The sequence below is a fragment of the Microbulbifer sp. ABM4_008 genome (genome assembly GCF_056311705.1).
In genome coordinates this window covers 4,285,001-4,342,671 of record NZ_CM149970.1, presented here as the reverse complement: position 1 = coordinate 4,342,671, position 57,671 = coordinate 4,285,001, and the positions used below count along the sequence as shown (strand labels likewise).

48 protein-coding genes (2 of these 48 running past the window's edge) are annotated in these 57,671 nt (G+C 51.0%); 33 read left to right on the top strand and 15 right to left on the bottom strand.

Going from position 1 to position 57,671, the window contains the following annotated elements; genetic code table 11:
* Positions 1-1,672 carry the 5' portion of an excinuclease ABC subunit UvrA gene (uvrA, locus tag ACYX4J_RS18835; protein ID WP_476177307.1) on the bottom strand. The gene continues 1,154 nt to the left of window position 1, outside the view, so only the first 1,672 of its 2,826 coding nucleotides appear in the window; it begins with the start codon at positions 1,670-1,672; the stop codon falls past the left edge of the window.
* A 159-nt stretch (positions 1,673-1,831) separates the two neighbouring features.
* Here uvrA and ACYX4J_RS18830 point away from each other — a divergent pair, with 159 nt between their 5' ends.
* The 4 genes from ACYX4J_RS18830 to ACYX4J_RS18815 all read left to right on the top strand — a co-directional run bounded on the left by ACYX4J_RS18830 (position 1,832) and on the right by ACYX4J_RS18815 (position 6,140).
* Complete coding sequence (locus ACYX4J_RS18830; protein ID WP_476177306.1) at positions 1,832-3,238, top strand: mannose-1-phosphate guanylyltransferase/mannose-6-phosphate isomerase; 1,407 nt, start codon at positions 1,832-1,834, stop codon at positions 3,236-3,238.
* A gap of 90 nt (positions 3,239-3,328) precedes the next feature.
* Positions 3,329-4,480 (top strand): MFS transporter, encoded by a 1,152-nt coding sequence (locus ACYX4J_RS18825; protein ID WP_476177305.1) that lies wholly within the window; start codon positions 3,329-3,331, stop codon positions 4,478-4,480.
* Between the two features lie 172 nt (positions 4,481-4,652).
* Positions 4,653-5,276 carry a single-stranded DNA-binding protein gene (ssb, locus tag ACYX4J_RS18820; RefSeq protein WP_282934376.1) on the top strand — a complete coding sequence of 208 codons (624 nt, stop codon included), beginning with the start codon at positions 4,653-4,655 and terminating at the stop codon, positions 5,274-5,276.
* Between the two features lie 15 nt (positions 5,277-5,291).
* Positions 5,292-6,140: a sugar nucleotide-binding protein gene (locus ACYX4J_RS18815; protein WP_444914824.1), complete on the top strand. Its 849-nt coding sequence runs from the start codon at positions 5,292-5,294 to the stop codon at positions 6,138-6,140.
* Between the two features lie 59 nt (positions 6,141-6,199).
* On the opposite strand, the gene fabB is transcribed toward ACYX4J_RS18815, so the two are convergent.
* Positions 6,200-7,423, bottom strand: a complete 1,224-nt coding sequence (gene fabB, locus ACYX4J_RS18810) for a beta-ketoacyl-ACP synthase I (protein ID WP_476177304.1) — start codon at positions 7,421-7,423, stop codon at positions 6,200-6,202.
* A gap of 67 nt (positions 7,424-7,490) precedes the next feature.
* The gene (fabA, locus tag ACYX4J_RS18805) at positions 7,491-8,015 is read right to left on the bottom strand and encodes a 3-hydroxyacyl-[acyl-carrier-protein] dehydratase FabA (protein WP_108731685.1); all 525 of its coding nucleotides are present in this window, start codon (positions 8,013-8,015) and stop codon (positions 7,491-7,493) included.
* A 318-nt stretch (positions 8,016-8,333) separates the two neighbouring features.
* Between fabA and galU the strand changes: the two genes are divergently transcribed.
* On the top strand, positions 8,334-9,185 hold the full coding sequence (gene galU, locus ACYX4J_RS18800; RefSeq protein ID WP_413664295.1) for a UTP--glucose-1-phosphate uridylyltransferase GalU: 852 nt from the start codon (positions 8,334-8,336) through the stop codon (positions 9,183-9,185).
* Positions 9,182-10,528 carry a phosphohexomutase domain-containing protein gene (locus ACYX4J_RS18795; protein ID WP_476177303.1) on the top strand — a complete coding sequence of 449 codons (1,347 nt, stop codon included), beginning with the start codon at positions 9,182-9,184 and terminating at the stop codon, positions 10,526-10,528. The genes galU and ACYX4J_RS18795 overlap by 4 nt, the downstream gene beginning before the upstream one ends.
* 91 nt (positions 10,529-10,619) lie before the next feature.
* Here the strand turns inward: ACYX4J_RS18795 and ACYX4J_RS18790 are convergent, their stop codons facing one another.
* Entirely contained in the window at positions 10,620-11,249 is a 630-nt protein-coding gene (locus tag ACYX4J_RS18790) for a hypothetical protein (protein ID WP_476177302.1), read from the bottom strand.
* A gap of 250 nt (positions 11,250-11,499) precedes the next feature.
* Positions 11,500-12,462, bottom strand: a complete 963-nt coding sequence (gene ispB / locus ACYX4J_RS18785; RefSeq protein ID WP_444914818.1) for an octaprenyl diphosphate synthase — start codon at positions 12,460-12,462, stop codon at positions 11,500-11,502.
* A 249-nt stretch (positions 12,463-12,711) separates the two neighbouring features.
* Here ispB and rplU point away from each other — a divergent pair, with 249 nt between their 5' ends.
* The 4 genes from rplU to proB all read left to right on the top strand — a co-directional run bounded on the left by rplU (position 12,712) and on the right by proB (position 15,908).
* Complete coding sequence (gene rplU, locus ACYX4J_RS18780; RefSeq protein ID WP_444936710.1) at positions 12,712-13,023, top strand: 50S ribosomal protein L21; 312 nt, start codon at positions 12,712-12,714, stop codon at positions 13,021-13,023.
* A 17-nt stretch (positions 13,024-13,040) separates the two neighbouring features.
* The gene (gene rpmA / locus ACYX4J_RS18775; RefSeq protein WP_073277572.1) at positions 13,041-13,298 is read left to right on the top strand and encodes a 50S ribosomal protein L27; all 258 of its coding nucleotides are present in this window, start codon (positions 13,041-13,043) and stop codon (positions 13,296-13,298) included.
* Positions 13,299-13,487: 189 nt separating this feature from the next.
* Positions 13,488-14,696, top strand: a complete 1,209-nt coding sequence (gene cgtA, locus ACYX4J_RS18770; RefSeq protein WP_476177301.1) for an Obg family GTPase CgtA — start codon at positions 13,488-13,490, stop codon at positions 14,694-14,696.
* Positions 14,697-14,771: 75 nt separating this feature from the next.
* The gene (gene proB, locus ACYX4J_RS18765) at positions 14,772-15,908 is read left to right on the top strand and encodes a glutamate 5-kinase (protein ID WP_476177300.1); all 1,137 of its coding nucleotides are present in this window, start codon (positions 14,772-14,774) and stop codon (positions 15,906-15,908) included.
* 67 nt (positions 15,909-15,975) lie between these two features.
* On the opposite strand, the gene rpsT is transcribed toward proB, so the two are convergent.
* The 4 genes from rpsT to ACYX4J_RS18745 all read right to left on the bottom strand — a co-directional run bounded on the left by rpsT (position 15,976) and on the right by ACYX4J_RS18745 (position 20,033).
* Positions 15,976-16,242 (bottom strand): 30S ribosomal protein S20, encoded by a 267-nt coding sequence (gene rpsT, locus ACYX4J_RS18760; protein ID WP_108731693.1) that lies wholly within the window; start codon positions 16,240-16,242, stop codon positions 15,976-15,978.
* 143 nt (positions 16,243-16,385) lie between these two features.
* Positions 16,386-18,410: an ATP-binding protein gene (locus ACYX4J_RS18755; RefSeq protein ID WP_476177299.1), complete on the bottom strand. Its 2,025-nt coding sequence runs from the start codon at positions 18,408-18,410 to the stop codon at positions 16,386-16,388.
* A gap of 35 nt (positions 18,411-18,445) precedes the next feature.
* The gene (gene pdsR / locus ACYX4J_RS18750; RefSeq protein ID WP_108735148.1) at positions 18,446-19,135 is read right to left on the bottom strand and encodes a proteobacterial dedicated sortase system response regulator; all 690 of its coding nucleotides are present in this window, start codon (positions 19,133-19,135) and stop codon (positions 18,446-18,448) included.
* 211 nt (positions 19,136-19,346) lie between these two features.
* A complete protein-coding gene (locus ACYX4J_RS18745) occupies positions 19,347-20,033 on the bottom strand; it encodes an OmpA family protein (RefSeq protein ID WP_445363134.1) in 687 nt (228 codons plus the stop codon).
* Positions 20,034-20,501: 468 nt separating this feature from the next.
* Here ACYX4J_RS18745 and murJ point away from each other — a divergent pair, with 468 nt between their 5' ends.
* The 6 genes from murJ to ispH all read left to right on the top strand — a co-directional run bounded on the left by murJ (position 20,502) and on the right by ispH (position 27,992).
* The gene (gene murJ, locus ACYX4J_RS18740; protein WP_476177298.1) at positions 20,502-22,112 is read left to right on the top strand and encodes a murein biosynthesis integral membrane protein MurJ; all 1,611 of its coding nucleotides are present in this window, start codon (positions 20,502-20,504) and stop codon (positions 22,110-22,112) included.
* Between the two features lie 99 nt (positions 22,113-22,211).
* Positions 22,212-23,192: a bifunctional riboflavin kinase/FAD synthetase gene (gene ribF / locus ACYX4J_RS18735; protein ID WP_444906471.1), complete on the top strand. Its 981-nt coding sequence runs from the start codon at positions 22,212-22,214 to the stop codon at positions 23,190-23,192.
* Between the two features lie 51 nt (positions 23,193-23,243).
* Positions 23,244-26,048: an isoleucine--tRNA ligase gene (ileS, locus tag ACYX4J_RS18730; RefSeq protein ID WP_444934829.1), complete on the top strand. Its 2,805-nt coding sequence runs from the start codon at positions 23,244-23,246 to the stop codon at positions 26,046-26,048.
* Positions 26,041-26,568: a signal peptidase II gene (lspA, locus tag ACYX4J_RS18725; RefSeq protein WP_444895261.1), complete on the top strand. Its 528-nt coding sequence runs from the start codon at positions 26,041-26,043 to the stop codon at positions 26,566-26,568. The genes ileS and lspA overlap by 8 nt, the downstream gene beginning before the upstream one ends.
* 6 nt (positions 26,569-26,574) lie before the next feature.
* The gene (locus tag ACYX4J_RS18720; RefSeq protein ID WP_282934364.1) at positions 26,575-27,015 is read left to right on the top strand and encodes an FKBP-type peptidyl-prolyl cis-trans isomerase; all 441 of its coding nucleotides are present in this window, start codon (positions 26,575-26,577) and stop codon (positions 27,013-27,015) included.
* 44 nt (positions 27,016-27,059) lie between these two features.
* Positions 27,060-27,992 carry a 4-hydroxy-3-methylbut-2-enyl diphosphate reductase gene (ispH, locus tag ACYX4J_RS18715; RefSeq protein ID WP_444934830.1) on the top strand — a complete coding sequence of 311 codons (933 nt, stop codon included), beginning with the start codon at positions 27,060-27,062 and terminating at the stop codon, positions 27,990-27,992.
* A 43-nt stretch (positions 27,993-28,035) separates the two neighbouring features.
* On the opposite strand, the gene ACYX4J_RS18710 is transcribed toward ispH, so the two are convergent.
* The gene (locus ACYX4J_RS18710) at positions 28,036-28,548 is read right to left on the bottom strand and encodes a GspH/FimT family protein (protein WP_476177297.1); all 513 of its coding nucleotides are present in this window, start codon (positions 28,546-28,548) and stop codon (positions 28,036-28,038) included.
* A gap of 198 nt (positions 28,549-28,746) precedes the next feature.
* On the opposite strand from ACYX4J_RS18710, the gene ACYX4J_RS18705 reads away from it, so the two are divergent.
* From ACYX4J_RS18705 to ACYX4J_RS18680, 6 genes are read left to right on the top strand one after another with little or no spacing between them, the layout of a single operon-like run.
* A complete protein-coding gene (locus ACYX4J_RS18705) occupies positions 28,747-29,307 on the top strand; it encodes a GspH/FimT family pseudopilin (RefSeq protein ID WP_476177296.1) in 561 nt (186 codons plus the stop codon).
* 9 nt (positions 29,308-29,316) lie between these two features.
* Complete coding sequence (gene pilV, locus ACYX4J_RS18700; RefSeq protein ID WP_476177295.1) at positions 29,317-29,751, top strand: type IV pilus modification protein PilV; 435 nt, start codon at positions 29,317-29,319, stop codon at positions 29,749-29,751.
* A gap of 11 nt (positions 29,752-29,762) precedes the next feature.
* Positions 29,763-30,794, top strand: coding sequence for a PilW family protein (locus tag ACYX4J_RS18695; RefSeq protein ID WP_476177294.1), 1,032 nt, complete (start codon positions 29,763-29,765; stop codon positions 30,792-30,794).
* A 12-nt stretch (positions 30,795-30,806) separates the two neighbouring features.
* Positions 30,807-31,355, top strand: a complete 549-nt coding sequence (locus ACYX4J_RS18690; protein ID WP_476177293.1) for a pilus assembly PilX family protein — start codon at positions 30,807-30,809, stop codon at positions 31,353-31,355.
* 24 nt (positions 31,356-31,379) lie between these two features.
* The gene (locus tag ACYX4J_RS18685; protein WP_476177292.1) at positions 31,380-34,886 is read left to right on the top strand and encodes a pilus assembly protein; all 3,507 of its coding nucleotides are present in this window, start codon (positions 31,380-31,382) and stop codon (positions 34,884-34,886) included.
* A 6-nt stretch (positions 34,887-34,892) separates the two neighbouring features.
* Positions 34,893-35,324, top strand: a complete 432-nt coding sequence (locus ACYX4J_RS18680; RefSeq protein WP_476177291.1) for a type IV pilin protein — start codon at positions 34,893-34,895, stop codon at positions 35,322-35,324.
* Positions 35,325-35,405: 81 nt separating this feature from the next.
* Here ACYX4J_RS18680 and ACYX4J_RS18675 read toward each other — a convergent pair whose 3' ends face one another.
* Positions 35,406-36,803, bottom strand: coding sequence for a sigma-54-dependent transcriptional regulator (locus tag ACYX4J_RS18675; protein WP_476177290.1), 1,398 nt, complete (start codon positions 36,801-36,803; stop codon positions 35,406-35,408).
* Positions 36,804-36,919: 116 nt separating this feature from the next.
* Positions 36,920-38,500: a sensor histidine kinase gene (locus ACYX4J_RS18670; protein WP_444940070.1), complete on the bottom strand. Its 1,581-nt coding sequence runs from the start codon at positions 38,498-38,500 to the stop codon at positions 36,920-36,922.
* A 92-nt stretch (positions 38,501-38,592) separates the two neighbouring features.
* Here ACYX4J_RS18670 and ACYX4J_RS18665 point away from each other — a divergent pair, with 92 nt between their 5' ends.
* The gene (locus tag ACYX4J_RS18665; protein WP_476177289.1) at positions 38,593-40,221 is read left to right on the top strand and encodes an NAD+ synthase; all 1,629 of its coding nucleotides are present in this window, start codon (positions 38,593-38,595) and stop codon (positions 40,219-40,221) included.
* A 57-nt stretch (positions 40,222-40,278) separates the two neighbouring features.
* Here ACYX4J_RS18665 and ACYX4J_RS18660 read toward each other — a convergent pair whose 3' ends face one another.
* Positions 40,279-41,211, bottom strand: a complete 933-nt coding sequence (locus ACYX4J_RS18660) for an outer membrane protein assembly factor BamD (protein ID WP_444895250.1) — start codon at positions 41,209-41,211, stop codon at positions 40,279-40,281.
* 118 nt (positions 41,212-41,329) lie between these two features.
* On the opposite strand from ACYX4J_RS18660, the gene rluD reads away from it, so the two are divergent.
* The 5 genes from rluD (at position 41,330) to ACYX4J_RS18635 (ending at position 50,410) form a co-directional block, all read left to right on the top strand.
* Positions 41,330-42,283: a 23S rRNA pseudouridine(1911/1915/1917) synthase RluD gene (rluD, locus tag ACYX4J_RS18655; protein WP_476177288.1), complete on the top strand. Its 954-nt coding sequence runs from the start codon at positions 41,330-41,332 to the stop codon at positions 42,281-42,283.
* Positions 42,284-42,358: 75 nt separating this feature from the next.
* Positions 42,359-43,126 (top strand): peptidoglycan editing factor PgeF, encoded by a 768-nt coding sequence (pgeF, locus tag ACYX4J_RS18650; protein ID WP_444892744.1) that lies wholly within the window; start codon positions 42,359-42,361, stop codon positions 43,124-43,126.
* 282 nt (positions 43,127-43,408) lie between these two features.
* Positions 43,409-46,012: an ATP-dependent chaperone ClpB gene (clpB, locus tag ACYX4J_RS18645; RefSeq protein WP_476177287.1), complete on the top strand. Its 2,604-nt coding sequence runs from the start codon at positions 43,409-43,411 to the stop codon at positions 46,010-46,012.
* A gap of 207 nt (positions 46,013-46,219) precedes the next feature.
* Positions 46,220-47,326: an efflux RND transporter periplasmic adaptor subunit gene (locus tag ACYX4J_RS18640; protein ID WP_476177286.1), complete on the top strand. Its 1,107-nt coding sequence runs from the start codon at positions 46,220-46,222 to the stop codon at positions 47,324-47,326.
* An 18-nt stretch (positions 47,327-47,344) separates the two neighbouring features.
* Positions 47,345-50,410 (top strand): efflux RND transporter permease subunit, encoded by a 3,066-nt coding sequence (locus ACYX4J_RS18635; protein WP_445360562.1) that lies wholly within the window; start codon positions 47,345-47,347, stop codon positions 50,408-50,410.
* A gap of 16 nt (positions 50,411-50,426) precedes the next feature.
* Here ACYX4J_RS18635 and ACYX4J_RS18630 read toward each other — a convergent pair whose 3' ends face one another.
* Positions 50,427-51,491: a helix-turn-helix domain-containing protein gene (locus tag ACYX4J_RS18630; RefSeq protein WP_475710892.1), complete on the bottom strand. Its 1,065-nt coding sequence runs from the start codon at positions 51,489-51,491 to the stop codon at positions 50,427-50,429.
* Positions 51,492-51,746: 255 nt separating this feature from the next.
* On the opposite strand from ACYX4J_RS18630, the gene ACYX4J_RS18625 reads away from it, so the two are divergent.
* Positions 51,747-52,964 carry a hypothetical protein gene (locus tag ACYX4J_RS18625; protein ID WP_476177285.1) on the top strand — a complete coding sequence of 406 codons (1,218 nt, stop codon included), beginning with the start codon at positions 51,747-51,749 and terminating at the stop codon, positions 52,962-52,964.
* 30 nt (positions 52,965-52,994) lie between these two features.
* Positions 52,995-54,074, top strand: a complete 1,080-nt coding sequence (locus ACYX4J_RS18620) for a DUF4785 family immunoglobulin-like domain-containing protein (RefSeq protein ID WP_444906454.1) — start codon at positions 52,995-52,997, stop codon at positions 54,072-54,074.
* Positions 54,075-54,098: 24 nt separating this feature from the next.
* On the opposite strand, the gene ACYX4J_RS18615 is transcribed toward ACYX4J_RS18620, so the two are convergent.
* Entirely contained in the window at positions 54,099-54,572 is a 474-nt protein-coding gene (locus ACYX4J_RS18615; protein ID WP_444906453.1) for a DUF4124 domain-containing protein, read from the bottom strand.
* Between the two features lie 451 nt (positions 54,573-55,023).
* Between ACYX4J_RS18615 and ACYX4J_RS18610 the strand changes: the two genes are divergently transcribed.
* The 3 genes in view from ACYX4J_RS18610 to ilvC are tightly spaced (at most 22 nt apart) and all read left to right on the top strand, a layout consistent with a single transcriptional unit that may run on beyond the window.
* Positions 55,024-56,760, top strand: a complete 1,737-nt coding sequence (locus tag ACYX4J_RS18610; protein WP_413664326.1) for an acetolactate synthase 3 large subunit — start codon at positions 55,024-55,026, stop codon at positions 56,758-56,760.
* A gap of 11 nt (positions 56,761-56,771) precedes the next feature.
* Positions 56,772-57,263, top strand: coding sequence for an acetolactate synthase small subunit (gene ilvN / locus ACYX4J_RS18605; RefSeq protein WP_282934340.1), 492 nt, complete (start codon positions 56,772-56,774; stop codon positions 57,261-57,263).
* A gap of 22 nt (positions 57,264-57,285) precedes the next feature.
* A protein-coding gene (gene ilvC, locus ACYX4J_RS18600) for a ketol-acid reductoisomerase (protein WP_282934339.1) crosses the window boundary here: on the top strand, positions 57,286-57,671 show its 5' portion. It continues 640 nt past the right edge of the window; only the first 386 of its 1,026 coding nucleotides appear in the window; it begins with the start codon at positions 57,286-57,288; its stop codon lies beyond the right edge, outside the window.

The window sequence follows — 57,671 nt, the reverse complement described above, 5'->3', positions numbered from 1 at the left end:
CAATAAAGTCGGCACTGCGAATGGCATCCTCATCGTGCTCCACCACAATAACCGTATTGCCGATATCGCGCAGGTGGGTAAGGGTGTTGAGCAGGCGCTCGTTGTCCCGCTGGTGTAGGCCGATAGAGGGCTCGTCGAGAATATACATTACGCCCACGAGGCCGGCGCCGATCTGGCTGGCGAGGCGAATGCGCTGCGCTTCGCCGCCGGAGAGGGTTTCTGCACTGCGGTTTAGGGTCAGGTAATTCAGGCCGACATCGACGAGGAAGCGGAATCGATCGCGCAGCTCTTTGAGAATCTTATCGGCAATCTCTTTCTGGGCGCCTTTAAAAGCCAGCTCATGGTCGAAATACTCGAACGCATCGCCTACAGGCAGCTCAGTAATTTGCGCCAGGGTGCGGTTATCCACAAAGACATGACGGGCCTCGCGGCGCAGGCGGGTACCGTGGCACTCTGGGCACTTTTGGGTACTCAGATACTTGGCTAACTCCTCCCGTACCGATTGGGACTCGGTATCCCGATAGCGGCGTTGGAAGTTGGGGATAATGCCCTCGAAGGTGTGCTGGCGCACGGTGACATCGCCGCGATCATTGACGTAGCTGAAGTCTATCTCTTCGTCGCCACTGCCCTGCAGGATAACCTTGCGGTGGGCTTTGCGTAATTTTTTCCAGGGCTTATCCAGATCGAAACCGTAGTGCTCGGCGAGGGAGTCGAGCATGTGGTAATAGTAAATGTTGCGTCTGTCCCAACCGCGAATGGCGCCCTCGGAAATACTGCTTTCCGAATCGATAATTACCTTGTCTTCATCGAAGAACTGTTTGACGCCCAGGCCGTCACAGCTGGGGCAGGCACCCGCGGGGTTGTTGAAGGAGAACAGGCGCGGTTCCAGCTCATCCAGTGAGTAATCACAGACGGGGCAGGCGTGGCGGGCAGAGAAGAGGCGATCTTCCTGGTCTCCATCCATAAAACTGATGGAGGCGATACCGTCGGTGAGATTAAGGGCAGTTTCGAAGGACTCCGCCAAACGCAGTTGCAGGTCCTCACGCACCTTAAAGCGGTCTACCACCACCTCAATGGTGTGCTTGCGGCGCTTATCCAGCTTGGGGGTGTCGTCCAGGTCGCAGATAACCCCGTCGATCCGTGCCCGCACAAATCCGTCCCGGCGCAATTGTTCAAATACGTGCTGGTGCTCACCCTTTCGATCGCGAACTACCGGCGCCAGCAACATAATCTTGCTGCCTTCCGGTAAAGCCAGTACCTGATCCACCATCTGGCTGATTGTCTGGGCTTGCAGGGGTTCGTCGTGCTCGGGGCAGCGGGGTTCTCCAACCCGGGCAAATAGCAGCCGCAGGTAGTCATAGATCTCTGTGATGGTGCCCACAGTGGAGCGGGGGTTGTGTGAGGTGGACTTCTGCTCGATTGAAATAGCCGGTGATAGCCCCTCGACGGTATCCACATCCGGCTTTTCCATCATCGACAGGAATTGACGGGCGTAGGTGGAGAGTGATTCCACGTAGCGGCGCTGCCCCTCTGCGTAGAGGGTGTCAAAGGCCAGGGAAGATTTGCCGGAACCGGACAGGCCGGTGATAACGATCAGTTTATCGCGGGGAATGTCCAGATCGATATTCTTCAGATTGTGGGTGCGAGCACCCCTTACATAAATCGTGTCCACGCTCTACCTATATGCTGCTAATACTGGGCCGGGCCTCGGACTTGCTCCGCGCGGGGCGATCACAACTGCGGTGCCGGAAAAACAGTCAAGTATAAACTCGCCACCTGATGTGCGAAAATTGTCTTTCGCAATACCCGACATTCAGGCAGATAGCATTCGATGATTCCTGTGATTCTCTGTGGTGGCACTGGCTCGCGCCTGTGGCCACTCTCTCGCGAGGCCTACCCTAAACAGTTCTTACCCCTTATCGGTGGTGAAACGATGTTACAGGCAACCGTAAGGCGCCTGGAGGGCATTGAGCCATTACAGGCGCCGATCCTGGTATGCAACGAAGAGCATCGTTTTGCCGCTGCCGAGCAATTGCAGGAAATCGGCCACGGAGCCCAGTCCATTTTACTGGAGCCCTGCGCGCGCAATACTGCACCGGCTATTGCCCTGGCTGCCCTGGCAGCACTGGAGTCAGGAGCTGACCCTTTGCTGCTGGTATTACCGGCAGACCACGCCGTTTCCGACGAGGCAAATTTTCAGGAGTCTGTAGAGTCGGCCCGAGCCTTGGCTGAGCAGGGGCATCTGGTCACCTTTGGTATTGTGCCGACCCGGGTGGAGACCGGCTACGGCTACATTCGGCGCGGGGATAAATTGGCGGAAACTGCTTGGAAAGTGGCGGAGTTCGTCGAAAAGCCGGACACTGAAACCGCTGAATCTTACCTGGCATCCGGGGAATACTCCTGGAACAGTGGCATGTTCCTGTTCCGCGCCTCCCGCTATCTGGAGGAGTTGGAGCGTTACCGTGCAGATATTCTCACAGCCTGCCGCAGTGCCTATCAGAGTGCTGCTAGAGACCTGGATTTTACCCGGGTGGATAGAGAGGCCTTTGCAGCCTGCGCAGATGAGTCTGTGGATTACGCAGTAATGGAGCCGACTGAGTCCGCTGCGGTTGTGCCGATGGATGCTGGTTGGAGCAATGTGGGTTCCTGGCAGGGGCTGTGGGAGTTGGCAAAACGCGATGCCAATGACAATTTGCTTCAGGGTGATGTGTTGCTAGAAGACTCCCAGCGCTGCCTGGTGCGTGGTGAGAGCCGCTTGGTCAGCCTTCTCGGTGTATCCGACCTGGTGGTTGTCGATACTGACGACGCGCTTCTGATCGCTGACCGGCAACGGGTCCAGGAAGTCAAAAAACTGGTCAGTAACCTCAAGAGCACCGGCCGCAGTGAGGCCCAAAGGCACCGCAAGGTATATAGGCCCTGGGGCTACTACGACTCGATTGATGCGGGCCCACGCTTTCAGGTGAAGCGTATCGTGGTGAAGCCGGGCCAGCAGTTATCCCTACAGATGCATCACCACCGCGCTGAACACTGGGTTGTGGTGCAGGGAACTGCGAAAGTTACCCGGGGTGAAGAAGAGGTCCTGATCACCGAGAACCAATCGACTTATATCCCCCTGGGGGTGGTGCACCGTTTGGAGAACCCCGGCACGATTCCCCTCGAGCTGATTGAGGTGCAATCCGGCAGTTATCTCGGAGAGGATGACATTGTCCGACTCGATGATGAGTACGGTCGTAACTAGCTGTGGATAAAAGTTGTGCTGTTTCCCCTACAGCCGGGAGGCGGCTCACTGTACAATGCGCGCCCTATTTGATGCTGTTCCGGGATTTGCATGAATTCCATTGAGCGCCGCGCCCTGAGTGGGCTGGCTTCCCTGTATGTCTTTCGTATGCTGGGCCTGTTTATGGTCTTGCCGGTTCTCACTGTGTACGGCGAGGGCTATCGCGATAGCACGCCCATGCTGCTGGGGCTGGCAATGGGTGCCTATGGCCTGAGTCAGGCGATACTCCAAATTCCTCTGGGGCTCCTGTCCGATCGCTGGGGGCGCAAGCCGGTTATTTATACCGGCCTTGCACTGTTTGCCCTGGGCAGTGTCATCGCTGCACTGACGGATTCGGTTTACGGCCTTATTGTGGGGCGGGTACTGCAGGGTTGTGGTGCCATTGCCGCGGCTGTGATGGCGCTGGTCGCCGACTTAACCCGCGATGAAAAGCGCGGTATTGCGATGGCGATTATTGGAGCGTCTATTGGCGTCGCATTTATGCTTGCGGTGATCCTGGGGCCGGCGCTGGCCGGTGTGGGCGGCTTGCCGGCAATTTTCTGGGTCACTGCTGGATTAGCACTGCTGGGTGGATTATTGGTTTGGCGCTTGGTGCCAACTCCGGAGGCGGCTCGGCGGCCCGCGGTTTATGGCAATGGTTTTCGTTCGGTAGTTAAAAGTGGTCTTGTTTGGCGCTTGGTTTCTGGGGCCTTTTTCTCCCACTTGTTGCTCACGGCATTGTTCGTCGCCTTGCCATTGGTGCTAGTCGATAGATTGGATTGGCCGGCGAGCGAACACTGGAAACTGTATGGGCCACTCATGCTCGGCACCTTCCTGGTGATGTTGCCAATGATGAGGGCGGCAGAGAAAAGTGATCGGGTGCCTTTTGCGCTTAATTTTGCTTGTTTAGCTTTGATCGGTGGCAGTGCGGCCTTGTTGTCTGTAAGCACCTGGATGCTGGTAGTCTTGCTGGCAGTGTTCTTCACCGGTTTCAACCTGCTTGAAGCCCTGTTGCCGGCGCAGCTAACCAGGAAGGCTCCGGCGGAAGCGAGGGGCGCAGCTACGGGGCTCTACGCGACTTTACAGTTCTTTGGCACCTTTGTCGGCGGTAGCCTGGGTGGCCTGCTGTTCGGTCTGGGGGGCGCTTCCGCAGTTGCTGCTCTGGGTTTGGCGGTGCTGCTGCTATGGATGTTGCTGTGGTGGGGTTTGCGCGAGAGAGCGTGAAGGTAGCGCTTACTAACACTGAGCCGCTATTGTATCCTACTGGATAAAAATACAATATTTACCGATGGTGCAATGCAGCACTGACGGTATTTCATAACACTTGATAGATTAATTGATTGTTTAAATAGTTTATTGCCCCGGGTGGAGCCCGGGTTGACGAGAGGAGAGGGCCATGGCCAGGGGTATTAATAAAGTAATTCTGATCGGTAATCTGGGGAATGACCCGGAAACCAAATATATGCCGAGTGGCGGTGCTGTTACCAACATCAGCCTGGCTACCAGTGAGAGCTGGAAAGACAAGCAGACTGGCCAGCAGCAGGAGCGCACCGAGTGGCATCGCGTAGTATTTTTTAACCGCCTGGCTGAGATCGCCGGTGAGTACCTGCGCAAGGGGGCCAAAGTTTATGTAGAGGGCTCTCTACGCACCCGTAAGTGGCAGGATAAGAATTCCGGCCAGGACCGCTACACCACTGAAATCGTTGCCAGCGAAATGCAGATGCTGGACGGTCGCGGTGAGCAGGGCGGCTTTGGTCAGGGTATGGGTGGCGCTGGAATGGGCGCAGCCGCAGGTGGCCAAATGGGTGGCGGCCAGCCGATGGGTGGTTCCAGCGGTTTTGACCAACAGGGCGGCGGTTTTCAGGGTGGCTACCAGCAGCAGGGCGGCCAGGAGGCATACGGGCAGGGGCGTACCGCTCCCTCACCGATGGCACCAGCTAACCAGCAGCCCCAGCAACAGCCGAACCAAGGTCCTGCCGGTGGTTTCGATAATAGCTTTGATGACGATATCCCGTTCTAAGAACTGGATTTACCAGTGTCTGAATTGAATACAGGTTATATGCCGGATACCGTCGCCATTATCACAGCTGGTAATGAGGTTGATGGCGCGCTGCAAAAAAGACTGCAGCGCGCAGGCTTTCGCGTACAGCAGTTGACCCCCGGGGAAATCGATCAATTGAGACCGGGCTCAATTGTGATTAATGCCTCCGCCTGTGCCGACAATCGAGGCATGCCGGAGTCACTGCTGGTGAGTAAGCGGCTTTGTGCTGCACCCTGTGGACATATTATTCACCTCTCATCCTACCAAGTTTTTTCTGGTGGTGAGCGCCGCCGCTATGACGAGGATGAGCCCGCAGAACCGCAGTCCCCGAGTGGACGCGAATGGCTGGCTTGCGAAGATGCCTTTAATGGGCTGCAAAACCTGACGATTTTGCGTTTTGGCTGGATGGTGGATAGTGGTCAGGATGCCTTGTTAGGGCGTATTTTACGCAACTTTGTGTCTGGGGAGCCTTTAGCCCTGGATGGAAGGAACAGCGGCAACCCAGTAACAGTGGTGGATATGGCTCGTGTCGCAGTGGCGGTTGCCCAGCAGCTCGCTAGCGGGGCTAAGGCAGGAGGTGTTTACCACTACGGTAGTTCTGATAGCTGCACAGCGATGGAGTTTGCCCTGGAGGTGGTCGAGCGCGCCCAGGCTTTTTACGATGAAGAGCGCTTTGCGCAATTTACTTCATTAGGGGATGAGGCTGAGAAGCGGGATCGCAGCATAGTACTTTCATGTGGCAAGTTGCGGGATGTCTTTGGTGTTCAGCAGCGGAGCTGGAGACAGGGACTGACACGCCAGGTTGAGCTGTGGTTGGAGCGCTTGCACGCGACTCCGGAATAGTTTGGTTTCTGTTGTGCAGTCAATAAAAAGGGCGCCTCGCGGCGCCCTTTTTATTTCGATTAGATTTTATCGAATATCAGGCAAGCATTAGTTCCGCCAAAGCCAAAGCTATTGGACATAGCCCGTTTGACTTCAGTCTCACGCAGCTGGCGGACAAGGTCCATGCCTTCCGCAGCGGGGTCGAGGTTCTCTACATTAGCTGATGCAGCAATAAAGTTATTCTGCATCATCAGCAGGCTGTAAATGGCCTCCTGAACCCCTGCAGCTCCCAGAGAGTGGCCTGTCAGAGATTTGGTAGAGGCGAATGCCGGCACTGTATCCCCGAAGACTTCGCGCATGGCCTTCAATTCGGCGACATCACCTACAGGCGTAGAGGTGCCGTGGGTATTGATATAATCCACGTTACCCTGCAGGCCTTTTCCGTCCATTCCGGCCAGAGCCTGCTGCATGCAGCGGGTGGCGCCTTCACCGCTTGGAGCAACCATATCGTAACCATCGGAAGTTGCGCCGTAACCGGTCAGCTCCGCATAGATGGTCGCACCGCGAGCCACGGCGTGTTCCATTTCTTCGAGCACCAGACAGCCACCACCACCGGCGATCACAAAGCCATCGCGATCGGCATCGTAGGGGCGTGATGCTTTTGTCGGAGTATCGTTATATTTGCTTGAGAGGGCGCCCATAGCGTCAAACAAGTGAGTCAAACTCCAGGCAAGTTCCTCACCACCGCCAGCAAACACTACATCCTGCTTACCCATCTGGATAAGCTCAGCTCCGTTCCCTATACAGTGGGCACTGGTAGCGCAAGCGGAAGAAATACTGTAGTTCACCCCTTTGATTTTGAATGGAGTGGCTAAGCATGCGGAAACGGTACTGTTCATTACCTGAGGCACGCGGTAGGCGCCTACACGGCGAACACCTTTTTCCTTCAGAGTATGTGCAGCGTCAATAATCTGCTGAGTGGATGTGCCGCCAGAGCCCATCACGATACCCGTGCGCGGATTAGATATCTGCGCCTCCTGCAGGCCCGACATCTCGATTGCCTCACGCATGGCAATGTACGCATAGGCTGCAGCGTCGCCCATAAAGCGAAGTTGCTTGCGATCGATATGCTCTTTGAAATCGATGTCCACAGGCCCAGCCACATGGCTGCGCAGGCCGAGCTCCTTATACTCTTCTTGGAAGCGGATGCCGCTTCGACCAGTTTTCAGTGACTCGGTGACTTCTTTAGTGTTGGTACCGATACAGGAAGTGATACCCATTCCGGTAATGACGACCCGACGCATAGTGATCTCCAGCATAGCTTGTCGGCAGAGGACTGATGGTTTCTACCGGTATTAGTCTTAAACGAGTTTAAAAATTGTCCGTACGGGTAAATAAGCCTACGCGAAGATCCTTTGCTGTGTAAATTTCTCTTCCATCCACAGAGACACTGCCGTCGCCAATACCCATAACAAGCCTGCGCTCAACAATCCGGCTCATCTGAATATGGTAAGTCACCTTTTTGCTGGTGGGGAGAATTTGGCCGGTAAATTTAACTTCACCACAGCCCAGTGCACGACCGCGGCCGGGGTTGCCTTTCCAGGCCAGGAAATAACCCAACAATTGCCACATAGCATCCAGGCCGAGGCAGCCGGGCATTACGGGATCGCCGGGAAAATGGCAGTCGAAGAACCATAGGTCGGGGTGAATGTCGAGCTCAGCGATCAGCTCTCCCTTGCCGAAAGCACCACCTTCCTTGGATATATGGGTGATACGATCGAGCATCAACATATTGGGAGCCGGCAACTGGGCGTTGCCTGGGCCGAACATCTCGCCACGGGAGCAAGTCAGGAGCTCCTCTCTGGTATACTCACTTTTTTGTACAAAATTACTCATCATTTCCCCGTTAGTGGGTGGTTATGCAATTGAGATTGGACACTTTTGCAAGAGCGGGCATTCTAAGGGGTCTGTGTCGCTTGTCCAGTCGGTCAAGGTGGTTTTTGTGACTGGCGTGAGAATTGTCTTCACAAATACCCCCTATTTAGCGTATTAATTCCTCATCTTATTCGTATAGTTTTGGTGTTTATCCTCGGGGGAATTCACATTTTGGGCCAAGCTTAACGTTATCGAGTGTAAGTGCTTGCACAGCGACGCTATGATAAGTTGCCAGCCCTGCGCGGGGGTGCGCTGTTTTAAATTGATTGGGGGAGCAGAATGCTCAAGAAATGCCTATTTCCTGTTGCCGGTTATGGCACTCGTTTTCTTCCTGCCACTAAGGCGATGCCGAAAGAAATGTTGCCGCTGGTGAATAAGCCATTGGTTCAGTATGGCGTTGAAGAGGCTATAGAAGCGGGGCTGACCGAGATCGGTTTTGTCACAGGGCGAGGCAAGCGCGCAATTGAGGATCACTTTGATACCAACTTTGAGCTGGAACACCAGATCGCGGGTACCGGCAAAGAACGTTACTTGGACTCAGTGCGTAAAGTGATCGATAGGGCGAGCTTTTCTTATACGCGTCAGGGCGAAATGAGAGGCCTGGGTGACGCTATTTTGCAAGGACATCGCCTGGTTGGCGATGAGCCGTTTGCCGTCGTGTTGGCTGATGACCTGTGTCTAAATGAAGATATGGGCGTTTTGGGGCAAATGGTTCAGCTTTATAAGCAATTCCGCTGCAGTATTGTTGCGGTAGAGGAAGTGCCGAAGGAGCAGATCCATAAATTTGGTGTGATCGGTGGTAATGAAATTAAGCCTGGTCTGTATCAAGTCACTGACATGGTCGAGAAGCCTGCAGCGGAAGATGCCCCCAGTAATATGGCGATTATTGGTCGTTATATCCTGACACCGGATATCTTTGATCTGATCCGAGATACTCCTCCAGGCAAAAATGGTGAGGTTCAAATTACCGATGCGCTGATGGCGCAAGCTCAGCAGGGCTGTGTATTAGCCTATGCCTTCAAAGGTCGCCGCTTTGACTGTGGTTCTGTAGAAGGCTTTATTGATGCTACTAACCATGTATACGAAAATGTGTATTTGCCAGAGCAAGCTGCTGAGGAGAAAAGCAAGTGAGTGAGCTGACTTGCTTTAAGGCTTATGACCTTCGCGGCCGTGTTCCCGATGAGCTTAATATCGATGTTGCATATCGAGTGGGGCGTGCCTTTGCCCAGTTCCTGAATGCTCGTCGAGTAGTTGTTGGGCATGATATTCGGCTTACCAGTGGTGAGTTAACTGATGCGCTGGTTAATGGATTGCGAGATGCGGGTGCCGATGTTTTCCATATCGGCGAGTGTGGTACAGAAGAGGTCTACTTTGCCAATTTCCACGGGGACTTTGACGGCGGTATTTGTGTTACTGCTAGTCACAATCCTATGGACTACAACGGCATGAAGTTTGTACGTGCAGGCAGTAGTCCAATCAGTGGTGATACCGGTCTACTGGATATCAAGCGCTTGGCAGAAGAAAACGACTTTGCTCCGGTTGAGCAAAGAGGCACTTTGCAGCGCTTTGAACACCGCGCTGATTTTGTGCAGCACTTATTGGGGTATATCGATAATACTGCATTGAAACCATTAAAATTGGTGGTTAATGCGGGTAATGGTGGTGCGGGGGCGGTTGTTGATGCGCTGGCTCCACACCTGCCGTTTGAGTTTGTGCGAGTTCACCACGAGCCCGACGGCAACTTTCCCAACGGTATTCCCAACCCAATTTTGCCAGAAAACCGCAATTCTACTGCCGAGGCAGTGCGGGCAAGCGGTGCTGATTTTGGTATAGCCTGGGATGGTGATTTTGATCGCTGCTTTTTCTTCGATGAAAGTGGTGATTTTATTGAAGGTTACTATGTTGTTGGCTTGCTGGCAGAAGCTTTCCTGGCAAAAAACAGCGGTGCCAAAGTTGTTCATGATCCACGCCTGCTCTGGAATACCGAGGATATTGTCCGCGCTGCGGGTGGAGAGCCGGTGCAGAGTAAAACTGGTCATGCCTTTATTAAAGAGCGTATGCGCAAGGAAGATGCCATTTATGGCGGTGAAATGAGTGCGCATCATTATTTCCGGGATTTTGCCTACTGCGATAGCGGTATGATTCCATGGTTATTAGTCGCTGAGTTGGTAAGTCGCAGTGGTAAATCGCTGTCACAGCTTGTTGGTGAGCGCATGGCTGCTTTCCCCTGTTCGGGAGAGATTAACTCTAAGGTTCAGGATGCTGCAGCACTGTTAAAGGCGGCAGAGGAAAAGTATGGACCTGCAGCTGACAGCGTTGAGCACGTGGATGGGTTGAGTATCGCTTACCCCGAGTGGCGTTTTAATTTGCGTATGTCAAATACTGAACCGGTTGTTCGCTTGAATGTTGAATCCCGGGGAAGTGAGGAATTAATGCGGGAGAAAACAGAGGAGCTGCTTCAGCTTATCGGTTAATACTCGTTTTTTATTATTAAAAAGCCCCGCAACTGCGGGGCTTTTTGGTTTGGGGGTACTCAAAGTTATTTATCTGGTTTTATGGAAGAAATTATAAGAGTCGGGTGACAGCTTGGATGGGGCCTTTGGGAGTCTTTACGTGTTGAGCGAAGATTTGCCACTGGTTCTTAACCCGTACTCCAATAACATAGGCGTAGTCGGAGTAGAGATGATGGTGGGGCCTTAGGGTTGAGCGCCCAAGGGATTTTGTGACGTTACCTAAAAACCTGAACTTTCCCCGATTGATAATTTCATTGTGTGTGGCCTTGCCATTGAGTCCCTGTTTTTTCCTCGGGCGAACATGGGCAACGGCCGGCATATTCGCATTGCGCCCGCCAATACAGAAACAGCAGTCACTGAGTTGCCCGGTAATCATAATGTCGGCACCGCTGCGCATTTGGTAGGGCTCAAGGCGATCTAGGGCAAGGTCTTCATCCCAATCGATCATACGAATATGGTGGACCTTGATTGTTTGCGGATCTTCGATAAAGACCCCTTGGCGGTGGAAAGCAAAAATTTCATTGGCGCTATCGATACCAGGTGCGCCCATGCCCATGGTGTAGGTCCCGAATTGATAATCCATGACTCCAGTATCTTTTGTACCGGTAATCCTCACCAGGTTATTTTTTAAGAACATTTCCGGGTAATTTCTAAGCTGATAAAGCGCAGTAGAGCTTCTCATGTGCTGATCTCTCCATACCAATTATATTCTTCTCGTTATTTTTGCCCCTGAGGAATTGGTGTTGGCGCTTGAAATAACAAGAGGAACAATCGTACCCAATGTTGGAGGGGTAGCGGGAAATAGATACGAATAAAGCTTGGAGGCTGGTCAGGTTTGGTAGCTGCTCGAGGGGGGAGCTGCGTTGTTTCGCATTGTGCTTAAGGTAGCGGCGCTGCCCGTGCTATCGATATAGCCCGAGCAGCATTTACTTCTAGACGTTTCTCTCTATAGCAAAACTCGCCAATTGCTGCAGGGCGGTTTTTTGTTCGCTCTCGGGCATAAAGGCCAATTGCTTTTTGGCGTCTTCTACAGCGGCCCGGGCACGATCCATGGTGTAATCCAGAGCACCGCAGGCTTCAATGGCCTCTACTATTTCACTGAGCTTTTCCGCACTGCGCTGTTCAATTGCAGTTTTTACCAGCAGTGCCTGGTCCTTGCTGCCGTTGGCCATGGTGTAGATCAAGGGCAGGGTCGGTTTGCCCTCCGCCAGGTCATCCCCAACATTTTTACCCAGTTCTTCCGAATTACCGCGATAATCGAGAGCGTCATCAACCAGCTGGAAGGCGAGTCCCAGGTGTCGACCGTAGAGTTTCAGTGCAGTTTGTTCTTCACTTGAGCAGTTGGCTAATACGGCCGCAGTTTCACAGGCGGCTTCAAACAGTGCGCCGGTCTTTTTGTGGATAACGGTGAAGTAATTCTCTTCGCTTACTGCGGGATCACCGGCGTTGACCAGCTGCTGTACTTCACCCTCTGCGATGGTGTTGGTGGTTTCTGAGAGAATTGCCATGATGTTCATGTCTTCCAGGGCAACCATCATCTGGAAGGCGCGGGAATAGAGGAAATCTCCCACGAGTACGCTGGGGGCATTGCCCCACTTGGCATTGGCGGTAAGGCGGCCGCGGCGCATGTCAGAGGTGTCTACAACATCGTCGTGCAGTAGGGTAGCAGTGTGAATAAACTCGATAATGGTGGCGAGATCGATATGGTTCTCACCCTGATAGCCGCAAGCTTTGGCACAAAGCAGTACCAGTAGTGGGCGCAGGCGCTTCCCCCCGGCTTCGACCAGGTAGTGACCTATATTTTCCACCAGGGGAACGTCCGAGTGCAGTTGATCGAGAATGCGCTGGTTAACCGCAGCAAAGTCTTCGGCGGCGACCCGGTGAAAAGGCAGCATGTGAGAGTTCCTTATACGACTAGACAGGGGCCTCCCGGGGGCCGGAAGGCGAAGGGGCGCTATTGTATCAACCCGGCGAATTGATTAGAATCTGCGCCCCGCCAATTGCGGGCTCTTTGCGGCTATTGGGTCGTCTGCGGGCCTTTTGGCGAATAGATGTTAAACACACGGCGCAAGCTCCCGAAATGCGGAGCAGTGACTTACTGGTCCTCCCGCTGCTTCGTGTCGTCCTTACCGGAGCATAGAAATATGTACGCTGTTTTTGAGAGCGGTGGCAAGCAACACCGTGTAGAAGAAGGCGAAGTACTTCGCCTGGAGAAGCTGGAAGTAGCAACTGGCGAATCCATTGATTTTGATAAAGTGTTCATGGTTGTCGATGGCGACAAGATCAGCATTGGCGCTCCTATTGTAGATGGCGCTAAAGTAACTGCTGAAGTGGTAAGCCACGGCCGCGGCGAGAAGGTGAAAATCATCAAGTTCCGTCGTCGTAAGCACTCCATGAAGCGCCAGGGCCACCGTCAGTGGTACACCGAAGTTAAAATCACTGGCATCAAGGCATAAGAGAGGAGTAACGACTCATGGCACATAAGAAAGCTGGCGGTAGTACGCGAAATGGTCGCGATTCCGAGAGTAAACGCCTGGGCGTGAAGCGCTTTGGCGGCCAGTCTGTAGCAGCAGGCAACATCATCGTTCGTCAGCGTGGCACCAAGTTCCACGCCGGTGTTAACGTTGGTATGGGCAAAGACCACACCCTGTTCGCCACTGCGGACGGCGTTGTGAAGTTTGAAGTTAAGGGCCCCAACAACCGCAAGTTCGTTTCTATCGAAACTGCTTAAGCGGTCATTAGCCCAAGCTTCATAAAAAGCCCCGCTATTGCGGGGCTTTTTTGTTGGAAAAGTCGCAAAAAGACCGCGACGGGAAGTTAGGGTGGCAGTTGCCCACAGGAGGCGGCTTGTCGGCTGGTATGATGATAGTGCGCGTATCTGCGCACCGGATGAGACAACCGCTGTGGCGGTGGAGTGATTATGAAGTTTGTCGATGAGGCGCCCATCTCTGTGCAGGCAGGCAAGGGCGGCAATGGCTGCCTGAGCTTTCGCCGGGAAAAATTTGTTGAGAAGGGTGGTCCGGATGGCGGTGACGGCGGCGATGGCGGCTCCGTGTACCTGGAAGCTGATGATTCCCTGAACACCCTGGTGGATTATCGCTACCAGCCCCGCTACGCCGCTGAGAGTGGCCAGCCGGGTCGAGGGCGCAACTGTACTGGCGCCAAGGGTGAGGACCTGGTCCTTAAGGTGCCGGTGGGCACCACGATCATTGATGCGGATACCGGCGAGACTATCGGCGATATGACCGAAGCCGGTGAGCGTCAGCTGGTGGCCCAGGGGGGCTTCCACGGCCTGGGTAATACCCGATTCAAGTCCAGTACTAACCGTGCGCCGCGTCAGACCACGCACGGCACTGAGGGTGAGATGCGCAGCCTCAAGCTCGAGCTGAAGGTTCTGGCAGATGTGGGCATGCTAGGACTGCCCAATGCGGGTAAATCCACGTTTATTCGCGCCGTCTCTGCGGCCAAACCGAAAGTGGCCAACTACCCCTTTACTACCCTGGTACCAAATTTGGGGGTGGTGCAGGTTCAGAAGCATCGAAGCTTTGTGATTGCAGATATTCCCGGCCTGATTGAAGGTGCAGCCGAAGGTGCAGGGCTGGGGATTCGCTTCCTCAAGCACTTAACTCGCTGTCGTGTTTTGTTGCACCTGGTTGACCTGGCTCCCTTTGATGGCTCTGATCCGGTGGAGAATGCCCGAGCCATTGAGCGCGAGCTGTCCACCTTTAGCCCTACCCTGGCCGGGCGTGAGCGCTGGCTGGTATTGAACAAGACCGACCTGGTTCCCGCTGCGGAGCTGGAAGAGCGCTGCCAGGCGGTAGTGGATGCCCTGGGTTGGGAAGGGCCTGTGTTCCGTGTGGCAGCTATTCGCAAAGAGGGTACCGATGCCCTCGGTGGACGCTTGATGGACTACCTGGAAGAGCGCCAGGAAATTGAGGAGCGAGATCCCGACTTGGCTGTGGCGGAGCTGGAAGCGCAGCGCCAAATGCAGCGCGAAGCTCGCGAGCGAATCGAAGAGTTGAGACAGAGTCATCGCGCCAAGCGCAAAGCGGCCAAGGGGCAGGTGGATGACGACGAGGATTGGGATGATGACGACGACCACGATGTGGATGTCGAGTATCGCTCTTAAATGGCATGGAGCGAGCAGTTGCCGAGTTAGCCTGGCTCGCTCAATAGTTATCTTGTCCTGAGGGGGGGGGGGAACATGGACTCCGCAACAGTGTCCCGGCAGGCGTTGACCAAGGCCCAGCGGTGGGTGGTAAAAATTGGTAGCGCCCTTCTGACAGATAATGGTCGAGGTGTGAATACCGCTGCCATTTCTGCCTGGGTTGCACAGATGGCTGATTTGCGCCGTCAAGGAATCGAAGTGGTTCTGGTTTCATCCGGTGCTGTTGCGGCCGGAATGGATCGGTTGGGCTGGTGTCGCCGGCCCGAGTCTATCCACCAGTTACAAGCGGCTGCTGCTGTAGGGCAGAGCCATCTTGTGCAGGTCTATGAGCAGGCTTTTAGCCGTTTTGATATTCGCAGCGCTCAGATCCTGTTGGATCACGATGACCTTTCCAATCGCACTCGCTACCTGAATGCTCGCAGCACCTTGCGCACGCTCCTGTCACTGGGGGCTGTGCCTATCGTGAATGAAAATGACACGGTAGTGACTGACGAAATACGTTTCGGCGATAACGATACCCTGGCGGCCCTGGTTGCAAATCTGGTTGAGGCAGATGCGCTGCTGATTTTGACCGATGCGGATGGGCTGTTTACTAAAGATCCCCGCGATAACCCCGAAGCAGAATTAATTAGTGAGGCATCTGCGCTTGATCCCAAGCTGCTCGAGATGGCGGGGGATTCCCGCAGCGGTCTGGGTCGTGGTGGTATGACCACCAAGGTGCGCGCAGCGCAGTTGGCAGCGCGCTCAGGAGCTCGCACAGTGATCGCTGGCGGGGCCTTGGAGGCGGTGATAGATAAAGTCTGTGCCGGCGAGCAGTTGGGTACCCTGTTGCTGCCAGAGGCAGATCCCCTGGCGGCGCGTAAGCGCTGGCTCGCTGGACAGTTACAGGTGCGCGGAACCCTGTTAGTGGATGCCGGTGCCGAAGTGGCTATGACTGGGAGCGGTAGCAGCCTGTTGCCGGTGGGGGTTACCGCCGTTGAAGGGCATTTCAGGCGGGGGGATCTGGTGTCTTGCAGGAATGCTGAAGGTCGCGAGATAGCGCGGGGCCTGGTCAATTATGACAGTAGTGAGAGCGGTCGGATTCTGGGGCAGTCATCGGAGAAGTTTGCCGACCTTTTAGGGTATCGGGATGACGATGAATTGATTCACCGCGATAACCTGATCCTGCTCTGAATTGGCAAGTTCCGAATACAAAAAAGCCCCGCAATGCGGGGCTTTTTTGTGTCTGCTGCCTAAGGGATTAGGCGGCCAGAGCTTTGATCTGAGCGTTCAGACGGCTCTTATGACGAGCGGCTTTATTCTTGTGAATAATGCCTTTGTCTGCCATACGGTCAATAACGGGAACTGCTTCTGCGTACGCAGTTTTTGCTTTTTCCGCATCGCCGGCATCGATGGCCGCAACTACCTTCTTGATGTAGGTGCGCACCATGGAGCGCAGACTGGCGTTGTGCATGCGGCGCTTGTCGTTCTGGCGCGCGCGTTTCTTCGCTTGAGGTGAGTTGGCCACCGGTTGCTCCTGTCTGGAATCTATAAATCTGTAACTAACAGGCCCTGGGGCCCGATCGGGACGCGACATTATCCCCACAGTTGGTTGTTTGTCAACCATAGCGGGCGTCTCGGTGCAGATATGTTGTCAATCCACAACGGCGGTTACCCGGTCGGCAACTCCAGGCTGAACTCTACACCGCTGCCGTCGCTGCGGTTTCGGGCTTTTAGGGAGCCTCCGTGGAAGTCTGCGATCAGTTTGGCGATATGCAGTCCCAGCCCCAGGTGGCCGGCATTATCGCCTTGACTGCGCACAGAAACGAGAGAGTCAAATAGCTTGTGAGCGTAACCTTCCGGGAGCAGAGGGCCGTCATTGCCTACTGTGATCAGGTACATATCTCTGTTTGTTGCTACTGACAGGCAAATTTCACTGCCTTGGGGGGCGAAGCTGCAAGCGTTATCCACCAGCTTGTCCAGTAGTTGAGCCAACAACTCCGGTGCGCCGTGGCAGGCTAGCTCCCCAGTGGGTTTGTTCAGAGTAAATTGGTGTTCGCTGTGAGCATCGCCATAGCACTGTGTCATGACTTCAAGCAGGTCTGCCAGGTCGAAAGGCTCCCGCTCCGCTTGGTGGATGCTGGTTTCAAGATTGCTGGCTGCGGATAGACTGTTGAGAATCCCCGACAGCCTTGCACTGCCATCCATAGCCCGCTCTGCATAGCGGCGGCTGTGGTCGTCGAGTTCTCCGGCGGAGAGGTTATCCAGGGATGAGCGAACCACTGCCAGCGGTGTGCGTAGCTCGTGTGACAACTTACTGGCGAGAGTGCGCAGGTACTGGTGATATTGGTCCAGTTCTGCGAGCAGGCTGGCGAAGGCCCGGTTTAGGTCTCCCAGTTCATCGCTTGCCTTTGAATGGGGAAAGTTGCCGCGCAGTTTGCCGCTGGAATCTACTGCGTTGCGGGCGGCCTGGTGTAGCTTGCGCACGCGCCAGGAAAGCCAGCTGGCGTAGCCCAAAAGGAAGAGCAGGGCGATAGCGGCCGCGGCGCAGCTGATCAACCACAACCGGTGGGCTGCTCCCTCGGTGACTGATTGCATCGCTTCGCCAGATTGCAGGACGACGACTTGCCCCAGAAGTGGCCGCTCAACCACTTCGTCGACCCGGGTGATAACGGGCACACTCACCGCACCAATTCGGGATTGCAGTGGTCCTGAATACCATTGCTCCCGGGTGCCACGGCTGTCAGGCGTCGCAAGAGGCAAGCTATTTTCCGGCAGCTGTGGCAAATCCTCTCTGGAAAGCAATTTGCGATAAGCCCAGTCTCTCAGCCACGAATTGCTCTCGGAATCTGCCAGCTGTAGTTGTCCGTTGCTGGCAAGAAGAAACCCCTCGCTATCCACTACTGCGAGGCGCAGTCCAGGGCGCGCAAAGTGGTCGAGTTCTCTTTGAAGGTCTGGCAGAGGGCTTACCAAGCGCCCTGGGTGACCATCTGCCGGAAGTGTGCTGGCGCTTCGAGTCGGTGAGGAACCACTGCTGTTTGCCCTGTCGTGAATACGGATAGCGAGGGCTCCACCGGTTAGGGTTTGTGGTAGAGCCAGCTCCAATTGGTAACCGGCACCAGAAGTTGTCCAGCGGCCCCTTAAGCGCAGCTCACGCTCGTAGCGGCCCTCTCTCGGGTTGTGCCACAAGGCGCTGGCGGTCCCCTGGCTGGCGACGGGCAGGATGTAGTGCCGGTCAGCGGTAAACAGCTCTACGGTGTCACCACCAGCGATCAGGCCTGTGCGGGGGTCCCGGTAGGCGGGAGTTGAGTCCGAAACAGTGAGAAGCAGGTAGACTTGCTTATCCAGTTGCCCCAGCGTCACCTGGGCCATAGGGGATAGCTGCCCGTCCTCAAGGGCTCTGGGCTCCAGTTGCTGCGCTCGCCACTCATCGCCATAGCCGTCGACTCTCGGAGCTTGAGATAGGGGATTCAGGTAGAGCTGAGCCCCTGGTGGGCGTGAAAGGCGCTGAGGATCTGGAGCGATAAGTTGGGGGGCGCTGGCCAAGCGCGCGGCAATTGCCGCCGCAGTTGCCTCGATTGCCTGGATCTGGCCTTGTGCTAGGGCGGCGTCCACCTGGCGGAGGTACTGGCAGCCGGCCCAGGGCAGGGTGAGTGCGACAAGGCTGACGAGCAAGAGTTGGCGGCGTAGGTTCATACTTAAATTTTTGAAATTGTTCGCCCGATGGCGGTTTACAGCTGCCAGCGATACCCCATGCCGTAGGCGGTTCCTATGGCATTAAACTCGGTGTCCAGCGCCTGGAACTTGCGCCTGATTCTTTTGACGTGAGAGGTGATGGTGTTGTCATCCAGCACTACGCGGGCCGCTTCCATAAGTTGGCTGCGGGATTTAACGTGACCGGGCCTTTTGGCCAGGGCGTGGACAATCCAGAATTCGGTCACGGTCAGGTCCACGGGTTGCTCATCCCAGTGGCAATGGAGCCTGGAAATATCCAGCCATAGCTTTCCCTGAGTTAAGCTCTCGCCTTCATCGTTTTGATCTCGCAGCACGCTAACGCGGCGCAGTAGGGCGTTAATTCGCGCCTGCATATGGGGTAGGGAGATATCCTTGGTGAGGTAATCATCAGCCCCCAGGCGCAGTCCGGAAATAATATCCAGCTCTGAGTCCCTGGCGGTGAGAAATAATATTGGCAGGCTCGGCGCCATAGCGCGCAATTCCCGGCAGAGCTCAAAACCGCCCTCCACCTCGCTGCCCAGGCCAACATCGATCACGGCCAGGTCCGGCAGCCGCTGGCGAAAAGCATCCATGGCCTCAATCCTGGCGCTGTATAAATCGACCCGGTAACCGTGGCGGCGCAGAGCATCGCGGTAGTTTTCTGCGATAGCGCGTTCATCTTCGACAATGGCGATGGTTGCACTCATGACAAATCCCGACTTAATTCCTTTCTGGCGGAGAATCATGCACGAAGTTGCAGGGGTTAGGCAAAAAGGCGGGCGCAAGGCGCCCGCAAATACAACAGGGTTTCTATCAGCTTGGAGTTGCGTGAGTGGATTTGCGATCCACTCACGCTTATGTAGTGCGGCTTGAAGGCGAAGGGATATGCGGATTTGTTGTCCGCCGTGCCCCTTTGACTCAGAAGTTTCCCGCCATGGACTCCGGAAGGGAGAAGCGGATGTCGACGCGGCGCTCCATGGCGTAGGCGTCTACATCGCCTCGGGCTGCCTGGGAATAGGTGGAGCCGAGTGCGCTGCGGCTGATTCTTGAGGCATCAACTCCCAGCGATACCAAAGCCTCTTCCACACTCAGGGCGCGTTGATCGGACAGTACATTGTTGTAGCCGTCGCTGCCGCGAGGATCTGCGTGTCCCTCCAGGTGAATTTGCAGGTGGGGGTGGCGCTTTAGGAAGTCAGCCATGGCACTCAGCTGGTGCATTTGGCCCTCCTGAAGCTTGTCCTCCCCAGTGGTAAACAGCATTTGGAATTGCAGTGAATCCAGGGCCAGTTGGCTGGCGTCGTTCGCGGACAGTTGAGCCGCATCCAATTGCTGTGCCAGGTTGCTGAGCTCTGCACGGCTCTCTGTCAGTTGTGTTGCCAGCATATCTGCCTCGTCTGCTTGCTTGATCTGCTCTCCGAGCCAGGCTCCGCCGAGTGCTCCGGCGATAAAGCCAACGGGCCCACCCAATGCTGCACCGGCAATTGCAGAGCCGGTAAAGACTGAGGCCTGCTTGGCCGGAGTCAAATTGGATTCGTTTTGTTCCTTAGCGTGGGCTCCGGTGGCAATCAGAGAACCCAGGGCGACGGCCATCACTACTTTTTTCATTGTTCTGCTCCTTAGCGGCTTTTCTTACTCGTGTGGGCCTGTTCTGTTGTGGCCCGTTTGAGTGTTATTAAAAAGCTCCAAGGAGGCGCTGGCGTGGCGCAGCTATGACCAACTGCGGCTCAATTGTGGCGAAATATGGCGATCGCTCCGAAACCCAGCTCAGAAGCTGGAAGGGGCTGGGCGACCGCAGTTATAGCAGGGGGTGGATGGACAGACGGGGCTGGGGCCATCAACAGCTGCTATGTACCGCACAATTGCCAGAACCAGGGCAATAATCAAAGCACTAATGGTCATCCCTTCTCTCCCCGCACCACCAGCTCCTTGGGTGGCGCGACTAGCTCGCTCTTAGTATAGGCTCGCGGTCCCGCAGTCGCAGGGCCTCAGCTCTGTAGAGGAGCCCATATATCCCCTGGTTTTGGGGTAGACTTGCCGGCCAACAAGTTTCAACTTTCGCCAGGAGTCCGAGTTTTGTCGCAGTCATCCCCAGCTCAGGAACAGGCAGTCGAAAAATCTGGTGCTTCCAGATTGCTGCGGGGCAGTTCAGTTGTCGGTGCTGCCACTATGCTGTCGCGAGTGGCCGGGCTGGTTCGCGACGTGGCGCTGGCCCGCTTTGCCGGTGCGGGCGATGCTGCCGATGCCTTTTTTGTCGCATTCAAGATTCCCAACTTTTTCCGCCGCTTATTTGCCGAAGGCGCATTTGCCCAGGCCTTTGTGCCGGTACTGGCCGAATATCGCCAAAAGGGCGGTAAGGCGGCTGCGCGTGAGTTAAATGACCGGGTTGCGGGTGCCCTTGGCGGCGTACTTTTGTTGGTTACTCTGTTTGGTGTTCTCTGCGCTCCACTAGTTACGGGTATTTTTGCTTTTGGTTGGTGGTGGGACGGCAGTGAGCGTGAGAAGTTCGATCTCGCTACCGATATGTTGCAGATCACCTTTCCCTATTTAATGCTGATTTCCCTGGCGGGATTTACCGGGGCAATACTCAATACTTTCGATCGTTTTGCGATTCCGGCGCTAACCCCGGTGATGCTCAACCTGGTTTTGATTGCTGCGGCGACGGTTGCTACCAGCTGGTTTGATCCGCAAATTATGGCGCTTGCTTGGGGCGTTTTTGTTGCGGGGGTGGTGCAGCTGCTGTTTCAACTGCCTTTTCTCGCTCGTGAAGGATTGTTACCTAGCCCTAAGTGGGATTGGCAGCACAAAGGGGTGCGTAAAATTTTACGCCTGATGGCGCCGGCGATTTTTGGTGTGTCAGTGACCCAGATCAGCCTGGTGATGGACACCCTGCTGGCTTCATTCCTGCCCAGCGGCAGTGTTTCCTGGCTCTATTTTTCCGACCGCCTTACCGAGCTGCCCCTGGGGGTGTTTGGGGTTGCAGTGGCCACGGTGATTCTGCCGAGCTTGTCGCGTCAGCACACTGACGGAGACCCCCGCCGGTTTCGTCATACCCTCGACTGGGCTTTGCGCAGTGTCACGCTAATTTCCCTGCCCGCTTCTGTAGCCTTGGTGGTACTGGCTGAGCCGCTCCTGACAACCCTTTTTCAGTATGGGCAGATGCAGCCGCGCGATATGCAAATGGCCGCCTGGTCCCTGCGCGCTTATGCCATGGGGCTGTTGGCGTTTATGCTGATTAAAGTGCTGGCGCCGGGCTATTTTGCCCGCCAGGATACCTATACCCCAGTGCGCTTTGGTTTAATCGCTATCTCGGCCAAAATGGTGTTGAGCCTGCTGTTTGTGATACCGCTTAACTACTACTTCAAGCTCGGCCATATGGGCCTGGCGCTGGCTACGGCTTGTCAGGCCGCTATTAACGCCTGGCTCCTCTATAAAGGCTTGCGTCGAGATGATGTCTATAAACCTGAGGCTGGTTGGGGCACTTACCTGGTAAGGTTGCTTCTGGCGAATTTGGCGATGGTTGCGATTTTGCTCGGGGCTCTGCACCTGTGGTCACAGTGGAGTGAATGGGCCTGGTATGACCGCGCCTGGCGTATGGGGCTAGTCGTAGCTGTTGGGGGAGCGACCTATATGTCGGTTTTACTGGTTTCAGGATTGCGCCCCCGCCACTTCCGCGCCACAAGTTAGTTTATTAAGTGGGTATATCTGGATAAATATGGCCTCTGGCCGCCCAGTGGGAATCCGCTATACTGTGCGGCTCGATTTTATGAGGATGGGAAAATCGCTTTGGCCCAGGAGCGCGAACTAATTCGCGGGTTGCACAACCTGCGCCCCCGCCACCGGGGAAGCGTGGCGACAATCGGCTCGTTCGATGGTGTACACCTCGGTCACCAGGCGATTATTGCGCAGCTCAAGCAACGCGCGCAGGAACATGATCTGCCCTCGGTGGCGATTATCTTTGAGCCCCAGCCACATGAGTTCTTCTCTGGGGAAAGGGCGCCCGCGCGTCTGATGCGCTTTAAAGAGAAGGTATTGGCGCTATTTGATGCTGGTGCCGACCGGGTGCTGTGCCTGCAGTTTAACGAGAAACTGCGCAACCTGAGTGCCGATGCCTTTGTGCGCCGTATTCTGGTGGACGGCCTTGGAATCCGCCATTTGGTGGTGGGAGACGATTTCCGCTTCGGCTGTGATCGCAGTGGCGATTATCAATTCCTTCAGGGCGCCGGGGCCGAAAATGGATTCACGGTGGAAGACACAGCTACGCTTGAGATTCGCGGAGCCCGGGTGAGCAGCACCCGCATTCGCGAAGCGTTGCAGCGGGGCGAGTTTGAGTTGGCCGAGGCCTTACTCGGGCGCCCTTACAGTATTACCGGACGGGTTGCCCCCGGCCGCGCCTTGGGCCGGCAACTGGGTGCTCCCACAGCCAATGTGCGTTTGCACCGCTACCGCTCCCCGCTGGTTGGTGTTTACACCGTTCGCACCAAAGCCGCGAATGGAAGTGAACTCGCAGCTGGGCGGCCGGAAATTGACGGTGTTGCCAATGTGGGGTTTCGCCCGACAGTTGAGGGAGAGGGCGCCCGGCCACTACTGGAAGTCAACTTGTTTGATTTTGATAGCAACCTCTACGGGAAAGAACTAGCGGTAGAGTTTTGCCACAAACTTCGCAATGAAGAGAAGTTTGCCTCCCTGGAAATCCTCAAAGCCCGCATCGCTCAGGATATTGACGATGCTAAAGACTGGTTTGTGCAAAACCCCAAGGGGCACTAACCGGTGTATAGACGATGAATTTTTCTCTACTAGAGCTGAAGTAGACATCCAATGACTGATTATAAAGTGACCTTAAACCTGCCTGAGACCGACTTTCCTATGCGCGGCAATCTGCCCCAGCGCGAGCCGGCTATTTTAAAGAAGTGGCAGGAAACCAAGCTCTACGAAAAAATCCGCGAAGCGCGGGCGGGGCGCGAGCAGTTTATCCTGCACGACGGTCCTCCCTATGCCAACGGGGATATTCACATAGGTCACTCGGTCAACAAGATTCTCAAAGATATTATTATCAAGTCGAAAACCCTGAGCGGTTTTGACGCTCCCTATGTGCCTGGCTGGGACTGCCACGGCCTGCCGATTGAGCACCGCGTCGAGAAAAAGATTGGCAAGGCTGGCGCAAAGGTGGATCACAAAACTTTCCGCCAGAAGTGCCGCGAGTACGCAGCCAAGCAGGTGGACGGACAGAAGAAAGACTTTATTCGCCTGGGGGTGTTCGGTGAGTGGGACAACCCCTACCGCACCATGGATTTCCAATTTGAAGGCGATATCATCCGAGCGCTTGGGCGAGTGGTCAAAAATGGCCATTTGGCACGGGGTTTCAAGCCCGTGTACTGGAGCGTTGTGGGCGGATCAGCTCTGGCGGAAGCGGAAGTGGAGTATCAGGATAAAACCTCCTACTCCATTTACGTTTGCTATCCGGCGACGGAAGAGACATCCCTGGCTATCGCCGATGCGGCAGGTGGGCACGCGGGTGAAGGCCCCCTATCCGTTGTTATCTGGACCACAACCCCCTGGACGCTTCCTTCCAGCCAAGCGGTTTCTGTCAATGCTGAGCTGGAATATGTTGTGGTGCAAACGGCTGAGCGCCGATTGCTCGTTGCCGAAGCACTCAAGGACGCCGTATTGGAGAAGGCGGGGCTCGAAGGTGAAGTGGTAGGCCGTATTCGCGGTGCCGCCTTGGAGCACCTGAAGCTAAACCATCCTTTTTACGAGAAGCAATTGCCGATGATCCTCGGCGACCATGTCACCACTGATGCAGGTACAGGCTGTGTACACACTGCGCCGGACCATGGTCCCGATGACTTCCAGGTGGGCAAGCGCTACGGCATCGATACCCTGAACTATATCGATGACAATGGCGTATACCGCGATATGGTACCGCTGTTTGCCGGTGAACACGTCTACAAGGTGGACGACAAAATCGTGGCCCTGTTACAGGAGCGCGGAGTACTTCTGCACCAGGGTAAGATGGAGCACAGCTACCCCCATTGCTGGCGCACCAAGACGCCGCTTATTTACCGCGCAACTCCGCAGTGGTTTGTGAGCATGCAGCAGAATGATCTTCTGGAGAATGCACAGAAGGCAGCGGATGAAGTTCAGTGGATCCCCGGTTGGGGCAAGGCCCGTATCGATGCCATGCTCGACGGCAGCCCGGATTGGTGTATTTCCCGCCAGCGCACCTGGGGCGTGCCCATCGCTTTGTTTGTTCACAAAGAGACCCATGAAATCCACCCGGACACTCCCGCTTTGATGGACAAAGTGGCTGAAAAGGTCGACGCCGAGGGTATGGACGTTTGGTTTGACCTGGACCCGCAGGAGCTTCTGGGAGATGAGGCAGACCAATATCAAAAGGTTACCGATACCCTGGATGTCTGGTTCGATTCAGGTGTGACTCATTACGCCGTACTGGAGCGCCGCAACGGCCTGCGTTTCCCGGCAGATCTGTACCTTGAGGGCTCTGATCAGCACCGAGGCTGGTTCCAGTCTTCACTGAAGACCTCCATCGCCATCAACGATTGTGCCCCTTATAAGCAAGTGTTGACCCACGGTTTCACGGTAGATGCACAGGGACGGAAAATGTCCAAGTCCATCGGCAATACCGTTGCACCACTGGATGTAATCAACAAGTTGGGTGCAGATGTATTGCGCCTTTGGGTTTCCGCCACAGACTTCAGTGGTGAAATGGCGGTTTCCGATGAGATCCTGAAACGCACAGCGGACTCTTACCGTCGCTTGCGCAATACGGCTCGTTTCTTCCTGTCCAACCTGGCTGGGTTTGACCCGGAAAAAGATTTGTTGCCGGAGAGTGAGCTTCTGGCGCTGGATCGCTGGGCGCTGGATAAGGCTGCGCGTCTACAGGATGAAATTATCGCGGCTTACGATAACTACCAGTTCCACCAGATCTACCAGAAGTTACATAACTTCTGTGTCGTGGAAATGGGTGGCTTCTACCTGGATATCATCAAAGATCGCCAGTACACCACCAAAGAGGACAGTACTGCACGCCGCTCTGCGCAAACTGCCCTCTATCATATTGTTCAGGCATTTGTTCGCTGGATTGCGCCTATCCTGAGCTTTACCGCAGAAGAACTGTGGCAGTTTATTCCCGGTGCCAAAGCGGACAGCATCTTTATTGAAGAATGGTATTCGCTGCCGAAGCTGCCAGCAGACTCGGTTAAAGGTGCGGACTATTGGGCCGCCATCGCCGAAGTAAAAACTGCGGTAAACAAGGTGCTTGAAGAGCAGCGTGGAGCTGGTGCTATTGGCGGCTCCCTGCAAGCGGCGGTGACTCTGTTCGCCGAGGATGACCTGCGTGAAAAGCTCTTGGAGCTCGAAGATGAGTTGCGCTTTGTTTTGATTTGCTCCTCTACTTCTGTACAGCCACTCAGCGATGCTGCCGGTGCAGAGTCCACAGAGCTGGAAGGATTGAAAGTCAGCGTAAGCAAAGTGGATCACCCCAAGTGTGCGCGCTGTTGGCATTACCGTGCCGATGTGGGTGTATCAGCAGAGTATCCAGACATTTGTGAGCGCTGCGTGGAAAACGTTTCTGGTGAAGGAGAAGTGAGGCACTATGCCTAGTTCCAACCCTGTTTGGGGGCATCCATGGCGCTGGTACTGGCTGGCGCTGGTGGTGGTTGTCCTCGATATCGCCAGCAAAGTCTGGGCCGTGGATATGTTTATGCACGGCCCATCAATGCAAATTATTCCCGGCTTGCTGCAATTTACTTATGCGGAAAACTACGGCGCTGCCTTTAGCTTCCTGTCTGATGCTGGGGGGTGGCAGCGGTGGTTTTTCGGAATTATTGCCTTTGTATTTAGCGTTGTTGTCAGTGTTTGGCTATGGCGCTTGCCGGCAACAAAGCGCTGGGAACCCTGTGCCCTGGCGCTAATTCTGGGGGGGGCCTTGGGCAACCTTTGGGATCGAGTACTGCTGGGTTACGTAAGGGATTTTATTTCGGTCTATTACGGCAACTGGCACTTCCCGGTATTCAATGTTGCGGATATGGGAATTAGTATCGGCGCTGCAATGCTGGTTATTGAGCTACTTTTTTTTGCAGAAAAAGAGAGTGGCAAAGCAAAAAATAACGTGGAAGTTTAACGAACTATGAGTAATGCCGTTATCGGTGAACACTGCCGGGTGACACTGCACTTTAGCCTGAAATTGGACGATGGCACTGAGGTGGATTCAACCTTCAAAGGTGATCCAGCCTCTTTCAGTGTTGGCGATGGTAGTTTGCTGCCGGGCTTTGAAAAAGCGCTTTTTGGTTTAAAAGCGGGGGATGAAGCCGAGATCGAGATACCGCCGGAGATAGGATTTGGTCAGCGCAACCCGGAAAACCTACAAAAGGTGCGTCGGGATACCTTTTCTCCCGATATGGAGCTGGAGCGCGGGTTGGTAGTCTCTTTTGACAACGGCAGCGGCGAACTCCCCGGAGTAATCAGTGAGATTGGTGAGGACGATGTTACCGTCGACTTTAACCATCCATTGGCCGGTCAAACCTTAAATTTCCATGTGAAAATTATTGCGGTGGACTCGATCCAATAGGGTCGGGGTTCCCCCTTTGTAGCAAGTAGGGTGCTGAAGTAGACATGCAAATCCGAATGGCTAACCCCCGGGGCTTTTGTGCCGGTGTTGATCGGGCAATTGATATTGTGAATCGCGCCCTGGATGTATTTGGTGCGCCGATCTATGTCCGCCATGAAGTGGTGCACAATAAATTTGTGGTGGAAAGTCTGAAAGAGCGCGGTGCGGTCTTTGTCGATGAACTCGATGAAGTGCCCGATGATGTTATCGTTATCTTCAGTGCTCACGGTGTTTCAAAAGCTGTGCAACGCGAAGCTGAAGAGCGCGGCCTGCGTGTATTCGATGCTACTTGCCCGCTCGTTACCAAGGTGCATATTGAAGTGAGTAAGTTCAGCACCGACGGTGCTGAGTGCATACTTATCGGCCACGCCGGGCACCCGGAAGTGGAGGGCACAATGGGGCAGTATGACAACTCTGCTGGCGGTGCCATTTACCTGGTTGAAGACGAAGAGGATGTTGCGAAGTTAACTGTTAAAGACGAGAGTAATCTCGCCTATGTTACCCAAACAACACTATCCATGGATGATACCGCTCGAGTCATTGATGCCCTGAGAGTGCGTTTCCCTGAAATCCGTGGGCCTCGAAAAGATGATATCTGTTACGCGACCCAGAATCGCCAGGATGCTGTAAAGCAGCTGGCTCTGGAAAGTGACCTGGTCCTTGTTGTTGGTAGCCCGAATAGTTCTAACTCTAACCGCCTGCGTGAACTCGCTGAACGCTGTGGTGCTACTGCTAAATTGATCGATGGTGCAGATGATATCGATGCGGATTGGCTTCAGGATAAGACGGCCATAGGGATCACAGCGGGAGCGTCAGCACCGGAAGTCCTTGTACAAGGAGTGATTGATCGACTGCAACAACTTGGTGCAAGCCTTCCTGAAGAAATGGATGGAAGGGCTGAGAATATACGTTTCTCCCTGCCTAAAGAGTTGAGGTAATCAATTAGATTCTTTTGTGCCCCTTGAGCCATGGTTTTGGGGGCTAAGAACACTGGTTTTGGTCCGCCTCTTCGACTCTCAAACGACCGCTGTGAAACAATATCAGGGCCAGGCCCTGTGATCCATCAAGGGTACAAACATAGAGGCTCCCCATTTGTAATGCGCCTTGGGGAGAACCTGTCTTACGACTCTCACCAGTTCCAATAAAAGATATGTAATCTTTAACTGGAGAGTTGGATAGAATCTGTACTTTCTCTATCCTAGACCCGGACATTATTAAAGAGTCATTGTCATCGCGTATACCGTCATGATCGGTATCGATAAAAATTTCCCATCCTAGATCCCAGCTCCCAAAGTTACGCATAGTGACACGCTGATTTTTCCCTACAGCTGTATTTCTTGTTAGCTGTATAGCGCTAAAGAAATCATCCCCAACAAGTTCCATTTGTGTCTTTTCAATGATTTGCGTAAAGCTTGGCAGACCAATAAGTAAGAGAATCGATAAAATACAAAGACTGATTAGCAACTCGAGTAGTGTTAAGCCCCGTTGAGTCATGGTCCCCTCCTGGGGTTTTTAGACGCAGGTCTCATTTTGTTGACCATTGAATCTGCTGAAATGGCCACTAGTCGGTTTGATCTGGTGCGTAAGCTCAGTGAAATGCTACTTTCGCGAATATATCTACAGTCTTTTTCTCTTTCTAGGTGTTTGGCGGTAAAGTGAACACTGAATTATTGGCACAGGCGTTAGAAATAGATGCAATTTAGGAATACTGGCCAGGGTGGCCGAACTTGGAAGCAGAGCGGGTTTACTCTCGTTGAGATGATGATCACTATCGTGATCTTAGGTGTACTAGTTGGGATTGCTGCCCCAAATTTCACAGATATGATCAACAACGGTCGCTCTGAAGCTTTAGCTGAGGATTTTGCGGGAGCACTAAATTACACTCGCTCGGAGGCTGTAAAACGTGGTGGAAGAGTGACCATATGTGCGAGTACAGATGGGGCGAATTGTACAGCAGCGGATACCTGGGATCAGGGATGGATAGTATTTGTTGATGATGCGGCTAGCGATAATGCAGGGGTTCCAGTCATCAATCAGGTACTGAGAGTTTGGGAGATTGATGATGGGGATGCCTCTATTCAAGTTGTTCAAGTTGCAGCTACAAATTTTATCCGTTTCACCAGCTTGGGAACTTTGGGGCGGTTTACTAATACTTCGGTATCGGCTAGGAACTTAAACTGCGTTGGGAATAATGCTGTAACAATGACTGTCGGCGCAGCCGGATTGATAACCGTAGAAAAAACAGACTGCTAAGGGGGCGAAGTGAAATTACTAAATTCCCAGCGAGGGGTTGGGTTAATCGAGGTTATGGTAACCGTGTTGATCCTTTCCACATCTTTACTTGGATTGGCCGCCCTGCAAAATAAGGCCCTTCAATATAATCACAGTGCTTATATGCGTTCTCAGGCAAATATATTGGCCCAGGATATCTTCGAGCGCTTAAGGGCAAATAGCGAAAATTTATCAGAGTATGAATTAACTCTTGATGATACTCCCACTGCGAGTTCGAGTCGTGCTGAGGTAGATATAGAAGAGTGGAGAGGGTTGCTATCAGAACGACTTCCGGAGGGAACGGGAGGTATAACCTGTAATATTGATGATGTATGCACGGTTACGGTTCAGTGGGGAGAAGAAGACTCGATGGGTACTGGTGACGATGCGGGTACCAGTAGCTTTCAATATATGACAAGAATTTAGTAGGAGTCGTAATGTTTAAACAGCGGGGAATCTCTCTCGTAGAACTTATGGTATCTATTACTGTTGGTTTGGTATTAATGGCTGGGGTTGTGCAGCTTTTTTTTTCGAGCAAGGTCACATTTGCGACTCAGCAGGCTATAGCAAGGGTACAGGAAACAGGACGCCTTGCTGTTGATTTTATGTTTGAAGATATACGTATGGCTGGTTTTGTTGGCTGTATGAATACCGCCGGTGAAGGTGCTTTTGAAAACCTGCTAAATAATAGTGATACGCTTCTATATAATTTCGCTGTACCTACGGAGGGAATCGATAGCGACGAAATCAATGCAAGCTATCCTAGCCACTCCAGCGACTCGGATGTTTTATTATTGAGAAGTGCTAATGGCACAGCCGTTGCTGTAAATGACATCAATGACCCAGATCGAATTTATATAGAAAATACTGGGATAGAAGAAGATGGTTGTGACGAAGGTGAAGATAAATACAGTGGTATCTGTAAAGAAGATATTCTAGTGATTGCTGATTGCACAAAGGCACGGGTTTTCCAGGTCACTGAAATTATAGGTAGTAGCACCTCAGAAAGAATTGAATTACTACATTCAGATGAAGATGGATTTACACCTGGAAACCGAAAAGGGGAAGCCGCTTCGGGTAATGTGGCAACAGATAAAAATGATTATTTTTTTAGTGATGCGCAAGTGTTTGTGGCGACCAGTACCTTCTATTACCTTGATGAAGGTACCTCTGGCAGACCTAGCTTGTTTCGAGAAATTAATGGGGAATCACAAGAGCTCCTAACAGGAGTTGAGCAAATGCAAATCACCTACGGGCTAAATGGAGATTTTAAAGCGGCTAAAGATGTTGCTGATTGGGAACAGATAACCAGTATAAGGGTTGAATTACTAGTGTCCTCCGATGACGATAATGTCCTGCAAGATGTGCAGCTATACACTTTCAATGGACAAGAGGATCAAAACCCTGGGGATAGGCGCTTGCGGCAGGTTTTCAGTAGCACTATATCTATCCGCAGTCGTACACCGTAATCGGAGAAAAAAATGAAAAAAAGGCTTTACGTTAAGAGCCTCCAAAAGCAAGTTGGTACAACATTGCTCGTAGGGTTGGTCATTTTATTGCTAATGACTTTTGTTGGGTTGGCGGCAATTCGCGGTAGTGGTATGCAGGAATTAATGGCCGGTAATATGCGCGACCGCCAGCTTGCGTTCCAGGCAGCGGAAGCCGCTTTACGAGTGGCTGAGGTTGAGCTTGAATTGGAGTCTGAAGCTGCAATAAGCACGCTTTTTAATGGTACTAATACCGGATATGTTGAGCAAATGGCCGGTTCTTCCACGAGTGAATTTTGGCTGGTTTATGACTGGGATGGTGCCTCGGTTTCAACCAATCTTGGGCTAAGTGGGATAGCTAGCCAGCCCGTCTATGTAGTCGAAAGAATTGAGGGGTCGGTATGGAATGCAAATGATGGCAGCGATATTGGTTTTGCTCCAGCCGCTGGTGCTGAAGCACGTGAGTATTATCGGATTACCAGCCGCGGTGTTGGTGGTACTGATAGTGCCATAGTAATTCTTCAGTCAACTTTTGACCCCTAATAGTTTGCGCTTGGAATAATGGTTATGATTAGTTTTTTAAGGAAGTACAATAGCGCCTCAACACTTATGGCTGCAATTTTTAGTTTAGGAGTGGCTCATAGTGCGGTATCTCTTGAACTCTCCCAACAGCCACTGTTTTTAAGTACCTCTGTTGATCCAAACATAATGTTTATTTTGGATGACTCTGGATCAATGCAGTTTGAGGTTACGCCTTCAGAAATTACAGACTATTTTTACGTACCCCAGACTAGAAGAGGTCGTACTACTTACGAATCTTATCCTGTGAGATATGTCTTTCCCCAGACTGAAGCTGACAGCGATAATACCGATGTACAATTAACACCATGCCCCTATAGTAGTTCTTCGATATCTGGCTGTGACTACTGGAACGGTTCAAATGATAATCAAACCATAGCGAAGTTTGATAGTGATAATAAATGGGCAGCCTATTATCGCTCTTCTTACAATAATAAATCTTATTATGATCCTACGGTGCTTTATCTTCCTTGGGCTGAAGTAGATGAAAACGATACTACTTTCAAAGATTCAGATCCAGAAAAGGCATATCACAACCCGTATGATACTTCTAAGGGGTGGAGAAATCTTACAGTTGATAATACACAAAGTGCGAATTGTTGGATAAAAGATAGTGCCACCAAAGACTCAAGTAATTCTTCCAATAATCTATGCGAGAGTGGAAATCTAACTTTTTACCCTGCTACGTATTTTAATTATAACGGAACAGGCGACGTTTATTTCTCTAGTAGCTATACCCGAGTTGAAATTAGGAATAATGGAAGTACTTATGTAGGTGGAAGTGCACGAACCGATTGTGCTGATGCAAATGCTTGTACTTATGAAGAGGAAATACAGAATTTCGCGAACTGGTATAGCTATCATCGCTCTCGTGTACTTATGTCAAGAGCGGGGATTGGACATGCTTTTTCTGCTCAGGGAGAGGGGCTACGTGTAGGTTTTGGCACTCTAAATACTGGCTATAACTCTGTAGATGGAATCAGTACTGATGTGATCCTTTCAGGAGTGCGTACCTTTAAGAGTACGGACAGGGAGAACTTCTTTAAAGAACTGTATGGAACTGATATCCCTTCACAAGGTACGCCATTATTGGGAGCACTGGAAGCGGCAGGTGAGTATTATAGCCGGACAGATAGTAGGGGCCCTTGGTCTTCGACTCCCGGTGATAGTGGCAGTACCAGCTCTGACATAGCATGTCGGTCCAGTTATACCATTTTGATGACAGATGGTTATGGCAATGATTACAGCAGTTTTAATAGTTATGGCAATGTGGATGGCTCTTATAGTGCTCCGTTCTCTGATTCGTATTCGAATACTTTGGCGGACATTGCTATGCATTACTGGAGGACTGATTTAAATGGAAACTTATCAGATGATGTAAACCAGGCTGAAGATAGTATTGATACCGCTACTTGGCAGCATATGGTGACATTTGGTGTCGCACTTGGGGTTACAGGTAGCGTCGATTCGACTACGGCCTTTGATGCGATTGATACGGGTAGCGCTATTTCCTGGGGGGACCCTGACTCGAGTGATTCGAATAAGTTAGATGATCTACTACATGCCTCCCTCAATAGTCGAGGAGGCTTCTATAGTGCCGGCGATTCCACAACTTTTGCTGACCAGTTAACAGCTGTATTAAGCGATATTAGCGGCCGGTCTGGATCGGCATCAGCAGTTGCGGCTAACTCTACCCGTCTCGGAACAGATACATTGATTTTCCAGGCTCTATTTGATTCAAATGACTGGAGTGGCGAAGTTAAAGCCATCGAAATGGATACGGATGGAAGTTTGAGCGATACCGCTAAGTGGAGTACTTCGTCTTCTGGGAAAATACCGACCTCTGGCCGAACCATTCTAACTTATGATGGTGTCAATACAGTTGATTTTACTTGGAGTAATTTGACGGATGAACAAAAGTCAGCTCTAAAAGGTGCTGACGATGAATCTGTTGGAGAAGAGCGTTTGGACTGGCTTTGGGGGGCGTCGATTACCGGGATGCGTAGCCGCACTTATTTGTTGGGAGATGTTGTTAATAGCAGCCCAGCATTAGCGGATAATAGCGATATGAACTTTTCATATCTTCCTTCCAGTCTTGGAGGCGACACTTATGCAACGTACTTATCTGATACTAAGCAGGTTCGCTCAAAAGAAATTCTCTATGTAAGCGCGAACGATGGAATGTTACATGGATTAAACACCTCTACTGGTGTTGAGGAATTTGCGTATATCCCATCAGGTGCATATGAAAAGCTCGCCGATCTAACAGCTACTGACTACGGTTCTGAGTCAAACCCTCATGAATATATCGTGGATGGGCCTTTGTATGTGAGCGATGCTTACTTTAAAAAGGGCGTAAGTGAGTCATGGAGGAATATTCTTGTAGGTACATATGGTGCTGGCTCCGAGGGATTGTTTGTCTTGGATGTAACCAACCCTTCAAGCCCTGAGGTTTTGTTTGAGTTGGATAGTGTAGATGACGATAGTATAGGTAATATAATTGGCCAGCCTGTTATCGCACCAACACCTGCAGGTTGGAAATTGATCTTCGGAAATGGATATAACTCTACAGATGACACTGCTGCTCTTGTAATTGTTGACTTGGCGGACCCTAGCGACATCGTAGTATTAGAGGCCGGCAGCTCAACTAACAATGGTTTAGCTGGTCCATCGTTGCTACCTGATGTTTATGGTGTGGTACAAACTGCATATGCTGGTGATATTTACGGCAACATGTGGAAGTTTGATTTGAGCAGTAGCTCTGAGAGCAGCTGGAAAGTCGCATATGGCAATGATTCATCACCTGAACCTTTGTTCACCGCAAACGATGTAAATGGAAGCTCTCAACCTATAACTGCAGCACCAACTTTGGGAGACAACTCAGAGGTGGATGGAGCTATCATGGTATATTTTGGTACTGGCAGCTACTTAACACCAGCGGATGATGATGAGGGGGATGTTGTTCATAGTTTTTATGGTATTGTCGATAGTGGCACTAATATTACCTCTACTAATAGGTCTGAATTATTTGAAAAAACTATCTCAGAATCTGGTGATTTAAGAACCATTGATGGAGATAGTGATACCTCTTGGTGGGATACTAAAAAGGGATGGTATTTAGATTTTGGGAAAATATCTGCAGGAACTGGTTCTACTGCCGATACAACAGGTGAGAGAGTTATTAGCAAACCGCTACTAATTAGGGATCGCTTGATTTTTCCGACCCTAATTCCATCAGAGGATCCTTGCGCTTATGGTGCTACAGGTTGGACTATGGAGCTTGTTGGGTTAGGCGATTCCCGATATGTAAATGAAAGTATCTTGGATGAACCTAATACAAAACAGGATAGTGCTACTACTGGTTATTCCGATGTTATCAAGGCTGGCCGAAAAGTGTATATTCCATATTCTGATACTTCGGGAGAGTATGGAAATGTACCTGGTACAGTTATCCCAGGGGGAGGACGTTTATCCTGGCGGCATTTTAAGGAGTAGAGTTTCGTGAAAAAGCCGATTTTTTGTAAATCTTCCGGATTTACCTTAATTGAACTAATGGTTGTTGTCGTATTGGTAGGGATTTTGGCGGCCATTGCCTATCCGTCATATTTGGAGTCAGTAAGAGAAAGCAATCGTACAGAAGCGAAAGCTGAGATGAACGATGTGGCACAGCGATTACAGCGCTGCTTTACTGCTTTTAGTGCTTACAATGATGCAAATTGCACCGCGGCAAACGAAATTTCAGGTGGGAATACTATCTCTACGGAAAATGATTATTATTCAATCTCTGGTGTTATTACGGAGACAACATATACATTGACTGCGACTCCGCAAGCTGGTTCTGCACAAATTGGTGATAGTGATTGTACCAGCTTTACTCTGACTCAAACTGGTGTTAGGGGAGCGACGGGAGCCAATACAGTTGACTGTTGGTAAGCATTTTTGAATTGCTTGTTGAAGCTATTTTAATACCATATGAGTAGCCCTGACTTAAGCGGGGCTGCTCATATCATCTGGCTAAGTTTCTAGCCCTAACTTCTTTAATCTGTAGCGAAGCGAACGAAAGCTGATACCAAGTCGCTCTGCTGCTGCAGTTCTGTTCCATCTGGTCTTGCTAAGAGCGTTTTGTATCACTTCTTTTTCAATTTCCTGTAGAAAATCATCAATCGTTTCGTGTGCAGAAGAGTCAAATAATTCTCTAGCGGGAATATTGGTTGGTGAGGACCCCTGGGGTAACAAATTGCGTGTGTCTTTGGTTGATATTGTAGTTGGCTCAAGCTTGAGGTCTGACTCTTTTATCACTCCTTTGTCACATAAAGTGAAAGCTCTTTCTAGAATGTTCTCCAGCTGTCTAACGTTGCCTGGAAAACGAAATTTTTTGAGTGCTGACATAGCTTGGGAATCTATTTGAGGCCTGGAAGAGCCAGATTTCCGGGCTATTCTTTGCATTATTACATGTGCAAGAATCGGAATATCGTCAATACGATCGCGTAGTGGTGGGATTGAGATTTCTATAACATTGATCCGATAATAAAGGTCATTGCGGAAGCGTCCCTCTGCCACCTCCTTAGCTAAGTCCTTATGGGTGGCACTTAGAATCCGGACATCAATGGAGACCTCCTGATTTGAGCCAATTGGTCGGATCGTTTTCTCCTGAATAGTCCTAAGTAACTTAACTTGGATATCTAAGGGAAGATCTGCAACTTCATCGAGGAATAAAGTTCCCCCTTCAGCACTTTGTAACAATCCAGTTTTATCTTTGTAGGCTCCGGTAAAGCTACCTTTTCGATGTCCAAAAAGTTCACTTTCCACCAGTTCATTTGGGATAGCACCACAATTAATAGGAACAAAAGGTTTATCGGCTCTAGCTCCTTGTTGGTGAATAGATCGAGCCGCTAGTTCTTTTCCGGACCCAGATTCGCCACTGATATATATAGGGGCATCGCTACGTGCGACTTTTGTCAGTTGACTTCTTAAAACCTGCATGTTGTCAGCGTCGCCCAATAGTAGTTCTGCGTCACTTTGGGCTAATTCACTGATTTGCTGGTGATTCAACCGGAGAGCAAGCTGGGATAAATTTCTCAACCGCTCCAAATCTACGGGTTTACTGACAAAGTCAAACGCGCCTAATTTTAACGCTTTAATTGCACTATCCATATTCCCATGAGCAGTTATAACAGCAATAGGTAAGTGTGATTCGACACTTTCTTGAATATGTTCAACTAGTTGCAAGCCATCGCCGTCAGGTAGGCGTAAATCTGTTAAGCAAAATTGATAGTTATTGTTGTGTAGCAACTCCTTCGCTTGTGAGAGTGTACCTGCACTGTGGCAGTCCACATCCATTCGTTTGAGTGTTAGGCTAATTAAGTTACAAATATCTGGTTCGTCGTCAACAACCAGTGCCAGAGGTCGCATTATTTCTCTGTCTTTTCTTGTTGTGTTGAAATTAGTAAGTAGTATATCAATTGTAATTATGTCAGAAATCAGAAAACCATAATGGCTTGTAGATCAAAAAAGGTCCCTGCGGTAGATCAAGTAACGTCCTCATCGCGGGCAAACTCAATTCTAAAGCAGCTCTTGTCGTCGTTACTACGGCAATGATAAAGGCTAAGGTTATTGACCTCACAAAGCTCCCGAGCGATATACAACCCTAGTCCACTCCCGTTTTGACCTGTTGTGAAGAATGGTTCAAATATTTTATCGAGGAGTTCTTCGGGGACGCCTGCGCCTAAATCTTTGACTTCCAGAACTGTTTTCCTGTGTGCTTTATTGTAGTAGGCACAAATAGTAGCATGGTTTGTTCCAGTAGTTACTTGAGAGTGTTGTAAAGCATTATCAGCTAAGTTGGTAACTACTTGACCCAATTGTGCAGAATCAAAGTATGCTGGCAATGCTTGTTCTTTGATATCTAACTTGACAATGTTGTCGGTTTTACCGGTATTAAAATCTATTAAAAACTGTTTGAGCCAGGCTTTAAGATCGTGTTTCTGGGCTGAGCTGGCACGTCTCCGCGAAAGCTGCATAACATTTTCAACAATCTGATTAATGCGTTGGCTTTGGCGGCATATTATGTCAGTTAATTCTTTGTCTTCCTGTTTCAATTGCGGAGACTCCGACAACAGCTGTGCAGCGTGCTTGATAGCGGCTAAAGGATTACGTATCTCATGTGCAATAGAGGCTGTTAGTTGGCCGAGGGATGCAAGCTTGAGCTTTTGGGCAGCTTCTGCCAGCTTACGGTTATCTTCGACAAAAATTAATGTGCTATGACCTGCATCATGGTGCAATTCTGAAAAGTTTGCATGAAGCTCGTCCCCATTTTTTGCGGGGATAAGGGCATTATTTTGACTCTTATGACTGCGCCACTCCCTAACCTTTTGTCTCAGCTCTGCATGGTAGTCATGTGCTGTATCGATTTGGTTTTCTAGCAATCTTCTTGCTGATTTATTGATCAGCTCTGGCTTGTAAGTAGGGCCTAAAACTAATACACCGGTATTCATTCTTTCAATGATTTCTTGAGCCAGGCGTTGAAGGTGTGCAGCCTGGCGGCTTTGTTTGTCTGCGCGAATATTAGCTTTACGAATACGTTCCGATAGGTACTGGATGGCACTTACGGTTACAAATAGTAGTAAACCTAGTCCGCCAGCAGACACAATCTCCTGGCTAGAACCCGATTCAGTTAGAAAATGGTAAAGCTGGAGTGCGATAACACCCAAGCTAGCAATGGCCGCAAAAAATGCACTGAGGCGCTTATCAAGTAGGATGGCACCGATTGAACAACTGATAAGCAGTAAGTAACCGAGTCCAGAGTTCAGCCCTCCACTAGCCTCGATCAACAACAAGAAAACCAGAATGTCACAGCCCAAAATAATCCCGACTTGGCTGCTATTTGTCTGGTAAGCCTTCTGGCGCAAAAATAGTAACCACGCCACATTCAGAAGGGCATAGGAAGACGTTGTATATATAAATAGTGTTGGCAAGTACGTGCCAAGTGAGCCTCCACCTATGTCGGAGTAGAATACTCCCAGCAGAACTAGGGCTATTGCTACTCGGTAAATTGCGCTTATGCGTAAAAGCTCATGGTGTTGTTGGGGGGATGTCTGGGAACTGCTCACTGTAGATGCCCGGTATTCTTGTAGTGGTGAGCCGCTGCTGTTGTTACCCCGATGGGGTTACAATAGCGGCCTGTCTTGTCCGAGGTTCAACGATGTCTACTTTGCAGTTAGTGCTGGCACAAATCAATTCCCTGGTGGGAGATATTCCAGGGAATACCAAGCAGGTGATAGAAATTGCGCGCCGAGCGTACCAGGAACTGGGTGCTGACTTGGTACTTTTCCCGGAGCTGACCCTGTGCGGCTACTCTCCTGAAGACTTGTTGTTGCGCCCCAGTATGCAGATTCGTATTGATGCGGCATTGGATCAGCTCAAAGCTGCAGAACTGCCCTGCGCCATTGTTGTGGGTTACCCCAAGTTGCTCGATGGCGTTATGTTCAATATGGCGGGGGTCATAGTTGAGGGAGAGTTAATCGCAGAATATGCCAAACAGAAGCTGCCTAACTATCAGGTCTTTGATGAAAAGCGTTACTTCAAGCCGGGTAAATCTCCCTGTGTAGTGCATATCAGGGGAGTTCCTGTGGGGCTGAGTGTTTGTGAGGATATTTGGTTTCCAGAGCCCATCAAGCAGTCAGTCGATGCTGGAGCCAAGTTGATTCTCAACGTCAATGCATCACCTTTCCATCGGGGCAAGGCTCAGCAGAGGCTGGAATTGGTTTCCAGGCAGGCAAGAAATGCCGGAGTCCCCATTGCCTATGTAAACTGGTGCGGTGGTCAGGACGAGCTGGTTTTTGACGGTGGCTCAATCGTTGTTGACGCTGAGGGAGAGGTATGTGCCAGGGCTGAGGAGTTTACAGAGCAGTTGTTGCCAGCTTCCATATCTTTGCAGGGACAGGATTTGACGGTACACCCTGGGGAAATTGCTCCTCCTCGCGGCGATTTGGCTTCCGTGTACCAAGCCCTGGTACTTGGGGTGCGCGACTACGTTAATAAAAATGGTTTTAATGGTGTTGTACTGGGGTTGTCGGGTGGAATCGACTCTGCTCTGACATTGGCAGTTGCGGTCGATGCGCTGGGTAAAGAGCGTGTTGAGGCGGTAATGATGCCGTTTCGCTATACCTCGGATCTGAGTAAAGGCGATGCGGCCGATCAGGCGGAAAGAATGGGGGTTCACTATCGGGAAATTAGTATCGAGCCCATCTTTGATTCGTTTATGGGCGCTCTCGCTGAAGAATTTGCTGGCAGTGAGAGGGATACCACTGAAGAGAACCTGCAGGCCCGCTCTCGTGGTGTTCTTTTGATGGCTATCTCCAATAAGAAGGGCGCGATGGTCCTGACCACCGGTAACAAGAGTGAGATGGCCGTTGGTTACGCGACCTTATACGGGGATATGGTAGGCGGATTCAATGCCCTGAAGGATGTTCCCAAAGTATTGGTATTCGAGCTGGCCCGTTACCGCAACACAATTTCTGAAGTGATTCCTGAAACGGTCATTACTCGCCCTCCCAGTGCTGAGCTGGCCCCAGACCAAGTGGATTCTGACAGCCTTCCGCCTTATGAGATCCTGGATCAAATTCTCAACCTCTATGTTGATCAAGACCACAGCGCTGAGGAAATCATTCAGCGTGGCTTCCAGAGAGAGGATGTAGAGCGTGTGGTCAGGTTAGTGGGACGCAATGAGTACAAGAGGCGCCAGGCAGCCATCGGGGTGCGTATTTCTGAACGCGGGTTTGGAAGGGATCGCCGTTATCCCATCACCAATGGCTGGAAGCTGGGTGACTAGCTATCCGGAAAATATAAACGGCGCCGAATGGCGCCGTTTATATTATCAAGTGATAAGTTACAGAAGCTCTGGAGGCAGGGGAGTCTCGTCCCGGTTGTATTCGGGATTATAGAGTTCCCGGCTGTCAAAGCCCCGCGGGTCAGATTTTTCAAACAGGCCCAGGGTAACCCTGTGCACTAGACTGCGGCCGCTCGGACCTTTGTAAAAGTCGTAGTTGAAAGTGCCATCTTCGTTAAAAGCGGGGTGCTTTGGATAGTTATTGCGCAGTACATCCAGGGCATTAGCCTCGAGATCTTGCATTTCCATCAAATGGTAACCTTGAACCATAACTGCCAGGGCATCGGGGATTGCGGGTGTCTGCTGGAAGTTTTCCACAATGTAGCGACCGCGATTGGCTGCTGCGAGGTAGGCGCCGCGCTTAAAGTAGTAGTTAGCCACGTGAACTTCATAGCGGGCCAGCAGGTTACGCAAGTGGATCATGCGCTTTTGCGCGTCTGGAGCGTAGCGGCTTTCAGGGTAGCGGGCCATTAACTGGGAGAAATAAGCGAATGACTCTCGAGCCGATCCTGGATCGCGACTGGTCAAGTCGGTAGGCATAAAGCGTTCGAACAGGCCTGTGCCCTCAGTAAAGGAGGACAGGCCCTTCATGTAGTAGGCGTAGTCGACATTGCGGTGCTGGGGGTGTAGGCGGATAAAGCGGTCTGCAGCGGCGATAGCAGCATCGTTTTCATAGTTGCGGTAGTAGGCATAGATCAGCTCAAGCTGAGCCTGTTCCGCGTAGTTGCCGAATGGGAAGTTGTCTTCCAGGGCTCGCAGGTTTCTGATGGCAAGATCCCACTGGCTGGTTCGCAGCTGTCGCTGGGCCATCTCGTAGTATGCCTGCTCTGTACGTGAACCTGTGGGTAGGCCCACTTCCGAATCATCTGTGTTGGCGCAGGCAACCAATATTGCGGACACCAAGGCCAGCCACAGCATTTTCCAGGTCTGCATAGCCCCTCGCTCTATCATTCTTACACTCTACCTTATTAAACTACCCACCAGTATTAACCTGGCGCGTCGGACATTTAACCACAGTCGCGGAGCTGCCCAAAGTATTTGCAATTGATTGATGATTGAACACCTAAAACTAGATATCCAAGTTCCTGCCAATATGGCTGGTCGACGTTTAGACCAGGCCGCAGCCGAATTAATTCCCGATTTTTCGCGCGCGCGCCTCCAATCGTGGATCAAAGGCGGCCAGCTCACCTTAAACGGAGCCCCAGCTAAGACCAAGGAAAAGCTCTTTGGCGGCGAGCTTATCCAGCTTCGCGCAGAGCTGGAACCCCAAGGTAGCTGGGCTGCCCAGGACCTCGACCTCAATATTATGTACGAAGATGACTGCCTGATGGTGGTCAATAAGCCCGCGGGCCTCGTAGTCCACCCCGCTGCCGGTAACCCCGACGGCACTCTGCTCAATGGCCTGCTTCATCACAATCCAGCCCAGGAGCTGATACCCCGAGCCGGTATTGTTCACCGGCTGGATAAGGACACCAGTGGCCTGATGGTTGTGGCTAAGACTTTGGCCGCTCAGACCCATCTCGTGGATCAATTAAAGCAGAGAACGGTGAGTCGACAGTATGATGCCTTGGTCCAAGGATATATCACCACTGCGGGTCGTGTTGATGCGCCCATCGGTCGGCATCGTCAAAATCGTCTCAAGATGGCTGTTTTGGACTTTGGCGGCAAAGAGGCGATCACTCATTATCGTGTACAGGAGCGTTACAGCGCTTACACGCTCTTACGCTGCAAGCTGGAAACCGGTCGTACTCATCAGATTCGGGTACACATGGCCCATATCAGGCACCCGCTCGTGGGAGATCCACTCTACGGAGGCCGCCCAAAGTTGCCTCCAGAGGCCTCGGCAGACCTTGTTGAAGCTCTCCAGAGCTTCCCTCGGCAGGCTCTGCATGCGGCTGAACTAGCTCTAGTACATCCCACCAGTGGACAGGACATGCATTGGTGTGCGCCAATGCCTGATGACATGCAAGCACTGCTCGATCAGTTGCGCGCTGATGAGCCCTGAAGTACCGGTTATAAATTCGCCTGGGCACCTATCGCCGGTTCTCGAAAGGACAATTTCGCAAAGCAAGATATCTCAATGCCAAGTAACCACTACCTGATACCCGATTGGCCCGCACCCGCAGGGGTGAGGGCGGCGACGACGCTACGCACTGGGGGCCAAAGTTGTGGCCATTTCTCCTCCTTTAATCTGGCTGCTCACGTGGGGGACAAGGAGTCAGCTGTTACTGCCAATCGCCAACAGTTGAGGGAGGAGCTTGAGTTGCCCTCAGAACCGCAGTGGCTGGAGCAGATCCATAGCGACAAAGTAGTCGAGGCAAGTGATGACGCCTTAGTTCGAACCGCAGATGCCTGCTTTAGTATGAAAAGAGGTGTTGTCTGTGCCGTGCTAACCGCAGACTGTTTGCCTGTTTTGCTAAGCGATAAGAGTGGTAACCGCGTAGCAGCAGCCCATGCCGGGTGGCGCGGATTGGCCGGTGGTATATTGCGCAATACCGTACGGGCGATGAAGTGTGATCCTGAGGAGTTGATGGTTTGGTTGGGTCCAGCGATTGGTCCGGAGGCCTTTGAAACCGGAATCGATGTCCTCGAGGCATTCTTTGAAAATGCAATTAGCAGTCGACACACAGAAAAAATCGCTAGCTGTTTCCGCCCACACACTAAGAAACCACTGCACTTTTTAACAGATATCTACGCCCTGGCTCGCGCGGAGTTGGCAGAGCTGGGGATTGGCGAGGTGTACGGTGGGGGGCTCTGCACAATGTCAGAACCTGAGAAGTTTTTTTCCTACCGCAGGGAGTCTGAAACCGGTCGTATGGCAACTTTGATATGGCGGGATAAAGACTGAACTGAATTTCTAGATGGCTTATTTTTTCTGTGTAAGCCATTCGATAATATTGGGGCAGCTTGGGCAATTACAAGGCTGGGCGTTGACTGGGCTGTTAAAATTATAAGAGATAGATTTGCCGCAGAACCACTTTGCATAGAATAAATGCCGCTATTGATTTAAATCATTGAAAACCCTTCCTGCGCCCCTATTTTACTTGTCAGTACCATAGCGAATGTAAAAGGCAAATTAGTGCCACTATTGCAGCGCTTCTGAAAAAATCGAGTAAAAGAGGTTTCGTTCATGCGAATTGACCGAATGACAAACCCGCTACAGGCGGCATTTGCTGATGCGCAATCCCTAGCAGTAGGGCGCGACCACAACCAGATTTATCCCGAGCACTTGATTCTGGCACTGCTTAACCAGAACAACGGAAGCGTACCCGCATTCCTGTCACAGGCGGGTTTTAACCTAAACGGGTTGCGCAATGACCTTGCCAAGCGGTTGGATAGCCTGCCGCGGGTGACTTCCCCCACGGGTGATGTGGGGATGTCCCAGGAATTAATGCGCTTAATGAATCTTACGGACAAGCGAGCCCAACAAAATGGTGACAGTTTTATTTCCAGTGAAACTGTATTACTGGCGGCTTTCGACTCTGCGGCGGGAGAGATTTCCAAAATCTTAAATGCCAACGGCGACATTAAACAACTAGAGGCGGCAATTCAAAAAGTGCGTGGCGACGAAAAAGTGGATGACCCCAATGCGGAAGAGGCGCGCCAGGCGCTGGATAAATATACTCTCGACCTGACCGAGAGGGCTCTGGCCGGCAAGCTTGACCCGGTGATCGGCCGAGATGATGAAATACGGCGGACGATTCAAGTCTTACAGCGGCGTACCAAGAATAACCCTGTACTAATTGGTGAGCCGGGTGTTGGTAAAACTGCCATTGTTGAAGGGCTCGCTCAACGTATCGTCAATGGTGAAGTGCCGGAAGGGCTAAAAGACAAACGTCTTCTTTCCCTGGATTTGGGGGCATTGTTGGCGGGTGCAAAATTTCGTGGAGAATTTGAAGAGCGATTAAAAGCAGTACTCAACGAATTATCAAAACAGGAAGGCCGCATTATTCTCTTTATCGATGAGATCCACACGATGGTGGGTGCCGGTAAAGCTGAGGGGGCCATGGATGCGGGAAATATGCTGAAACCCGCTTTGGCCCGTGGGGAACTGCATTGTGTCGGTGCAACCACTCTGGATGAGTATCGGCAATATATTGAAAAAGATGCAGCGCTTGAGCGGCGTTTCCAAAAAGTGCTGGTTGATGAACCAACTGAAGAAGATACGGTTGCGATTCTGCGCGGATTAAAAGAACGCTACGAAGTACATCACGGTGTTGATATTACCGACTCTGCAATTATTGCGGCGACAAAATTATCGCAGCGTTACATCACTGATCGTCAATTACCAGATAAAGCGATTGATCTTATTGATGAGGCCGCCAGCCGGATACGCATGGAGATCGACTCCAAACCGGAATCCATGGATAAATTGGAGCGCCGTCTAATTCAATTAAAGATTGAACGTGAGGCGGTTAAAAAGGATACGGATGATGAGGCGACTAAAAAACGCCTGTCGAAACTGGAAGAAGAGATTCTACAACTGGAGCGGGAATACTCCGATCTTGAAGAGGTTTGGAAGGCGGAGAAGGCACAGCTTGCCGGCAGCCACGACCTCAAGGAAAAGCTCGAGCAGGCCAAGCTCGATATGGAGTCCGCACGGCGTGCAGGTGATCTCAATAGAATGTCTGAATTACAGTACGGTGTAATTCCACAACTTGAACAACAGCTTAAAAGTGCCGCTACCGCTGAAGCTTCTGAAGAACCCCGCCTGCTGCGCAATCGGGTTACCGATGAAGAGGTGGCTGAAGTGGTATCCCGCTGGACGGGTATTCCTGTATCTAAGATGCTCGAAGGTGAGCGTGAAAAGCTACTGCGAATGGAAGATGAGTTGCACAAGCGGGTCATCGGACAGGGGGAAGCGGTGGAAGCGGTTGCTAATGCCGTACGCCGCTCGAGGGCGGGACTAGCTGACCCCAACCGACCCAATGGCTCATTCTTATTCCTCGGCCCAACCGGTGTGGGTAAGACGGAATTATGCAAGGCATTGGCTCAGTTCTTGTTTGACACAGAAGACGCCATGGTGCGTATCGATATGTCGGAATTTATGGAGAAGCACTCTGTGGCCCGACTGATTGGCGCCCCCCCCGGATATGTAGGTTATGAAGAAGGGGGGTACCTGACTGAAGCGGTGCGGAGAAAGCCCTATTCTGTTGTGCTATTAGACGAAGTGGAGAAAGCGCACCCCGATGTATTCAATATTCTTTTACAGGTCCTTGATGATGGCCGCCTGACCGACGGCCAGGGGCGCACGGTGGACTTCCGTAATACCGTCGTCGTAATGACTTCAAACCTTGGCTCAGATTTAATTCAAAAATACGCCACTGCGGAAAATGGCGATGACCTGGACGCTGAAATTCGTTATCGACAGATGAAAAGTGCAGTGATGGACGTGGTGGGGAACCATTTCAGGCCAGAGTTCATAAATCGTATTGACGAAGTGGTTGTTTTCCATCCACTGGATAAGGCAGAAGTACGATCTATTGCCGAAATTCAGTTGCAACAACTTTGCCGTCGACTGACAGAGAGGGACCTGAAATTAGAGGTATCTGAAAGTCTGCTGGATAAATTAGCAGAAGTTGGGTTCGATCCCGTTTATGGTGCACGGCCATTAAAGCGTGCTATTCAGGTATGGCTGGAAAACCCGCTGGCGCAAGATGTTCTCGCCGGTAAGTTTTCCCCTGGAGCAACGATCCACGCGGATGTTGAAGGCGATAAAGCCGTATTCCGATAAAAAAGCACTTGGGGGTGCCATATAGTGCACCCCTAAACTCCCACCGATTCCTCACTTTCTCCATATCTATACTCACAGGTGCGCTAATCCGTTTGTTCGGATATTTACGTAGAGGGGCACCTCTCCGTAGCGCATAGTTTCCCTTGCAAGTATCAGTTTATAGTTTTTATTGACGACACCTTAGGGGGGCCTGATATCAGTAAGCGTATGTTGCTAATGCTGCTGGGATGCCTTTTGCTCTTCGGCGGAATTTTTGCTTATAAATTAATTGGCAGGCATATGGTGAATCAGTTCATAGACAACTTAGCCCTGCCTGCGGCCACAGTGACTTCAGCAACCGCCCAGTTTCAATATTGGAAGGAAGACCTGAGAGGAATAGGCACCATTCGAGCTGTTAATGGTGTAGAGGTTACTACCGAAGCTCAGGGGGTTATCAGCGCTATTCACTTCAAGTCGGGCCAGCATGTTAGGAAGGGCGATTTATTGGCGGAAATTTTTGCTGAACCAGAAAAGGCGCAGTTGCAGGTGTTGGATGCAGAGCTTCGCTTGGCCCGTCGTAATTACGTGCGGATCAAGACTCTGCTGGGGCGAGGTGTAACAACCGAAGCAGATTTGGATAGCGCTCGCAGTACTTTGGACCAGGTGGTTGCCAATATAGAAGTGCAGCGGGCCAGGGTGGATCAGCGAGTTATCGTGGCGCCTTTTAGTGGAGTACTGGGAATTCGACAAATCGATCTTGGGCAGAATGTAAGCCCGGGGGAGTCTGTTGTTTCTCTACAGCAACTTGACCCTATTTTTGTTGATTTTTCCCTCCCTGAACAAAAATATGCCTTGGTTAAGGCTGGGCTTGCTATTCAGTTGACAACAGATGCTTTCCCTAAAAATACCTACGAAGGAAGAATTACTGCTGTTGACCCTCAGGTGGATAGTGCAAGTAGGAACTTTCTGATTCAAGCTACTCTGAAAAACCCCCAACACGATTTACGTCCTGGAATGTTTGCCCAGGTATCCGTAAAGATAAGTGCACAGCGAAAAGTGCTCGTTATTCCCAGAACCGCATTGGCTTTTGCTCCCTATGGGGTGGCGGTTTTTGTGTTGGAGCCCGATAAAGATGGCGAGTATATGATCGCAGTTAAACGGTTTGTGAAAACTGGTGAGGAGCGTGGGGATCTAGTTGAAATTACACAAGGACTTTTGGTGGGGGACATAGTGGCTAGCAGCGGACTACTCAAACTTCGCAATGGAGAGAAAGCGGTTATCAATAATCAGAATCAACCCCCAGAAAGCGCAGACCCCACACCGGAAAATAGTTAAACCTGGAATTTATAGGTTGTGAATTTCACAGAGATTTTCATTCGAAAGCCAGTGTTGGCCTGCGTAGTCAGCCTATTTATTTTTCTATTGGGTTTAAGGTCGCTAACGGAATTAAATGTCAGGCAGTACCCGGAACTTGAAAATGCAGTTATTACAGTAACCACCGTTTATGTTGGTGCCGACTCAGATCTAGTGCAGGGGTTTATTACTACGCCGCTTGAGCAAGAGATTGCTACTGCAGATGGTATCGATTACATGGTCTCCACCAGCGTGCAAGGTCTCTCAACGATAAACGTTTATGTACGTTTTGATTACGATCCAAATGAAGTGTTAACTCAGGTCGTTGCCAAGGTAAATAAGCTGCGCAGTGAATTGCCTGATGAATCAGAGGATTCCAGCGTGGAAATGCAGCAGGGAGAAACCACTGCTGCAATGTACCTTTCTTTTTCCTCAAATATTCTCGCTAATAATCAAATTACGGATTATCTGACACGCGTTGTTCAACCTAAATTGGCGACTATAGCTGGTGTGCAGCGAGCTCGCCTTTTGGGTGACAGTACTTTTGCAATGAGAGTCTGGTTAAAGCCGACAGAGATGGCGGCATTGGAAGTCACACCTGCAGATATTTCTGATGCGCTCAGGGATAATAATATTCTGTCGGCAGTTGGTTCGACAAAGGGAACCCGTGTGGCACTGGAAATACGTGCGGATACAGATATTGCACGTCAATTGGATTTCCGCAAGCTAGTGGTTAGAGCCGATGGGGATAAGCTGGTTCGTCTAGGTGAAGTGGCGGAGATAGAGTTAGGAGCGGAATCCTATGACAGCTCTGTGACTTTTAACGGGCAGTCTGCCACTTTTATTGCTATTGAGGTGGCACCCGATGCGAACTCCCTTGAAGTTATTAAAAAAGTACGCGAGGAGTTGGAGCAGAAAATTTTTCCACAATTGCCAGAGGGTATGCTAGGTGAAATTCCTTACGACAGTACTGAATATATTCAGGACTCCATTGAAGAGGTCGTCAAAACAATTGTTGAAGCAGTATTTATAGTAATTTTGGTGATTTATTTGTTTCTGGGATCAGTTCGAAGCGTATTAATTCCAGCAATTGCACTACCTCTTTCTCTTGTTGGTGCATTCTTTTTAATGTTTTTAATGGGATTTTCCATCAACTTGCTCACATTGCTAAGCATGGTTCTGGCAATCGGAATTGTTGTTGATGATGCCATCATTGTTTTGGAAAATGTCCATCGACATATAGAAGAGGGCTTGCCTCCAAAAGAGGCTGCGATCGTAGGGGCTCGAGAGTTGGCATGGCCTGTAGTGGCTATGACTACAACGCTAATTGCAGTATATATTCCTATTGGTTTTCTTGGTGGTTTAACCGGGACCCTATTCATAGAGTTTGCATTTTCCCTAGCTGGCGCCGTATTACTGTCTGGAGTGGTCGCTCTTACTTTATCTCCCATGATGGCCTCGAAAATATTAAAGCCTCGCGATGGTGGAGGTACCCGGTTTGAAATTTGGCTGGAACGCCAATTTAATCGACTTCAGACGAGATTTGAAAAATCGCTCCATTCTTCTCTTGATGAGCGCCGAGTTATTTTGGTTTTCGGCTTAATTGTATTGATAAGTTGTTACTTCTTATTTGTGACGTCCCCTCAAGAGCTTGAACCTACAGAGGATAGGGGGCTTGTTCTTACAATTTCTACTGCCGATGCTTACGCAACTTTAGATTATGTTGAACAGTACAGTGGTGAACTTAATGTCATTGCTGAGAGATTTACTGAGGTTGAAAATCTTTTTCTGCTTAATGGGGCGGGCACCTTCAGTAGTGGTGTTAATAATGCGGTGGCCGGGTTTGTTTTGGCTCCTTGGGAAGGGAGAGACCGCGATACGGAAAAGATGCAGGAGTTGATTAGCAGTGATGTACAGCAAATAGCCGGGTTAAAAATAGCCGTTGTGGTGCCACCAAGTCTGCCAACTGCGGGAGGGCAGCTTCCGGTTGAATTTGTTATCGGTTCTACAGAGCCCATGGAGAATCTGGCATCGGTGGCAAGCGATATTATGACCCGAGCTTTGGAGAGTCGAAAGTTTATTTTTCTAGATTCTGATCTGAAAATTGATAAGCCAAAAATTGTAATAGAAATTGATCGTGATAAAGCGGCCAGTATGGGTGTGGAAATGGTGGACCTGAGTCGTGACTTAGGAGCGATGTTATCCGGGGCTTATGTCAACCGTTTTTCCCTGGATAATCGCAGTTATAAAGTTATCCCTCAAGTCGAGAGGGTTGACCGCCTTACCCCTGATCAGCTGGAGCAATATTATATTCGGGCGGTAAACGACAAGTTGGTTCCTGTGAGTACTTTGATAAGGCTCACGGAAACCGTTGAACCACAGCAACTAAAGAGATTTCAACAATTAAATGCCGTCACTATTTCGGGTGTGCCACGCCCTGGGATTACGTTGGGTGAAGCATTGATGGTGTTGGATAATGCGGCTAAAGAAATCTTACCGGTCGAGTATTCTGTAGATTACTCGGGGCAGTCCAGGCAATTCAAAACTGAAGGATCGGATTTGGTGGTTACCTTTTTCTTTGCCTTGATAGTGATTTATTTGGTGCTGGCTGCTCAATTTGAATCCTGGCGCGATCCCTTGATTATGTTGGTCACAGTACCCATGAGTGTTTGCGGAGCGATGATTTTTGTCAGTCTAGGATTGACGACTCTCAATATTTACACACAAGTGGGCCTGGTTACCCTGATTGGGGTTATTTCCAAACACGGTATTCTGATAGTGGAGTTTGCCAATAAGTTACAGCTCTCAGGGCTTGATAAGCGATCAGCGATTGAGCAGGCCACTTCAATCCGTTTGCGACCGATTTTAATGACTACCGCATCTCTGGTTTTGGCGATGGTTCCATTGTTAATAGCGTCAGGGCCAGGAGGAGGAGCAAGGTTTGCAATGGGCTTGGTAGTGGCGACCGGTATGACAATTGGAACGTTATTTACTTTATTTGTTGTGCCGGCGATGTATATGTATCTTGGGCGGAATTTTGAGGCGGAGGCTGTAGCGGCCTCCTGAGTCTCTTTACACTTATTTACGCTTCGAAAATATCTCTGCCGACATTACTGCGACGGAACTCAGAAGGGGTGACTCCCTCATGTTTTTTAAAGAAGCGGGTAAATACTGCGCGTTCGGCAAAATGAAGTTGTACCGCAATGCTTTCTACGGAATCACTGGTTGAGAGAAGGAGTTTCTTGGTCAGAGATAGCGTAACACTGTCTTTAAGCTGCTGGAATGTTACTCCCTGTTCTCTCAATCTGCGCTGTAAAGTGCGGCCACTAGTGCGGAAGTGGGCTGCGGCTTGTTTGATAGTGATTTCTTCACTGAGCAAGTGCTTCTCGAGCCAGGCTCGCAAACTGGCTGCCAGGTTATAGCTGGTTAAAGTGTTGTGTAGAACTGCTTTTAATATATTTCGGCTTTGGCTGCGAATGATTTTATGGTAACTGGGTATAGGGAAGTCCAGTATCTGGGAGCCCAGGATAATCGCATTTTCATCAGCGGAAAACTCAATTGGGCACTGGAAAATCCTCTTGTGGATAGAGTCATCTTCTGGTTTTTCACTGCGTAACTTTAATCCCCGGACCTCGGGAAACCTGGGGTTAAGAGTGCGCAAGAGATCTACTCCACGACTCATCAGCATTTCAGCAATAAAATGATTGACCGGAGCGCTAAAGAGTTCCTGCTGCCAGTTGAGTGTGAGCACTTCCGCATCGGCTTCCTGGTAAGTCTGGAACCGCAGGAGGGGGGCCAGAGTTTGTGAGAGCACAATTTCTGCAGGGCGAAAGATCTCCCTCGGCCGTCTCAAGGAGGGCTGAGCTTCGATAATAGTTTCTTCAAGCCAAAGCATAATTGGGAAGCGACTAAAGCTGAGGCCTGGTGAGGTAACAGGGGATAGCGCCAGTATGCTTTCAATTAGAGCATTGAATTCACTGTAATTGAGCCATTCACTCTCTCCTGGATTCCAGCTAAATGAGAATGGCAATCGTTCAATTAGCGTCTCGGTGGGGATGCCGAGCCTGGCGGCGGCAACCACAAAGTAAGGCGCAAATATCTTGGGCACGCCGGCATGGCCGGACATATTTTTATTTTGGTCTCTCATGACTTACTGCCGTCCGGGTGGCGTTGCCGGCATCATAGCAAAGGCGCCTCAAAGCACGAGTATAAATTGAGGAATATGACGAATTGGTCGCTTCGCGTGGCGGATTCGACCCCCCTCTGGCGCCTTTAATCCTATTCCCTAATAGAGCGTAAAGGATAAGTTTTAGTCGTCTGCTGTACATTGCGTTATTCAGATTTTTTAAAACTCTTCAGTCACAAGAGTTACCACTTACTAAAACAATAAAGGAAAGTAACAATGGCACTGTCTAAAAGGCTGGGTACAAGCCTGTCTATTTTTTTCTCGGCGATAATTGGAGCTTCATCAGCGGTAGCGGAAAACTGCTATATCCTGGTTCATGGACACGGAGTCGAAGGACACACTACAAGTGAAAGTAATGATGGGAGTTTAGTGCAGCCAGCACTGGACTATTGGAGTGAGGCGGTTTTCGACGAATATTCTAGCAGTGATTTTATTGAGCAATTGTTAGTTGATGGCGGCAATTACGGCGTTGTCGGTTATAACTCAACTGATGAAGGTGAATTTCCCTATTGGCATGATGAGACTGCGGGTGAAATTGCTCGTCAAATTATAGAGATCCGCTCTGGCCAGGGAGATCGGTTCGAACACGAAAACCAGTGCTCAGCAGAGGACACTTTCTGGATTATTTCCCACAGCCAGGGTGCCGCTCAAATGATGTATATCGCGGGTAACGCTGTTGAAGGATCTCCATACTACAATCGCGCCTACAACCAGTTCGATAGCAATACAGAAATTCAAGAAGTAAAAAAATGTTCCACGACTTGGTATGGCAGTAAATCCTGTAAAACGGTTGAAGAAGAAGTTCGAGTTGCCGGGCTTAACGAGAGCTACGCAGTGAGCGTTGATTTTGATGCGGCTATCAGCGGTGTTGCTGCAATATTCACCACAGGAGGTGCAATTACCGGTACTGAAGGCGTTGATCGGATATGTAATGGAAGCTGGTATGACGATTTGGTCAATGCACTATTTCTTGGGCGTGAGTGTTCGGCGGTTCGCTATATGCAGACTAATGATGTTTACACTGTGAGAAATTATGTAGGGACTAATCTCGGTGCGCCGGTGTACACCATTGGGGGTTATGCGGGCTTCCCAGGTGTGGAAAGTGCTACCTCCATGCTGCTGAATGGTGAGGATGACGGTTACATTAATTTGGCTTCGCAAATGAACTGTTCCGGATCTGCCAAGCGCAACCTGTGGTTGAATCTCAAAGAATATGAAACCCTGTTTGGCGTAGCTTACGGCAGCGCGATTTTCTCTTGTGATAACGACAGTAAAGGCACTGCTCGATCTTACAATTTGGCCAGTATCTATACAGATCATGATGCGCAGCGTAACGGTGGTATTCTATCCCCCGATTATGATTCTATTCCCGATGGACTGGACTGTGGCTCAGGAAAGAACAGCGCGGGTAGAATCTCAGCCTGCACAAATTAACTAAAAAAATAAAAGGCTTCGGAGGTATTGATGTCCACATCAAGCAAAGATCGCTCAAAGGCCCGGCTGGCAGGCTGGGGTGTACTGGCCGTAGTTACTGGATTGGTGGGTTACTGGGCCCTGGCTGGTGGTGAAGAGGCGACGCCCGCTGTTGTAGCCAAAGCAAAAGCTGAAGAGCAATCTATCCGAAGCCGCAAGCCTGATAACGTTAAGCCGGCGGAACTGGAGCAAGAGGAAGAGGATCAGTCTGTAAAACTATGGAAGGGAATTCAGTCCCTGCCCAACAAGACTGAGTTACACGAATCCATTCTCTCGGATCTGGCCCGCTTTCATCGCTATCCGCCAGAAAACCGAGCAATTAAAACTCCTGAACAGGACCCGATTACTCAGACATTTGCGGTGGATGAAAGAACCACTCACAGTGAGGAAGGGGATTCTCTGACTATATGGACAGATGAAAAGTTTTATTTGCGTGGGGATACTATTCGGGTTTTTGCCTATCAGGCCGATAGTGATGGAGATCGGGTCAGTGCTGACCTGACTGCGCTGTTGGTTTACGAAGACCAACAAGTCGTGGGTACCTTGGCTTTTAGTGATTCGGATGGAGACTTAGTCTACGAAGTATTGATGGAGGCGGGCTCCTTTAATAGCCAGGTGCTGGAAGCGGGCATTTTTAAGGTCATTGTGGATACGGATATTGATGGTCTCCGAGATGCGGCAGCATTCACCCTATCTGAAGATACGGGAAGCTATACGGGCTCGTTGCGGGATTCCGTTACCGCCGATGGCAATTTATTAATTGAGGCGGAAGTCGATATCAGCAGAGAGGGGCGCTACTATTTTCAGGGCTCCCTTTATAACGATGAGCAATCCCCGATAGGCACAACGCAAAATGCTCTTGAGTTAACGGCGGGGCGGCACTGGGTTCCCCTGGAGTTTTACGGGCTCTTAATTCGCGATGCCGGGCAGGACGGCCCCTATCTGGTGAAGCAATTGAGTATTGCCAGGGTGACGGTACCTATGGCCAGGGATAGTGCTTTTGAACCAGGCTATTACACTGAACGCTATAGCCTGGATCAATTTACTGATAGTCCCTACCGTGAGCCTTAGGAATAGGTATCGTCAGAGGGGCGACTAGCAGTTTTTCTTGATTTGCTCCCGGGCTTTGGTAATGCGTTCTTGCCGCTCATCTTCTCCGAGCCTGCGATAGTTTCCATCTTTATCTTTTTCGCGCACTCTCGCGTGTGTGGTCAGGCTCTTAAGGTTCTTTTGGTACGCGACACAGAGCTCTGCTCGTTTTGCTGCCTCTTCTTTAGCTCTGGCCTCTTGTTGTCTCTGGTGCTCAGCGTCGGGCAGCTGTTCTTCCTTTGACTGTTGAGGTACTTGAGGTGCATTTTTCTGTGCTTCACGTGCGGCTATCGCATTTTGTTCAGCTTCCCATTTCTTATAGCGCTCTGACTTGGGCTTTTTGATCACGTCCACTTGAGCGTCTCCTGGAGGTTGCTCACCGAAGTGGACAACACCATTCTCATCTACCCATTTATAGATGCCGTCGGCTTGAGTGGTCGTAGCTGTTACTGCAATCAATAGCGCCAGTAAGATGCGCATGGTGCTTACCCCTTGTGTTGATGTTCCTTCCGTCCCCTTATTGTACCGGTACTGGCGGGTTTTCCTGTAACTGTCTTAACACTTTCGCAGACACCTATTGACAGCTAGGACTCAATTGGCAAAATCGGGGGTTTACTCAGTGACTAGATTTCACCGCAAACCCGTGGTTTTGAGTCTAACCCTGGTGGAACATCCTCCATCGAAATTCCACTGAGTGGCCCTCCCCACCCCTGGAGGCCTGCTAACCCCGTAGTGAACCTTTGTAGATTTACTTGGGGTTGGGTGTTTATGCGCGATCAGTTCATCCTAAAAATCGGCAGCTAAACACGCAACAGGCTGATATTTGTCACCATTTTCCCCTATAATTGCTGCCTGGCATTCTTGCTAGTAGGCGTTTTATACGTTTTCGGTGATGGCTATCCTATAAAACAGGAAAATTGAGGAGACTCAAGTGGAATTACTTTCCGGCGGCGATATGTTGGTTCGCGCGCTGCAGGATGAAGGGGTGGATCTGATTTTTGGATACCCGGGCGGCTCAGCGTTACATATCTATGATGCTATTTTTCGGCAGAAGTCGATAAAGCATATTCTCGTGCGTCACGAGCAGGGTGCGACCCATGCTGCCGATGGCTATGCACGGTCTACTGGTAAGGCGGGTGTGGTACTGGTGACGTCTGGTCCCGGTGCTACGAACGCGATTACTGGCATCGCAACGGCCTATATGGATTCTATCCCTATGGTGGTGATATCTGGCCAGGTACCCAGGGATAAGATCGGTGAGGATGCGTTTCAGGAAACAGATATGGTCGGTTGCTCGCGACCGATCGTGAAGCACAGCTTTTTGGTAAAAAATGCTGAAGATATTCCTACGATCGTCAAAAAGGCATTTTTTATCGCCAATACTGGCCGTCCCGGTCCCGTAGTGATCGATGTTCCAAAGGATGTAACCAACCCGGCGGAGAGATTCCCCTACCACTACCCTGAAAAATTGCGGATGCGCTCCTATACCCCAGCAGGTAAGGGGCATAGCGGCCAGATTCGCAAAGCGATTGCTATGTTGCTATCAGCTCGCCGCCCGGTGATTTATGCCGGCGGGGGAGTGGTGCAGGGTGGCGGCGCCGAGCTTCTCACCGAGCTGGCTAGAAAGTTGAACTACCCGGTGACTAATACCTTGATGGGGCTCGGAGCATTTCCTGGAAGTGACAGGCGTTTCTTGGGAATGCTCGGTATGCACGGCACTTTCGAGGCAAATACAGCCATGCATCACGCCGACGTTATTCTGGCTGTAGGTGCACGCTTTGATGACCGGGTGACTAATACTCCAGGCAAATTCTGCCCGGGTGCCAAAATTATTCATATCGACGTCGATCCGGCTTCGATCTCTAAAACGATTGTTGCCGATATCCCGATTGTTGGCACGGTCCAGGCTGTCCTTCGGGAGATGCTCGAAGCGTTGAAAGCCAACGATGAGCAGCCGGATCACTCCGCGATAGTTGACTGGTGGCGCCAAATCGATGATTGGCGTGAGCGTCACGGGCTCTACACGGCTCCTCGTTATCAGACTAATGGTGCTCTGATAATGCCGCAGGATGTGATCAAGGCGGTGTATGACATTACTGAGGGTGATGCTTTTGTGACATCCGATGTAGGGCAACACCAGATGTTTGCTGCGCAATATTACCTGTTTGATAAGCCGCGCCGCTGGATTAACTCCGGTGGGCTGGGGACTATGGGTTTCGGCTTACCGGCAGCCTTGGGGGTGAAAATAGCCCACCCGGATAAAGAGGTTGTGTGCGTAACTGGCGAGGGAAGTATCCAGATGTGTATTCAGGAGCTTTCTACGGCTACCCAATATCATCTGCCAGTAAAAATCCTCTGCCTTAACAACCAGGCTCTCGGGATGGTGAAGCAGTGGCAGGAGATGCAATATGAAGGAAGGCTTTCCAATAGTGTTTACGAGGAATCGCTGCCTGACTTTGTGAAACTCGCCGAGGCATACGGTCACGTCGGGGTGAAAGTGGAGCGTCGTGAAGACCTGCACAACAAGTTGCAAGAAGCTTTTGCAATTAAGGATCGCACTGTATTTATCGACGTGTACGTCGACCCATCTGAGCATGTCTATCCCATGCAAGTGCTACCAAATGGCTCCATGCGTGACATGTGGCTGAGCAAAACTGAGAGAACTTAAAGGGTAGGGCGATGCGTAGAATAATTTCGGTTCTGATGGAGAATGAACCTGGGGCATTGTCCCGTGTTGTTGGCTTGTTTTCCCAGCGTGGCTACAACATTGAAAGCCTCACCGTGGCGCCTACTGAGGATGCGACTTTATCGCGTCTCACTTTGGTGACGATTGGTGACGATCACAAGATTGAGCAAATTACCAAGAACCTAAACAAGCTTATTGACGTTGTGAAATTGGTGGACCTCACTGAAGGCTCTCATATCGAGCGGGAGCTGCTATTGGTGAAAGTGCGGGCCAATGGTGCCCAGCGCGATGAGGTGAAGCGCAGTGTCGATATTTTTCGCGGGCAGATCGTCGATGTCACCAGCAGTATGTACACGGTACAGGTGGCAGGAACTGGCGAAAAACTCGATGCGTTCCTCCAGGCGCTGGGGGAGCACACAATTATGGAAGTGGTGCGATCCGGAGTTTCCGGGATTGCCCGCGGTGAAAAAGTATTAAGTGTATAGAGCAAAAAGCAGGAATTGAGCGATGCAAGTTTATTACGACAAAGATTGTGACCTTTCTTTAATTCAGGGAAAAACAGTAGCCATTATTGGTTATGGATCTCAAGGTCATGCCCATGCCAATAACCTGAAAGACTCTGGCGTAGCGAATGTTGTTGTTGGGTTGCGCGAGGGGTCTGCTTCCTGGAAAAAGGCTGAAGGCGCGGGCTTGAAGGTAGCTGAAGTTGTCGATGCGGTGAAAGATGCCGACGTGGTTATGATTCTCGCTCCGGATGAATACCAGGCGAATATTTACAAAGAGCAAGTTGCTCCAAATTTAAAGTCTGGTGCAGCACTGGCTTTCGCACATGGTTTTAATGTGCACTTTGAATTGATTGAGCCACCAGCGGATGTCGATGTCATTATGGTTGC

Coding starts and splice junctions, on each gene's coding strand:
- ACYX4J_RS18640 (WP_476177286.1), top strand. CDS start 46,220: ATGTTGCTAATGCTGCTGGGATGCCTTTTGCTCTTCGGCGGAATTTTT.
- lspA (WP_444895261.1), top strand. CDS start 26,041: ATGCCTAGTTCCAACCCTGTTTGGGGGCATCCATGGCGCTGGTACTGG.
- galU (WP_413664295.1), top strand. CDS start 8,334: ATGCTCAAGAAATGCCTATTTCCTGTTGCCGGTTATGGCACTCGTTTT.
- ACYX4J_RS18695 (WP_476177294.1), top strand. CDS start 29,763: ATGTTTAAACAGCGGGGAATCTCTCTCGTAGAACTTATGGTATCTATT.
- rplU (WP_444936710.1), top strand. CDS start 12,712: ATGTACGCTGTTTTTGAGAGCGGTGGCAAGCAACACCGTGTAGAAGAA.
- rpmA (WP_073277572.1), top strand. CDS start 13,041: ATGGCACATAAGAAAGCTGGCGGTAGTACGCGAAATGGTCGCGATTCC.
- ACYX4J_RS18745 (WP_445363134.1), bottom strand. CDS start 20,033: ATGAAAAAAGTAGTGATGGCCGTCGCCCTGGGTTCTCTGATTGCCACC.
- ACYX4J_RS18630 (WP_475710892.1), bottom strand. CDS start 51,491: ATGAGAGACCAAAATAAAAATATGTCCGGCCATGCCGGCGTGCCCAAG.
- ACYX4J_RS18625 (WP_476177285.1), top strand. CDS start 51,747: ATGGCACTGTCTAAAAGGCTGGGTACAAGCCTGTCTATTTTTTTCTCG.
- ssb (WP_282934376.1), top strand. CDS start 4,653: ATGGCCAGGGGTATTAATAAAGTAATTCTGATCGGTAATCTGGGGAAT.
- ilvN (WP_282934340.1), top strand. CDS start 56,772: ATGCGTAGAATAATTTCGGTTCTGATGGAGAATGAACCTGGGGCATTG.
- proB (WP_476177300.1), top strand. CDS start 14,772: ATGGACTCCGCAACAGTGTCCCGGCAGGCGTTGACCAAGGCCCAGCGG.
- ACYX4J_RS18660 (WP_444895250.1), bottom strand. CDS start 41,211: ATGCAGACCTGGAAAATGCTGTGGCTGGCCTTGGTGTCCGCAATATTG.
- ACYX4J_RS18615 (WP_444906453.1), bottom strand. CDS start 54,572: ATGCGCATCTTACTGGCGCTATTGATTGCAGTAACAGCTACGACCACT.
- ACYX4J_RS18720 (WP_282934364.1), top strand. CDS start 26,575: ATGAGTAATGCCGTTATCGGTGAACACTGCCGGGTGACACTGCACTTT.
- ACYX4J_RS18710 (WP_476177297.1), bottom strand. CDS start 28,548: ATGACTCAACGGGGCTTAACACTACTCGAGTTGCTAATCAGTCTTTGT.
- clpB (WP_476177287.1), top strand. CDS start 43,409: ATGCGAATTGACCGAATGACAAACCCGCTACAGGCGGCATTTGCTGAT.
- ACYX4J_RS18755 (WP_476177299.1), bottom strand. CDS start 18,410: ATGAACCTACGCCGCCAACTCTTGCTCGTCAGCCTTGTCGCACTCACC.
- ACYX4J_RS18665 (WP_476177289.1), top strand. CDS start 38,593: ATGTCTACTTTGCAGTTAGTGCTGGCACAAATCAATTCCCTGGTGGGA.
- ACYX4J_RS18685 (WP_476177292.1), top strand. CDS start 31,380: ATGATTAGTTTTTTAAGGAAGTACAATAGCGCCTCAACACTTATGGCT.
- rluD (WP_476177288.1), top strand. CDS start 41,330: ATGATTGAACACCTAAAACTAGATATCCAAGTTCCTGCCAATATGGCT.
- pgeF (WP_444892744.1), top strand. CDS start 42,359: ATGCCAAGTAACCACTACCTGATACCCGATTGGCCCGCACCCGCAGGG.
- pdsR (WP_108735148.1), bottom strand. CDS start 19,135: ATGAGTGCAACCATCGCCATTGTCGAAGATGAACGCGCTATCGCAGAA.
- ACYX4J_RS18705 (WP_476177296.1), top strand. CDS start 28,747: ATGCAATTTAGGAATACTGGCCAGGGTGGCCGAACTTGGAAGCAGAGC.
- ACYX4J_RS18830 (WP_476177306.1), top strand. CDS start 1,832: ATGATTCCTGTGATTCTCTGTGGTGGCACTGGCTCGCGCCTGTGGCCA.
- ACYX4J_RS18825 (WP_476177305.1), top strand. CDS start 3,329: ATGAATTCCATTGAGCGCCGCGCCCTGAGTGGGCTGGCTTCCCTGTAT.
- ispH (WP_444934830.1), top strand. CDS start 27,060: ATGCAAATCCGAATGGCTAACCCCCGGGGCTTTTGTGCCGGTGTTGAT.
- fabA (WP_108731685.1), bottom strand. CDS start 8,015: ATGAGTAATTTTGTACAAAAAAGTGAGTATACCAGAGAGGAGCTCCTG.
- ACYX4J_RS18690 (WP_476177293.1), top strand. CDS start 30,807: ATGAAAAAAAGGCTTTACGTTAAGAGCCTCCAAAAGCAAGTTGGTACA.
- ileS (WP_444934829.1), top strand. CDS start 23,244: ATGACTGATTATAAAGTGACCTTAAACCTGCCTGAGACCGACTTTCCT.
- ACYX4J_RS18675 (WP_476177290.1), bottom strand. CDS start 36,803: ATGCGACCTCTGGCACTGGTTGTTGACGACGAACCAGATATTTGTAAC.
- ACYX4J_RS18620 (WP_444906454.1), top strand. CDS start 52,995: ATGTCCACATCAAGCAAAGATCGCTCAAAGGCCCGGCTGGCAGGCTGG.
- ACYX4J_RS18790 (WP_476177302.1), bottom strand. CDS start 11,249: ATGAGAAGCTCTACTGCGCTTTATCAGCTTAGAAATTACCCGGAAATG.
- ispB (WP_444914818.1), bottom strand. CDS start 12,462: ATGCTGCCTTTTCACCGGGTCGCCGCCGAAGACTTTGCTGCGGTTAAC.
- cgtA (WP_476177301.1), top strand. CDS start 13,488: ATGAAGTTTGTCGATGAGGCGCCCATCTCTGTGCAGGCAGGCAAGGGC.
- fabB (WP_476177304.1), bottom strand. CDS start 7,423: ATGCGTCGGGTCGTCATTACCGGAATGGGTATCACTTCCTGTATCGGT.